At 42.1% G+C, this 57,671-nt stretch carries 59 protein-coding genes and 5 pseudogenes (1 of these 64 running past the window's edge); 39 read left to right on the top strand and 25 right to left on the bottom strand.

The window, feature by feature from the left end; genetic code table 11:
- The 17 genes from KO533_RS19270 to KO533_RS19190 all read right to left on the bottom strand — a co-directional run.
- Nucleotides 1–1,138, bottom strand: partial view of a conjugal transfer protein TraH gene (locus KO533_RS19270; protein WP_219255735.1) — the 5' portion only. It extends 251 nt beyond the left edge of the window; only the first 1,138 of its 1,389 coding nucleotides appear in the window; it begins with the start codon at nt 1,136–1,138; its stop codon lies off the left edge, out of view.
- Nucleotides 1,135–1,299, bottom strand: coding sequence for a hypothetical protein (locus tag KO533_RS19265; protein WP_219255733.1), 165 nt, complete (start codon nt 1,297–1,299; stop codon nt 1,135–1,137). The genes KO533_RS19270 and KO533_RS19265 overlap by 4 nt, the downstream gene beginning before the upstream one ends.
- 11 nt (nt 1,300–1,310) lie before the next feature.
- Nucleotides 1,311–1,682, bottom strand: coding sequence for a type-F conjugative transfer system pilin assembly thiol-disulfide isomerase TrbB (gene trbB, locus KO533_RS19260; RefSeq protein WP_251073502.1), 372 nt, complete (start codon nt 1,680–1,682; stop codon nt 1,311–1,313).
- Nucleotides 1,683–1,761: 79 nt separating this feature from the next.
- Nucleotides 1,762–2,637, bottom strand: a complete 876-nt coding sequence (traF, locus tag KO533_RS19255; protein WP_219255728.1) for a type-F conjugative transfer system pilin assembly protein TraF — start codon at nt 2,635–2,637, stop codon at nt 1,762–1,764.
- The gene (traN, locus tag KO533_RS19250) at nt 2,634–4,448 is read right to left on the bottom strand and encodes a type-F conjugative transfer system mating-pair stabilization protein TraN (RefSeq protein WP_219255727.1); all 1,815 of its coding nucleotides are present in this window, start codon (nt 4,446–4,448) and stop codon (nt 2,634–2,636) included. The genes traF and traN overlap by 4 nt, the downstream gene beginning before the upstream one ends.
- Complete coding sequence (gene trbC / locus KO533_RS19245; protein WP_219255725.1) at nt 4,445–5,185, bottom strand: type-F conjugative transfer system pilin assembly protein TrbC; 741 nt, start codon at nt 5,183–5,185, stop codon at nt 4,445–4,447. Before trbC ends, traN begins: the two co-directional genes overlap by 4 nt.
- 22 nt (nt 5,186–5,207) lie before the next feature.
- Nucleotides 5,208–6,221, bottom strand: coding sequence for a conjugal transfer pilus assembly protein TraU (traU, locus tag KO533_RS19240; RefSeq protein ID WP_012197897.1), 1,014 nt, complete (start codon nt 6,219–6,221; stop codon nt 5,208–5,210).
- Nucleotides 6,208–6,909: a type-F conjugative transfer system protein TraW gene (gene traW / locus KO533_RS19235; protein WP_219255723.1), complete on the bottom strand. Its 702-nt coding sequence runs from the start codon at nt 6,907–6,909 to the stop codon at nt 6,208–6,210. The genes traU and traW overlap by 14 nt, the downstream gene beginning before the upstream one ends.
- A complete protein-coding gene (locus KO533_RS19230; RefSeq protein WP_219255721.1) occupies nt 6,906–7,277 on the bottom strand; it encodes a TrbI F-type domain-containing protein in 372 nt (123 codons plus the stop codon). Before KO533_RS19230 ends, traW begins: the two co-directional genes overlap by 4 nt.
- Before the next feature lies 1 nt (nt 7,278).
- A complete protein-coding gene (gene traC, locus KO533_RS19225) occupies nt 7,279–9,867 on the bottom strand; it encodes a type IV secretion system protein TraC (RefSeq protein ID WP_012197900.1) in 2,589 nt (862 codons plus the stop codon).
- Nucleotides 9,868–9,870: 3 nt separating this feature from the next.
- Nucleotides 9,871–10,326 carry a type IV conjugative transfer system lipoprotein TraV gene (traV, locus tag KO533_RS19220; protein ID WP_048908698.1) on the bottom strand — a complete coding sequence of 152 codons (456 nt, stop codon included), beginning with the start codon at nt 10,324–10,326 and terminating at the stop codon, nt 9,871–9,873.
- A 20-nt stretch (nt 10,327–10,346) separates the two neighbouring features.
- Nucleotides 10,347–11,873, bottom strand: a complete 1,527-nt coding sequence (locus tag KO533_RS19215; protein ID WP_219255719.1) for a TrbI/VirB10 family protein — start codon at nt 11,871–11,873, stop codon at nt 10,347–10,349.
- Entirely contained in the window at nt 11,870–12,688 is an 819-nt protein-coding gene (gene traK, locus KO533_RS19210) for a type-F conjugative transfer system secretin TraK (RefSeq protein ID WP_219255717.1), read from the bottom strand. The genes KO533_RS19215 and traK overlap by 4 nt, the downstream gene beginning before the upstream one ends.
- The gene (gene traE, locus KO533_RS19205) at nt 12,688–13,254 is read right to left on the bottom strand and encodes a type IV conjugative transfer system protein TraE (protein WP_219255715.1); all 567 of its coding nucleotides are present in this window, start codon (nt 13,252–13,254) and stop codon (nt 12,688–12,690) included. Before traE ends, traK begins: the two co-directional genes overlap by 1 nt.
- Before the next feature lie 40 nt (nt 13,255–13,294).
- Nucleotides 13,295–13,597 (bottom strand): type IV conjugative transfer system protein TraL, encoded by a 303-nt coding sequence (gene traL / locus KO533_RS19200; protein ID WP_219255713.1) that lies wholly within the window; start codon nt 13,595–13,597, stop codon nt 13,295–13,297.
- A gap of 3 nt (nt 13,598–13,600) precedes the next feature.
- Nucleotides 13,601–13,972: a hypothetical protein gene (locus KO533_RS19195; protein ID WP_219255711.1), complete on the bottom strand. Its 372-nt coding sequence runs from the start codon at nt 13,970–13,972 to the stop codon at nt 13,601–13,603.
- A 52-nt stretch (nt 13,973–14,024) separates the two neighbouring features.
- Nucleotides 14,025–14,204, bottom strand: a complete 180-nt coding sequence (locus KO533_RS19190) for a TraY domain-containing protein (RefSeq protein WP_219255709.1) — start codon at nt 14,202–14,204, stop codon at nt 14,025–14,027.
- 160 nt (nt 14,205–14,364) lie between these two features.
- Between KO533_RS19190 and KO533_RS19185 the strand changes: the two genes are divergently transcribed.
- Both KO533_RS19185 and KO533_RS19180 read left to right on the top strand, forming a co-directional pair.
- A complete protein-coding gene (locus tag KO533_RS19185) occupies nt 14,365–14,982 on the top strand; it encodes a LexA family transcriptional regulator (RefSeq protein ID WP_219255707.1) in 618 nt (205 codons plus the stop codon).
- Nucleotides 14,983–15,419: 437 nt separating this feature from the next.
- Nucleotides 15,420–16,151 carry a hypothetical protein gene (locus KO533_RS19180; RefSeq protein ID WP_006087331.1) on the top strand — a complete coding sequence of 244 codons (732 nt, stop codon included), beginning with the start codon at nt 15,420–15,422 and terminating at the stop codon, nt 16,149–16,151.
- A 672-nt stretch (nt 16,152–16,823) separates the two neighbouring features.
- Here KO533_RS19180 and KO533_RS19175 read toward each other — a convergent pair.
- A complete protein-coding gene (locus tag KO533_RS19175; protein WP_012588988.1) occupies nt 16,824–17,051 on the bottom strand; it encodes a hypothetical protein in 228 nt (75 codons plus the stop codon).
- Between the two features lie 168 nt (nt 17,052–17,219).
- Here KO533_RS19175 and KO533_RS19170 point away from each other — a divergent pair, with 168 nt between their 5' ends.
- From KO533_RS19170 to KO533_RS19140, 7 genes are all read left to right on the top strand, one after another.
- Nucleotides 17,220–18,419 carry a ParA family protein gene (locus tag KO533_RS19170; protein WP_219255705.1) on the top strand — a complete coding sequence of 400 codons (1,200 nt, stop codon included), beginning with the start codon at nt 17,220–17,222 and terminating at the stop codon, nt 18,417–18,419.
- Nucleotides 18,419–19,516, top strand: a complete 1,098-nt coding sequence (locus KO533_RS19165; RefSeq protein WP_219255703.1) for a ParB family protein — start codon at nt 18,419–18,421, stop codon at nt 19,514–19,516. Before KO533_RS19170 ends, KO533_RS19165 begins: the two co-directional genes overlap by 1 nt.
- A gap of 540 nt (nt 19,517–20,056) precedes the next feature.
- On the top strand, nt 20,057–20,221 hold the full coding sequence (locus KO533_RS19160; protein WP_219255701.1) for a hypothetical protein: 165 nt from the start codon (nt 20,057–20,059) through the stop codon (nt 20,219–20,221).
- 8 nt (nt 20,222–20,229) lie between these two features.
- On the top strand, nt 20,230–20,628 hold the full coding sequence (locus tag KO533_RS19155) for a hypothetical protein (protein WP_219255699.1): 399 nt from the start codon (nt 20,230–20,232) through the stop codon (nt 20,626–20,628).
- Nucleotides 20,629–20,771: 143 nt separating this feature from the next.
- Complete coding sequence (locus tag KO533_RS19150; protein ID WP_219255697.1) at nt 20,772–21,296, top strand: hypothetical protein; 525 nt, start codon at nt 20,772–20,774, stop codon at nt 21,294–21,296.
- Between the two features lie 336 nt (nt 21,297–21,632).
- Nucleotides 21,633–22,313, top strand: coding sequence for a hypothetical protein (locus KO533_RS19145; protein ID WP_219255696.1), 681 nt, complete (start codon nt 21,633–21,635; stop codon nt 22,311–22,313).
- Nucleotides 22,314–22,427: 114 nt separating this feature from the next.
- On the top strand, nt 22,428–23,030 hold the full coding sequence (locus KO533_RS19140; protein ID WP_219255695.1) for a hypothetical protein: 603 nt from the start codon (nt 22,428–22,430) through the stop codon (nt 23,028–23,030).
- Between the two features lie 405 nt (nt 23,031–23,435).
- Here KO533_RS19140 and KO533_RS19135 read toward each other — a convergent pair.
- Nucleotides 23,436–23,581, bottom strand: a pseudogene (locus tag KO533_RS19135) (IS6 family transposase); the annotation flags it as partial.
- Nucleotides 23,582–23,643: 62 nt separating this feature from the next.
- Between KO533_RS19135 and KO533_RS19130 the strand changes: the two are divergent.
- The 10 genes and pseudogenes from KO533_RS19130 to KO533_RS19085 all read left to right on the top strand — a co-directional run.
- Nucleotides 23,644–23,865 (top strand): annotated as a pseudogene (locus KO533_RS19130) (IS256 family transposase); the annotation flags it as partial.
- Between the two features lie 412 nt (nt 23,866–24,277).
- Nucleotides 24,278–25,192 (top strand): FAD:protein FMN transferase, encoded by a 915-nt coding sequence (locus KO533_RS19125; RefSeq protein ID WP_219255694.1) that lies wholly within the window; start codon nt 24,278–24,280, stop codon nt 25,190–25,192.
- Between the two features lie 78 nt (nt 25,193–25,270).
- A complete protein-coding gene (locus KO533_RS19120; RefSeq protein WP_219255693.1) occupies nt 25,271–26,443 on the top strand; it encodes a hypothetical protein in 1,173 nt (390 codons plus the stop codon).
- A 178-nt stretch (nt 26,444–26,621) separates the two neighbouring features.
- Nucleotides 26,622–27,587, top strand: coding sequence for a LysR family transcriptional regulator (locus KO533_RS19115; protein ID WP_219255692.1), 966 nt, complete (start codon nt 26,622–26,624; stop codon nt 27,585–27,587).
- Between the two features lie 592 nt (nt 27,588–28,179).
- A pseudogene (locus KO533_RS19110) lies at nt 28,180–29,736 on the top strand (Tn3 family transposase); the annotation flags it as partial.
- A 404-nt stretch (nt 29,737–30,140) separates the two neighbouring features.
- A complete protein-coding gene (locus KO533_RS19105; RefSeq protein ID WP_219235688.1) occupies nt 30,141–30,755 on the top strand; it encodes a thioredoxin domain-containing protein in 615 nt (204 codons plus the stop codon).
- Between the two features lie 27 nt (nt 30,756–30,782).
- Entirely contained in the window at nt 30,783–31,409 is a 627-nt protein-coding gene (locus KO533_RS19100) for a disulfide bond formation protein B (protein WP_219255690.1), read from the top strand.
- Between the two features lie 24 nt (nt 31,410–31,433).
- The gene (locus KO533_RS19095) at nt 31,434–33,221 is read left to right on the top strand and encodes an aryl-sulfate sulfotransferase (RefSeq protein WP_219255688.1); all 1,788 of its coding nucleotides are present in this window, start codon (nt 31,434–31,436) and stop codon (nt 33,219–33,221) included.
- 64 nt (nt 33,222–33,285) lie between these two features.
- The gene (locus tag KO533_RS19090) at nt 33,286–34,290 is read left to right on the top strand and encodes a hypothetical protein (RefSeq protein WP_219255686.1); all 1,005 of its coding nucleotides are present in this window, start codon (nt 33,286–33,288) and stop codon (nt 34,288–34,290) included.
- Between the two features lie 203 nt (nt 34,291–34,493).
- Nucleotides 34,494–35,375, top strand: coding sequence for a LysR family transcriptional regulator (locus KO533_RS19085; RefSeq protein ID WP_219255684.1), 882 nt, complete (start codon nt 34,494–34,496; stop codon nt 35,373–35,375).
- Here KO533_RS19085 and KO533_RS19080 read toward each other — a convergent pair.
- Both KO533_RS19080 and KO533_RS19075 read right to left on the bottom strand, forming a co-directional pair.
- The gene (locus KO533_RS19080; RefSeq protein ID WP_219255682.1) at nt 35,356–36,141 is read right to left on the bottom strand and encodes a hypothetical protein; all 786 of its coding nucleotides are present in this window, start codon (nt 36,139–36,141) and stop codon (nt 35,356–35,358) included. The two genes, KO533_RS19085 and KO533_RS19080, sit on opposite strands and share 20 nt — an antisense overlap.
- Nucleotides 36,142–38,265: 2,124 nt before the next feature.
- Nucleotides 38,266–38,447: pseudogene (locus tag KO533_RS19075) on the bottom strand (IS4 family transposase); the annotation flags it as partial.
- A 747-nt stretch (nt 38,448–39,194) separates the two neighbouring features.
- On the opposite strand from KO533_RS19075, the gene KO533_RS19070 reads away from it, so the two are divergent.
- Nucleotides 39,195–39,452: a type II toxin-antitoxin system Phd/YefM family antitoxin gene (locus tag KO533_RS19070; protein WP_219255680.1), complete on the top strand. Its 258-nt coding sequence runs from the start codon at nt 39,195–39,197 to the stop codon at nt 39,450–39,452.
- 1 nt (nt 39,453) lies between these two features.
- On the top strand, nt 39,454–39,801 hold the full coding sequence (locus tag KO533_RS19065; protein ID WP_219255678.1) for a type II toxin-antitoxin system RelE/ParE family toxin: 348 nt from the start codon (nt 39,454–39,456) through the stop codon (nt 39,799–39,801).
- 41 nt (nt 39,802–39,842) lie between these two features.
- Here KO533_RS19065 and KO533_RS19060 read toward each other — a convergent pair whose 3' ends face one another.
- Together KO533_RS19060 and KO533_RS19055 are read right to left on the bottom strand one after the other, a co-directional pair.
- Nucleotides 39,843–40,460: a recombinase family protein gene (locus KO533_RS19060; RefSeq protein ID WP_219255677.1), complete on the bottom strand. Its 618-nt coding sequence runs from the start codon at nt 40,458–40,460 to the stop codon at nt 39,843–39,845.
- A 291-nt stretch (nt 40,461–40,751) separates the two neighbouring features.
- A complete protein-coding gene (locus KO533_RS19055; RefSeq protein WP_219255675.1) occupies nt 40,752–42,956 on the bottom strand; it encodes an NERD domain-containing protein in 2,205 nt (734 codons plus the stop codon).
- Nucleotides 42,957–43,081: 125 nt separating this feature from the next.
- Here KO533_RS19055 and KO533_RS19050 point away from each other — a divergent pair, with 125 nt between their 5' ends.
- From KO533_RS19050 to KO533_RS19025, 6 genes are all read left to right on the top strand, one after another.
- The gene (locus KO533_RS19050; protein WP_219255673.1) at nt 43,082–43,285 is read left to right on the top strand and encodes a hypothetical protein; all 204 of its coding nucleotides are present in this window, start codon (nt 43,082–43,084) and stop codon (nt 43,283–43,285) included.
- A gap of 95 nt (nt 43,286–43,380) precedes the next feature.
- Nucleotides 43,381–43,659 (top strand): hypothetical protein, encoded by a 279-nt coding sequence (locus tag KO533_RS19045; protein WP_219255671.1) that lies wholly within the window; start codon nt 43,381–43,383, stop codon nt 43,657–43,659.
- Between the two features lie 158 nt (nt 43,660–43,817).
- Nucleotides 43,818–44,492: a hypothetical protein gene (locus KO533_RS19040; RefSeq protein WP_219255669.1), complete on the top strand. Its 675-nt coding sequence runs from the start codon at nt 43,818–43,820 to the stop codon at nt 44,490–44,492.
- Between the two features lie 673 nt (nt 44,493–45,165).
- The gene (locus KO533_RS19035) at nt 45,166–45,603 is read left to right on the top strand and encodes a hypothetical protein (RefSeq protein WP_219255667.1); all 438 of its coding nucleotides are present in this window, start codon (nt 45,166–45,168) and stop codon (nt 45,601–45,603) included.
- A gap of 110 nt (nt 45,604–45,713) precedes the next feature.
- On the top strand, nt 45,714–46,286 hold the full coding sequence (locus KO533_RS19030) for a hypothetical protein (RefSeq protein ID WP_219255665.1): 573 nt from the start codon (nt 45,714–45,716) through the stop codon (nt 46,284–46,286).
- A gap of 22 nt (nt 46,287–46,308) precedes the next feature.
- Nucleotides 46,309–46,704: a GIY-YIG nuclease family protein gene (locus KO533_RS19025; protein WP_219255663.1), complete on the top strand. Its 396-nt coding sequence runs from the start codon at nt 46,309–46,311 to the stop codon at nt 46,702–46,704.
- 295 nt (nt 46,705–46,999) lie between these two features.
- On the opposite strand, the gene KO533_RS19020 is transcribed toward KO533_RS19025, so the two are convergent.
- The gene (locus tag KO533_RS19020; protein WP_219255661.1) at nt 47,000–47,518 is read right to left on the bottom strand and encodes a hypothetical protein; all 519 of its coding nucleotides are present in this window, start codon (nt 47,516–47,518) and stop codon (nt 47,000–47,002) included.
- Nucleotides 47,515–48,609 carry a hypothetical protein gene (locus tag KO533_RS19015; RefSeq protein WP_219255659.1) on the bottom strand — a complete coding sequence of 365 codons (1,095 nt, stop codon included), beginning with the start codon at nt 48,607–48,609 and terminating at the stop codon, nt 47,515–47,517. The genes KO533_RS19020 and KO533_RS19015 overlap by 4 nt, the downstream gene beginning before the upstream one ends.
- A 346-nt stretch (nt 48,610–48,955) precedes the next feature.
- Here KO533_RS19015 and KO533_RS19010 point away from each other — a divergent pair, with 346 nt between their 5' ends.
- The 12 genes and pseudogenes from KO533_RS19010 to KO533_RS18955 all read left to right on the top strand — a co-directional run bounded on the left by KO533_RS19010 (nt 48,956) and on the right by KO533_RS18955 (nt 57,109).
- Nucleotides 48,956–49,390: a S24 family peptidase gene (locus KO533_RS19010; protein WP_219255657.1), complete on the top strand. Its 435-nt coding sequence runs from the start codon at nt 48,956–48,958 to the stop codon at nt 49,388–49,390.
- Nucleotides 49,378–50,633 (top strand): annotated as a pseudogene (locus KO533_RS19005) (Y-family DNA polymerase). Before KO533_RS19010 ends, KO533_RS19005 begins: the two are co-directional and overlap by 13 nt.
- 246 nt (nt 50,634–50,879) lie before the next feature.
- On the top strand, nt 50,880–51,050 hold the full coding sequence (locus KO533_RS19000; RefSeq protein ID WP_014615264.1) for a hypothetical protein: 171 nt from the start codon (nt 50,880–50,882) through the stop codon (nt 51,048–51,050).
- Between the two features lie 346 nt (nt 51,051–51,396).
- Nucleotides 51,397–51,735: a hypothetical protein gene (locus KO533_RS18995; RefSeq protein ID WP_219255655.1), complete on the top strand. Its 339-nt coding sequence runs from the start codon at nt 51,397–51,399 to the stop codon at nt 51,733–51,735.
- A 172-nt stretch (nt 51,736–51,907) separates the two neighbouring features.
- A complete protein-coding gene (locus KO533_RS18990) occupies nt 51,908–52,126 on the top strand; it encodes a hypothetical protein (RefSeq protein WP_014615260.1) in 219 nt (72 codons plus the stop codon).
- A complete protein-coding gene (locus KO533_RS18985) occupies nt 52,126–52,545 on the top strand; it encodes a hypothetical protein (protein WP_219255653.1) in 420 nt (139 codons plus the stop codon). The genes KO533_RS18990 and KO533_RS18985 overlap by 1 nt, the downstream gene beginning before the upstream one ends.
- On the top strand, nt 52,542–53,273 hold the full coding sequence (locus tag KO533_RS18980; protein WP_219255651.1) for an endonuclease: 732 nt from the start codon (nt 52,542–52,544) through the stop codon (nt 53,271–53,273). Before KO533_RS18985 ends, KO533_RS18980 begins: the two co-directional genes overlap by 4 nt.
- Before the next feature lie 14 nt (nt 53,274–53,287).
- Nucleotides 53,288–53,521 carry a hypothetical protein gene (locus KO533_RS18975; protein WP_173242431.1) on the top strand — a complete coding sequence of 78 codons (234 nt, stop codon included), beginning with the start codon at nt 53,288–53,290 and terminating at the stop codon, nt 53,519–53,521.
- Between the two features lie 391 nt (nt 53,522–53,912).
- Nucleotides 53,913–55,787 carry a ParB/RepB/Spo0J family partition protein gene (locus KO533_RS18970; RefSeq protein WP_219255649.1) on the top strand — a complete coding sequence of 625 codons (1,875 nt, stop codon included), beginning with the start codon at nt 53,913–53,915 and terminating at the stop codon, nt 55,785–55,787.
- Nucleotides 55,788–55,911: 124 nt separating this feature from the next.
- On the top strand, nt 55,912–56,367 hold the full coding sequence (locus tag KO533_RS18965) for a type II toxin-antitoxin system HicB family antitoxin (RefSeq protein WP_219255647.1): 456 nt from the start codon (nt 55,912–55,914) through the stop codon (nt 56,365–56,367).
- A gap of 1 nt (nt 56,368) precedes the next feature.
- Complete coding sequence (locus KO533_RS18960) at nt 56,369–56,857, top strand: hypothetical protein (protein ID WP_219255645.1); 489 nt, start codon at nt 56,369–56,371, stop codon at nt 56,855–56,857.
- Nucleotides 56,858–56,887: 30 nt separating this feature from the next.
- Nucleotides 56,888–57,109 carry a hypothetical protein gene (locus tag KO533_RS18955; RefSeq protein WP_219255643.1) on the top strand — a complete coding sequence of 74 codons (222 nt, stop codon included), beginning with the start codon at nt 56,888–56,890 and terminating at the stop codon, nt 57,107–57,109.
- The last annotated feature ends 562 nt before the right edge of the window (nt 57,110–57,671 follow it).

Below are 57,671 nucleotides of genomic sequence, written 5' to 3'. Positions count from 1 at the left end.
GGGTAATAAACTGCACGCTGATGATTTTGGCGTAAGTATTGGTTTGGGGCGTGAGTCCAGCTTCTAGTTCAGTGCGTAAAAAAGTCATGATGGGCAGTGTCGTGTATTCGAGCAGCGACTTGTCGTTATCTGTTAGTGGCTGGTCGTTTTGCATCTTACTGGCGATGCCTCTGAGCAAGGTATCTACACGGTATTGCAGGCCGTGGTTACTTTGGATCGTGATCGTTTGTTGTGTCGGTGCAAGACATTGATCAATCGCTTTATTGGTGCACTGATAGGTTTCGGCTTTGCCGCCTTCTAACAGACTATTAATCAGGTTATTGTTGTCGGTCAGCAGTGAGCCATAGCCGCGCGCATTGCCGGTCGCGTCATAAATATACGTGCCTGAAATCGACATGAGAAATTCTGCCAAGGTGGGATCGCTGGCAAGGAAGGTGTTTTTTAAAATGGCGGCCCAGACGATGTTGGTGTTTTTGCGCACCATGTCTTTTAGTGCGGGATCTTTCTTGGCGTTATCGAGCTGCTTATTAGCTTGGCCGCCCGCGCCGCATTCTTGCTGGCCAGAGACCCAATCTGCAAAGGCATTATTTTGTGTTCCCATAGTGGCACAAATGTATTTTTGACTGCCAACACCCGCAAACCCCGCCAGTGCCGAGACACCCGCTTGGGCACTCTCGCAAGAATTGATCGACTGATTGAGATACTTATCAGCAATGGCCGTTAGCGTGTCCTTAATCTGTTTGATTTGTGGCGCCCACGTCTGCAGGGCTAAATCGACGGCAAACGGCGCGGCGTTAGCAATGATAGCCTTACCTTGTTGCACCAGCGCGTCAGAGTTAATGTGACTGAATCCCCCCATAAACATATCAATACCGCCACAGCCTGCGGCAATGCTGGGCATTTGCACACTCACCAGTTGTGCGTCGCGAATGGGGCTACGCACAAAGAGATTGCCGCCGCTGTAATAGTTGGCGCTTTGGCCTTTGAATGAGCCCGGATTGGTCACGTTCGTGCCATAGCCCAAACCATTGAAGAAATCGTTTAGCGAACCTGAAACCCCCGCGCTATAGGCGTGTGTTGTCAGCAAACATGAAATAGTGACGCCAAGTAGTGTGCGTGTCAGTGCTAAGCGTTTCATGATTTACCCCCTGTATTGCCGCTTATGCTGCTATTAAGGCGCAGGTTTAGTGTGCGTAGCGCACGCAAGCAAACAGCACTTAACAATGCATGCACTGGGACGAGTACGAATTTATAAATGGCTAGGGCCAGTAAAATATTGATGATTAACATCGTGTCCATGAAGGTTGCTCCTAACGCATGCTTGCAATGACTTGTGGGTCATTGAGGGATTGAAGGTAACTTTGTTGAAGCTGCGAGGGCGTCACATCACCGACGGTTAAACGGACAAACTTACGGGTATTGACGTTGATTAAAAATGTGGCGGGCACTGTCACGCTGCGCGGGTTCTCAAAGAAGGTGGTGGCAATGTCAGGCGTGGAAGGAATAGGCACTTCAAAGCCTGCTATCCCTTGGTTGTCGAGCGAAAAGGCATAGGTATAGGTGCCAGTTTGCGCCGCAAGCTGTTTCAGTTTCGGGGCGAACTTGTGGCAAAACGGGCAATCAGAGCGAAAGAAAAACACTAACGCGTAATCATTCGGATTGGCTGCAACAGCCGCCCCCATGGGAGTCGCCTTCGCGTTGAAAGAGAATAGAAGAGTCATTAACATTACAGTGATGATGCGTTTCATGGGTATTTTCCGTTTAAAAGTCAGGGGCGAAATCGGTGGCCACGTTCAGGAAGCGGCCAAGTAAATCGTCTTGAGAGATAAAGCCATAAGCGAGCGGTTTCATTTCCCCCGTGCCAGGATTAACTAACACGAGTGCGGGACTAAACGGGACGTTTATGTGCTGGTCGTTTTGGCGGTTCTGCACGATGGCTGGCAGTGCTACACCATCGAGCGTGACGCCCAGTAGCTCAATGCCATGTTGCGTTGCGAACTGCTGCACGCTGGGCGCCAGCGCAATATCAATTTCTTCTTGGCCTTTGTAGACAAAGAACAGCCCCCATCCCGCATCGGCAAGGGTGCGTACTGCGCGCATCTTCTTGTTGCGCTCTAATGATAAATAGGTGCTTCTTGCCGCTTGTTCCGTCGGTCTATCTTTGGTGTAAGACAGCTCAGGGTTATCCAGCAGGACCTTTTTGAAGGTCATGCCAAACTCTGAGGATTTATTGCTGACGTACTGATTAAGCAGCATGGCCCTTTCCACTTTCTCGCTGTCTTGGCTGTTTATCGCCGCGTCATTGAGCGTGTCTTGGTAGTAGCTGTGAAACCAATCCATCTGCTCGGTGGGCGTCAGCGTTTTGGTGCGCGTGAGTGTGACGCTTGGCGTTTCGGCCTTTTTAGGTGCTTGCTTCTTGGGGGCAGTGGGTTCGTTATACCAGCGCCAGCCTTGTGCATCCGTGGCGTTTGCGCCGAGGCAAAACGTTGTCAGCATAAGGAGCACTAACGCGCTGCGCTTGTTGACCACCGCATCCCCTTTTTTTGTGGACAACCACGCCAACGGCGCGCGGCTTGACCACCGAAAAAAAGGCACTGCTGCGGCATGTTGTAAGCGGTTATTTAACAACGTCCTCATGGTTTGGTTCCTCCAACCGACTGTTGTAAGCGTTTTTGAATTTCGTCTGTGCTGGGCAGTTCGATGGCGTCGTACATGTCTTCATAAAAATCAGAAAAGTCCATTGACGACATATCAATGCGTTGCAGTTCGTTAGGTGAAAAGGCGCTGCAATCAGGATTTTTAGCGCTGCCGAAGTTTTTGCCCAATTGCGCGCGGCCCTCAACCTGCACAATGCGCGCGAGTTTGCTATCAAACGCGCAATAGGCTTTTTTCTTGCGGATACACACGCCAAGCACTTTCTCAGCACAATATTGGCCAAGTGATACGGTGAGCTTGTCCTCTTTGGCGGTACCCAGCGCTTTTTCTTCTTCACTGCAGGACGTTAAGCCGATGCCGTTACCCCAACCGCTGTCCTGACAACAATTGCTGATCCCCAGCGCTTTATCGCTGCACTCCATGATGTTGCCTTTGAAAATGATGGCGCTGTTTTCGTTGATGTTGGCTTTGTCTTTCACATCACCGGCTGCGTCACTGACGGCGGCCAGTCCTGCCGCAGCATGGTTAAAGTCAGTGCTGCGAGTGGCCGCAGGATCGTAATAGTCACCACTGAGCGCAAAGCTGTCTGCACCGCAGATAAGGCCCGTATCTCGGCATTGCTGTTTATCACATAGGCGTTGTTGTTTATCTTTAATGCAAACGCTGCCAAGTTGGGTGTCACAACTGGTCGATTGAATGCTGCAATCTGCGAGGGTGGAGCAGGTATTGGGGAAAGCACATTGATAGGTGGTTTGTTCTTTCCAGCAATCCAATGTCACGCTGATCCCATTAATCATGCGCGTTTCTTTACCCTCAATACATTGAGATTGGACTTGTTGGCACTCGGGTAGAACTGCGCCGCAACTGTTGTTGTAGCCAATTTCAACATTGTTTTCGGTGGTAATAAATGTGATCGGAAAGTTAGTTACACTCAGATAAAATGGCCAACCCCAAGAACCAAAGATAGTGCCTACGTTGACACTCATCGGCGCAGCTCCGCCTTGGTAGTTGCTAGCATTGAGTGAGGCATTGACGGAAGAGGGGCAAGCTCCGTTTTGGTCACAAGAACCGGCTTCTTTTTTTACGGGCACAGTCCCAATGACTACCGCATTCAGTGATATTTCAACTGAAATAGGATTCCCCCAACTTAAGAAGCCGCCATTGAAGCGAAGACCTGTAATGATCGCGTCAGGATTGGGCAATTCAACCGAAAATGGCGGTAGGCCATTCAATCGAAACGTATGCTCTTTATTTTGCGTTGATGTGCTTTTGACGAATGGCGTTAGGTAGCATTGCACCGGATTGTTGGTGGGCAAAGTACACGAGCGTGGCTGAGAATCGACCTCACAAACGAGCCCTTTTTCACAGTCATGATATTTAGATGAAATGCCGTGGCTGATATTGTAAGCATCATTTTGATAGCCAACGGCGGTATGGTATGCCGGATCGTTTTCATCGATCGTCGGGCGTCCCTTGTTAAAGCCGCTCGTCACGGCTTGGGCTTGACCATCCGTGCTCACGCCTTGCATTTTGGCGCTGTCCATGGCGCTCGGGTTGTTGTAGTAACGGCTTTCGCTCGGATTGGCGACTTCTTGCTGGCATGTCGCATCTTTGCATAGGCTGTTAACGTCAAAACCGGTGTAACCCGCTTTGTTCTGATTCTGCTTGATACTGTCTTTGGCCCACTGCACATTGTTGCGATAGTCTTTTTCGCTGTTTGCCGCCACAACAGGCAAGGCGGCGCTCAATGTGAGGATGGCACTTAGGATTAAGGCATTATTCAACTGAGTCATTTCGCCCCCTTTGCTAATGTCTTAGCTGCCACATCGGGAATGCTGCCGTGTTGTGCAAGTAAGTTCAGCGCGTCATACAACGAAACGTTGCCGTAAATCACGTCAAAATCATCGGTACTGCAGGGCTGTTTTGCCTGACATTTGTTGGGTCTTACAGCAACAAAGGCGGGTACTTGGGTAATGCCGAATTGCGTAAACCACTGGGGATTGATGGCAAACCCGCTCTGAATGGTTTTACCTTTGTTATCGATAAGGTGGTTCATCTGTTTAACGGTGGAGGTAAAGCCTTGAGGCAGTACACCGCGCACAATGAGTGGCACTTGTAAGTCTGCGCTTTGCATGAGCAATTGCTGCAAACTGGTGGCAGGCATACCCAACGACACAAATACCATCACACCATTAGCATCGGCACTGGGGTTGGGCTTGGCATCGAGCAACGGTGATAGTGCGTTGTCTAATTGGCCTTTGCTTTGTGCTTCGAACTGACGGGCTTTATCAAACAGCGCGGTTTGGTCTACGTTCAATGGGGGTAATGTGTGGCGTTCTCGCATCGACAGCGCTTTTAATTCGTCAATACTGTAATCCGTTTGGGCGAACACCTGTGAAATTGATCCAAGGCACAATAAGCTCACGAGCAGGGCTAAGCCTTTAAATGAATGTGAAAATAGGCTGTTATCCACAATTTTTGTGCATAAAGCGGTATATGTTGTTGGTAATTTGGTCTCAAACTTTTTCATCGAAAATCCCTCTCCTTCTTGGTCACAAAAACACGCAATTGCGTTTTTTGAAGTTGATAAAACCAAAGTTATCACCCGACACAGGGTTATCGTGGCCACTCTCCCATATCACCGTTGTGGTGGTGTACGGGTGTCCCCAAAGCGCATCGGGTATGGTGTTGGTCATTTGATAGCGGTAACGGGATTTGGGCATAAGTGGCATTGGCGTTTGATAACAAATCGCGCCATCTTCACCGTGGGATTCCCAAACGATGCCTTGGCGATGCAATTTGTAGTTCAGGCGCTCTAAAATCAACGTACCCGCCTGAATGGGCGTGTCGCGGTAATTGGTGGTGCCAGTCAGGGGGTAGGCACTGCCTTGTGAGCCCATACACCAAAACAGAAAATCAAAAGGCAATATGCTGTTAGTTGAGGTGGCCACGGCTTCGGTTGCACAGGCGAGTTGTGACACTAAATTGCCAAATAAAATGGCTTCGGGATTGAGGATAAATGACAACTCGTCATCATCCCACAGTGGATCTATCTCTGTTAAATAGGCAATGTCGAAATTGTCTGTGGCCATACAGGCTGCGCTTTGCATAATTTGCAGCCAATAAATTACTGGGTATTTGTACCAGTGCCCATGATAAAACGCGCCATCACTGGCATCGTTATCGCGACTTGTAACGCGACCGCCAATTTGGGGGGAATTACTCATGTCGAGCTTCATGCCCATGTTGACCATGCAGTAAGGGACGCGCGTCACGTCCACTAAGGTATCAGGCTCCCAGTAGCCGATATTCAAGCCAATTTGCATAAAAATAGGCGGCGGTTTGGGACAAAATGAAATGGGTGATACGGGGTTGCGCGTATCGGGTAGGCTCCCAGGAATAATAGGCACACTGCCAATGGTCATCGGGAAGATACACGACCAACAAATGTCGGTCATCGGGTTAACGAACGTGCCCGTACAGGCGGCCTGTGCGTTGGCTTGTGAAGGAATTAGACCCATCAATAAAGATAAGGCTACAAGCCACGCGAGTTTAATGTGTCGCATTGTTTGTTTCCTCCATGAATACAGGGAAATTTGACACATCCATTTCACGCACTTGCCACATCACGCCCTCTTGCTTCACGACACTTGGAACGCGCTTAAGTGTTAAGGCGCGGCTGAGGTTTCCTTGCTGGTCAAAGTAAACGCGCGCATCTAATTGGGCATGCAGGGTTTCGGGTTCGCCGCCCGTTAAAATCCATTTGATGTGTTGCTTTTCATGGGTTGTTGCAAACTCTTTGGCCCATAACACTTGCTGCACATCATCCCCATCAAAAAACACCAGCGTTTTACTGAACTCAAACTTACCGACGTTTGCTTTTTGTAGGGCGGGCCATGTCTTGGTATCAAATGGATTAACCCGTGTGCCTTTGGGATAAATCAGATTGCCATTCGCATCATTGATATCTTTGGCCAGCGTTAAGGTGGGATCGACTAAAAACACCTCTGGGGTTTTAGTGGTAATGAGCCCCACCGGACGAGGGCGCTTTACACCCGCTTTGACATTCTCTTGGAATTGCTCGCGCATACTGTCTAGCTCACCCGTTTTTTCAAAGGTTTGCAGACGGTTTTCAATCCACTGCAGCATGTCAATTTCAGCAATCGGGAACACCTGCCCTACGGTGCCGATAGACGCAGCCTTGAGCGGCAATAGTGGGCATAGCGCCAGCATCAGTAGCGCGAATTTATTCATTTAGGCGTGACCTCGCTAGATTGGGCACGGTTCGCCCTGTTTTGCGCATGAAGGGTGTGCAGTAGTGACTGCTGAATTTCTTGGGTGACATTCACGGCGCCACTGACGACGGCGGGGCTGACTAACACCACGACATGATTTTCGAGAGCGTATTCACGAACCACATCATCGAGTGTTTGGGTAAATCGAGTGATTTCTTTTTCGCGTTGTTCGTCGGATAGCTCGCTTTGACCGATTGATTGGTGAAAGCTCGCCACCGTTTCGTTAATGTCATACTCGACAATACTGGGTTCGCGCGTTACCCAGAGGGTTATCATGACGCTCAGCGTCACCAGCCATAAAAAGGCTTGAATAAGGTTTTTTTCCATTTTATGCGGCCTCTTTGTGGGTTGCTGCTGCGGACAAAATGGCATCAAAACGGGCCATATCATCGGGATAGAAATGTTGGGCTGTCAGTTCAATGGCATCGAGTAACGGCATGCCGCCTTTAATAAGGTTCTCACAATGCTCAAATTCTTTGGGTTCAGTTGAGAGCATGGCGCGCGACCATGGATCGGCAAAAATCCGGTGAAAGGACACTAGCCCGCCCGCTTTGAGCATGACGCAGGAATGACCCGCATCATTGGCGCGGGGGAATGACTTGATCATGTGTTGCTCGAAGGGCGAGAAGTGGTCAGGATGCTTGTTCAAGAAATCCCCAAAGCCATCACCTTGGCGCAAGGTGATATGAATATCTGAACTGTTCAGTGCCGCTTCGGCCTCGGCGTTGGCAAAGAAGTCGTTCATGCCTTGCGTTACTGTGGCAAAGCTGCCGCCGAACTTACGCACTGTGCGATAACCTTCGTTGATGAAATCCTTACTTTGCGCATTCGCGCCGCTCATGAGCGACCACGCTTCTTCAATCACACAGATTTTCGGAATAGAACGTTGGCCCGATAAGTACATTTGTTGGCTAATCGTCACCATCAACGCGAAAATCACCGGACGTTGTAGCTCGCCTTTAAATCCATCGAGTTCAAGCGTGGTGATATCGATATTGGGATCGAGCATCGAGGGCTTATTGAAAATTGCGCCATGAATACCGCTTGAACAGAACTTGTTTAATTGCGCGGCGATATCACTGATACGAGTATCGTCATTTTTTTGCGCGGCAATGTCATAGAGTGCCTTTTGCACATCGTCAATCAGCGTGTCGTTACCGCATTTTTGCCATGCCAGCAAAATAGCATCGCCGAGTAATGCCGTCTGAAATCCGGTGAGCTTTTCATCAGGTGATGCCATGGTGGCGATAAGCGCGGTGATGTTTCCCAACACTTCGGTGATGGGATCAATGGCTTGACCTTCATCATCGAGGATTGGGCCAAAAGTACCCGCATCCCGCACGCTTAAAACTTTGCCTAAGTGGGTAAACGGGTTTAGGAAAATCTGCGAACTATCGAGATAGACGCCGCCTAATGTTTGAGTGAGTTTTTTGTAACTCTGACCCTTGTCAAGAATCCATGCCTTGCCCCCTTTGGCAAAAATCGATTTTACTAAGGCTTGCATGAAGAATGACTTCCCTGCCCCTGAGCCGCCCGTGATGGCCATGTTGTAGTTATCACTGCCGCAGTTAAACGGATCGAAATAGCTAATTTGATGGCGCATTGTTGGCAAGAGTAACCCTGCGGATAAGCGTTTGTAGTCTGCAACAATCGGTAAAAAGTTCACCAAGTTTGAGGTTTTCATCATGAAACACAGGCCCGCTTTTTGGCTGTCTTTCATAAAGCCTTCGCTCATTGAGAACGGGAGGGTGGACAGTGTGCACATGCCTTGCAGTTTATTGTTTCGGATTAAATCAATGCCTGCCGTGCGAAATGTCGCAATCGCCTTTGAGGTGTCGTGGCGGTGCTTCTCTTCTGTCGTATACAGGGTGACATTCAATGTCATGGTGGTGATTTTAAAGGCGTGTGAGCTGAGTCCTTTTTGTATCTCCTTGCGTTCAGCCAGTTCATCCGCGGCACTGGGGATTAACAACCGCATAGGGGAGTTGACCGTTTTCGTTAGTGAGCCAATTTTGCTGTCGTTACGGGTTGTTTGCTCACCCGTTTTATTAATATAAAACGACACGCTGACACGGTAAGGGCATTGAACACTGTTCATGGTGTAACTGAGTGATGCAATACAGTTGGGAAACGCATATAGCCTAAAGTCGTTCGGCAGCCCTTTAAGCCCTAGATTGATTAGGGTGGTATCGACACTGTTGTCTGATTGCATCGGTGTGTGACGGATATTGACCGAATCACGATTAATGATGAACTCACTGTCAGGGCTGAGAATTTGGGTGTTGAGAGGTTGATACTCGTTATATTTAGCGGGTGTGACGCGATCTTGTTGATGCGAAAAATTTAAGTGTTCGCGGCAATGCTCAATCAGATCGTCAGCGCCTAAGCGGCGAATGTGCATGCCTGTTTGCGCCAGTTCTGACTCAACGCCAAGACGCATATCCAGCAGTGCAGGCATGTCCTCGGTGGTTGAAACAAAGAAAAACCCTTTGGTGTTCTTTAAATCGTAGTGGTATGCGCTGCTGAGCTTGGTGCCAAAGCCTTTGGTCGAACTGTGTTTGGCATAGATAGCTTCATTATTAGCAAATTTATCGCAAATGGCATTGCGACCACTGAGCAGCGCTTGATTTTGCTCGATGAGTTCACCGACTTGGTTGTTACCCACCATGACGAATTGATAGTGCCATTTGTCGCCCTCTGGCAGTGTGCACACCAAGGCGTTCATGGTTTTGATCAAGTCGTCATTAGCCCCGCCAAACAGCGAAATGGCAAAGCCAAAACCAAGCGTATTGGCATTTTCAAATACTTGTTCGGCATCATCATAAATGCGATAGGGCAATTCATGATGCAGATGGTTGTGCTGCTGTTTGCTGCTGGCATAGAGTGCGCCGAGATCGTCTTTAATACGTTGTTTCATGGCTTAATCCTGCTTGATGTATTTGGCAGGTCTACCCGTCCAACGGCTCTTATCGACCACGATGTAGACATCGCTGGTATCAACGTAATCACCTTGCTCATTGAGATACGGGAAGATTGTTACTTTTTGGACTGACTCAGAGGTGCGCAGCGGTACACCGTGGCGGTCGCGGCGTGGCAATGGGATAAAGTCTTGTTGTTGGCTCGCGAGCTTGGGAAGTGCAGTTGTGCTTTGGCCGCTTAAGGCCGTCACCGCAGGGCTTTGTGCTTGTGGCTGATTGAACACACCACTGTCGGTAAGTTGCCTCACTTCCATCATATTGGTACAGCCATTGATGCCGCCCACCTTATCGCAGGAATAGTCACCATCCAGCCCTGCTGCACAGCCACTTAATAGCCATGAAGCCAGTGCGATAATACCGGTGTTACGTAATGCATTTTTGCTCATGATTGGGTTCAAAATGTCACTCCTTAAATGAATTAATTCGCACGGCCAAAGGCTGAGTTAACTGGGGGGCGTTGGCCTTGTTGGTTATATTGCTGCTGTGGTGTAGGCGTGTTTGCGCCTTGGGCCTGCGGCTTAATATTCCCTGGCATCTGTTCTAAAAGTGGGTTGCTGATCGTGTTGAGGATTTGCGCTGTGGCACTGACAGGATTTTGGGCTTGTTGCGCTAGCGCTTCTTCGTATTCTTGAATGCCAACCGGATCGAGTGGGAAGCCTTTCAGGAAAACGATGTTGACGGTATTGCCTGGATTTAGCTCAATAATCGGGTGGTATTGCTCAGCTAATTTGATGTAGTAATCAGCAAGTTTGCTACCCACGCTTGAACTGGCACTGCCGGCTAAGTTGAGCAGTGCATCGGCCCCATTGACGCTTGAAGTTGACCCTAGCGCTGAGTTCGATGTGGTTTGGCTCAGTGCTTTACCTGTCTCACCAATGCCCGTCAAAATGCCGCTAATGCCCGCCATTTGAACGATTTTGCCGTTCTTCATAATGGCAGTACCGCGAATGCCATTGCGGCCATAGTTAAATACGGTCGCCTCGACAGGAATGTCGATGATTTCATCTTCAAAAATACAGCTGAGGCGAGTGGTGCGCACAATGCCGCGACTCGATGAGATTTCCCCGTAAGCTGCACCGAGAACCGTGCAGTTATTGAGCTTTGAGGGCTTGCCGTTAGGTAGTACACCTTGGTTAGTGGTTTGGAATACCATCGGCACCGTATCGCCTTGGCCATTCACACCCGCATTGGCATCTGCGCCGCCCGTAACGACAGCCGTTACAAACGTACCTGCAGGAACATAGTTCTCAGGGGTGCGTTTTTTCGGCAGGTTTTCTTCTGGCGTTTCCCAATTTAATGCAAAGGAATCGATGCCATTTTGGGTTGCAGGTGGCGGGATAGCGCCGCCTTGATAGGGGGCAGCATACCCGCTTTGTCCGTCACCCACGCTCGGGCGTGGTGGCAGCGTTTGTTCACCTAAGTAGCGTGTGCTTTGCCTAACGGGATAGGCAGATGCATCGATGCCCTCTGTCGAAAATTCATCGGTGACATTGCTATGCTGCATTGCATTTGCGGTAGCGGCATTAATCTTATCATCAATTCTTTCAGACACGGTCAGTTGGAACGTCTCTAAATTACGCTTTAAATCAAGGCGATTAGCTTCATTGCTGCGCTCAATGGCTTGCATGCTGCTCAGCATTTTATCAATCGTTTTTTGTTGCTTATCTAAGGCAATTTGTTGTGCGGTGAGCGCAGACTGATTGTCTTTCTCGGTGAAATCTTTATCAATCACGGCACCAAAATCGATTGGATTGCCCGCTGCGGTTTCAGGAGCACGTTTTGGGGCAGACATATAGGCGTCGCCCGCTAAATAGAGGGCACCGAGTACCGTGGCCCCCACCCCTGCAATCACCCAATTGCGTTTTTTATTGGCTTCATTTAACGCACTGCCTTGCTCAAAGTCGGCTTCGGGGTCTTTTTTGAAGTAGTCTAGGAGTTGCTTCATTGCATGCTCTCCCCGCCCGAGACCACAAAGAGGTGGCCTGTTTGCTTTGGTGCCAATTCATAGGTTGATAAGGCAGCGGCTCGCGTCGTTGGGGAGTAGAACTGCGCCGTGGTGAGGGTGACAGGGAGTGCTGCGTGATTGGTTACGCGATAAATGATGCCGTTGAAATGCTTACCTGTGAACACGAAAGCAGGTTCTGTCGTCAGTCCTGCTGGTTTGGGCATTTGTTGCTCATTTAAGCGAGTAAACATCGCGTCATCGATAGATGTTTCCGTGCCTCTAGGCTCGTTATTTGTCGGTTCTCGTTCAGCAGGGGCACTAACTACATGCACACGATAACCGTCAATCGGTTTGCCTGTGTTCAGGTAACGGATCATTTGCGCGGTAAACTCCGTCATCATTGTGGGGTAAGGGGTTTTCTTATCGAAAACGGAGGGTTGTTCTTCGCGATAATGTTCTGCAGTGAAGATAGAGGTCACGGCAGGAATGGCTTTAGGGCTGATGAATAAGCCGAAATGTCTGCCCTTTTCTGTTGATACATAGGCTGTGAATGGCATGGCCAGATTGAGGTTAACGCGCGCTGCACCGGATTTATCCGATTTCGTGCCAGTGACAACGCAAAATCCTTCTGGACAATCAATCGAGGTGATTTTGTCTCCTTCCACGACTAAGCGGTTGATATCAACACTCGACAGCTCGATAGGAACCGTTTCGCTGTCATTGAATCCATAGTGTTTTGGGGGCGTATTTGCCGCTAACACGCTCATAGGAAAAAGCGCGCAGGCTGCGAAAACAAGTGGGTTAGCAATCTTCATTATTTAACGTCCTTTTGCACTTTCTTAATGGCTTTGAGCGACAGTTGGCCATGGTCATAATTCATGGCAATGATGTAGCTGATGGTTTCGGGTTCTAGCGCGCGTTTGCCCACATATTTGTTTAACGTGCCCGTTATTTTGACGAGACGATCATCAAGGGCAATTTGGGTTTCATTGATGGTGAAGTGACTGCTGATGTTTTGTTTTTTAATCATGGCGGCATCTTCAACCAGTAAAGGTTGCATCTGATGCCAATCAGCTTCATCGATATAGCTCGCGAGCTGTTTGTACTGATGGTCTACCGAAGCGGGCGTGACATTGAGTTTTAGAAAGGCAAAGTATTCGGCCATTTGCTGTAAATACGGTTCATCTATAGACGTGTCTGATACGGTAAAGGCTGCGCTGATGGTCGGTGGTACAACGGTGCGGCTTTTATTGAAGTAGGCCATCCATACAATACTTGCTAGGACCGTGTTACTGATCATGGCTACGGTAAAGCCGATTAACAGAAGCGTGTTGAGGGATTTTGCAATGCGGATAAAGTCGATTTTGTTCTTTTGTAACATGGGGCATCCTTAGGGGGATAGGCCCCCTAATTCACATCATTTAACGTAACCAGTAGCGGCGACAGGCCGCAGGTGTTCGTTTTAAAAATGATGCGCTAAATTCTGCAGGGGCATACCAATAGGCGGTGAGGCGTAACACGCACATGCCGTATTGCGATTTCATTCTGCGCATCCCTAAAAACCATGAAGAGGCTAGTACCATGCCAATGAGCGCGTGATCCATCATGAATAACACGGCAAAAAAAACTAAGGCTGGGACAAGTTCATCCATCGCGAACCCTAATAGCGTAGGGGTGTTGTTGAGGTGTTTAGGGATGCTAAAAAACTGAGTGGGGTTATCCACGGTCTATAGACCTACGACCTTTAACCCAACGTTGATGAAAATGATGCCAACGATAAAACCCCCGATGGCTTTTCCCCAGTCTCTGGTTAAAAATCCCGTGAGAGCACCTACACATAAACCCGCCACCAGAATGGCAAATTGTGCTGTTGAACCTGTGCCAACGGTATCAACAATCTCATTTTTAGCGGGGGCGAATATGTCTATGGCATGTACATCCCAAGACAACAGCAAAGTAGCGACGACACAAATGATGAATAGGAAAGTGCAGCGCATTATGAATATGGTGCTATCACTGGGTATATGTTTTGCGAGTCTTAGAATTTCTTCGTTTACTTCACTTTGTTGTGCGCTAGTTTGTTGGGTTTTGGTAGTCATATAACACTTCCTTAGTATTGCGATCCCATTTTGGGATCGTGATGGTAAAAAATTATGATTTGTCGGTTCCGATTATTCCCATGCCCATATCTTCGAATCGATTCAGGTGATCTTTAAGCCTTGCTTGAGCTTCTTTTCGTTTAGAACGTTCATTTTTCAAAGCCGATTTAGTCAGTAGTTCATTGAACTCTGCTTCAAGTTTTACGTTAACGTGGGTTGGTTTTAGGTCCATTAGTAATTAATTCCGGTACTTAATTGACGTAATATTGAGCGGATACTAACTTGATATTTCTGTGAAGTAAAGTTTAACTTTATCTGAGTAAAGGCACAATTTATATAACTCGCGTGATACTTGATACAAACTATCAAGCCTTTAACAAATATGAGCAGCCATGAGCAGCGGAATAGGTAAAAGAATTAAGGAACTGCGGGTTAGTAAGGGATACACACAAAAATCGTTAGCAAAAAAGTTATCAGTTACGCCAATGGCTATTTCACAATGGGAAACTGACAAAACTGAGCCAAAGGGTTCTCATTTGAGAGCCTTTTGTACTTTATTTGACGTTAGTTTAGAGTGGCTTAGTACTGGTTCAACTAAAGCGAGTGTGAATTTTGATAGCAAGTTAGGTAGTGTTTCTGTGCCATATGCAGAAATTCAAAATTTAACAAGAAGTGCAATTGGTTCACATTTTGTGATAGATGCTAGCTTTCTTGACGGTGTAGACATAAAGAATGCACTTTGTATTGAAGTTATCGGTAATGCAATGGAGCCTATACTGCCTGATTTGTCTTTAGTGATAATAGATACAAGTGATACTTTTATTAAAGATGGTAAGTATTATGTTTTAAAACAGGGCGATAGAGTGTGGGTGAAAATATTATCATATACATCGTCAGGGATTAGGGTTAAAAGTTTTAACACTGACTACAAAGATGAGATTTACACATTTCAGGAGTTTGCAAAATTTGAAGTAATGGGAAAAGTTAAATGCCAAATTACAACTAGATAAAGTTAATCTATAGTTGAAAAGTTATTCGTGCTAACCTACAATTACTACAGATTTTGAAGCAAAAGTGCATTACATAGCACGCTACTACATAGTTATCTATGTAGTGTATTTTTCAAAATTAGAGTGTGTTGGGGGTGGTTCCCTGACGTGAAGCATTCGACAACAAAGCCGACTTACCACATGGGTCGGCTTTTTTGTGCCTAAAATTCAAGCCATTGAAAGATCGTTGATCTTTGCGATCGATCAGATTATAGTGATCTGCAATGTTTGAACTAACCATTCAAACAGCCCTAAAACATGTGGAATCAATATAATGCCTAATTATTTCAATGGCTGCGTACTTTTGCAGCACCCAAATTTAAGACACTTAAACCCCATATGCCAGCGTCAGTTGATCTTGAGATCATCTTTTCGTGAGTGCGTTGTGGTAGTGTCTCATGCAAAAATCTAGCGCAGATAAAGCACGTCAGAAGCGTCAGAGACTACGAAACGAAAAACGCGCAGCTGCTCTTCATGTAAAAAATAATAAGCATGATGTGGGCTCGAATGCCTATAAAGCTAGTCTTGACGGTTTTAAGCTTAAAGGTAGCCGTTTACCTCGATATTTTAATGTGGTGATCAACAATGCGCGCCGGCTGATTTATAGCCGAAAGTTAGACGTTGATAATGGTGGCGTATCACGAACTATGTCAGAACGTACTAAGCGAAAGCTATTTGAGATATCAGTTACATTGATAACTACATGCGATCTTATGAGCGGCCAAGTGGGTAAAGCTAAAAACATAGGGTTCGATCCTACCAGCCATGATGCACTCATGCTTGCTCACGCTAAGCGCTGGGGTGAAGCGATACCAAGCTCAACTTGGTATCGCTTTATCGATATGCTTAAACTTGCAGGCGTCTACCTGGTTCAAGAAGTTAAAAAAGCTGACGAAGAAGGTACTATTCGTTCTCGCGCAGCTTATAAGTGGCTATCACCTCAATTTTTACAATCGATCGGTGTTTATTCCGATGATATAAGAGCGCAAATTAAGTTTTCGTATCAAAAAGCTCTTGATAATGGTTTATCGTTTACATGGCGCTGCTTCAAGCGGCAGCTGCCATTGAGGCAACGATTTACGGCAGATATGTTTTTCTCCTCTAACGTTAATCCCCCCAGTACGCATTAATCGCTATTTTAAGCTTACCGTCATATGGCGGCGTCCTTCCCTACCCCAACGATAAATAACAGCTAATTTTGCTAGTTAAAGGCTTACATTTCACTAAATTTTCATATCTCTCTGATAGCGATTGACGTTAACTCGTATGTTTTTCCCATAGGTTCGAATCTCTTGTGGATAAGGTATGTATATCCTTATTAAATTGGGAGTAAGAAAAAGGAGTAAAATTCGGGAGTCCAAAAGCTTTTTTCTTTTAAGAGCTTACTTATTAGTAAAAGATAACTTATTAAAAGGAATCAAAAGCAGTGGATAAATCCACTAAACACATAATGCCTCGCCAATTCCTAGCTAACGCTAGGGGCGATATCTAAAAGCAGCGCTGTAAGTCAATTTTGTCTACGACCGTTAAAATTCAAACGCGCTGTATAGTCAGTCGTTAAAGAAAAAAGCGTCTAGCAGAAGGAATTTTGCAAGCTAAGTGCCAAAGTGCCAAAGTGGCGAAGAAATGGTGTGAAACTGAGATTTCCAAAAGCAAGAGGAGTTGATTCATATAAAATGGTTGAACCATTTTATTATAAGATCACTTGAGTATGAGAGAAGTAGCAAGAAAGATTAAAAATTGATAAAGGTATTTAGACCTGGCATTAAAGAGCAGGAACTTAATCCCTGCTCTCTATGGGTTTATTGTTGGAGTGTTAATTGTTTAAATACTCGCTGTTGTAACCAATCAGGTTTCGTTACTAACCATTGAATCAACAATCCCGATGGGATCATTGGTAAGTCAATTAGACGCGCTTTTTCAATTTGGTTATACTGAAATTGTGACATAAGTTTAGTTACCTTTATCCTAGGTTGTGGCACAGGCCAGTGATGATCTTGACCATCATCATTGGCCGTATTTTTATCCATCATTTCTCATTTCAATACCCTCAACTTCCGTATTTCGTTGTTTGGCCACATTAACAGTCTGACCAAATTCAGGTATTTTTACCTTTAAAATAGCAATTCCGTCGAATATGAGTATACACCTTAAATATTAAGGTATACACTTATATTTAATTATTTAAGGAGAATTTCATGGATAGCATGCAAACAACAGAAACTTTTCAAGTGCTTAAAATGGGGGCTGATGCCTATATTAAGCGACGTAACCAACGGTTATTGTCTAATCACCGGAAAGAGTTGCGAAAATTTACGCGTGCGGAAGCCTTTACCTATTTGGACATTGATGCAAAAACACTTGATAAATATGTATCTACAGCAGATTTTGATCCAAGACGGCATGAAGATTCTCAATGGCTAATCAACATAGAAGAAATGTATCAGTTACGAGATTTGCTACCAGAAAACTTGCGTAAAGCATCTAAATTTAAGCGCAGTGATAACCAAAAAATGCAGGTTATTGTTATACAAAATCAAAAAGGTGGTGTTGGTAAAACAGTTTCTGCCGCAACAATCGCTTCAGGCTTGGCAACAGAGTTTCATCAAGAGTATCGAGTAGGCCTTATCGATATGGATGGTCAAGCTACTTTGTCCATGTATTACGCTCCTGAAGCGGATCTAGAAGGTTGTTTATCTGTTGGCGATCTTATGATGAATAATTTTGATCTAGATGAAGGTGAGACACTTGAACAAGTCGTTTCAAACGCATTCTTATCTACAACTATACCTAACCTCCGTATTTTGCCGGCATCACAAAGTGATAGAGCTATTGAAGGTTGGTTTCATGAACAAGTATTTGGTCAAAAGTTAAAGTCTCCTTACTCCCTTTTGAACACGATCATCAATGCTGTTCAAGATGAATTTGATATCATCATTATCGATACCCCTCCCTCATTAGGGTATGCAACTTATAATGCTTATTTTGCTGCTACCAGTGTAGTTTTCCCGTTGTCCATCACAGAAAACGACATTGATGCTACTTGTTCCTATTTTAGTTATATCCCTCAAGTGTGGGCTTTATTGGCTAATGCGAATCATCATGGTTATGACTTTATGAAGATTTTAATTACCAATCATCGTGATAGCGCAACAACAACTGATCTAATGAATAGTTTATACGATCATTTTGCGCCTTATATGTACTCAAATGAATTTAAACATAGTGAAGCTATTCGTCAGTCATCTTCGTTGCTTTCAACCGTGTTCGATATGTCTAAGAGTGAATACCCGAAGAGTAAAGCGACGTTCCAAAGTGCACAGCAAAATTGTTATGAAGTAACCAGCCAAGTTCTAAGAGATATTGTGAACGTCTGGCGTGAACAGGAGCAAGCATAATGGCTAAAAAACGCGGAGTAATGAGCCCGCTAGGTAATGCTGTTGGTGCCGAAGAAGCACAAAAAAATGCTGCCAAAGCTAATATTGAGTCTTTAAAACGCCAAATAACTACTGAAATTGAAAAAGTAAGTGAAGACGTAACGTTATCTCTTCAAAATTTATTTGGCCTTGAATCTATAGGTAAAAGCTTCTTATGGCAATTAGCTTCGGGTGCTACCGCTACATTTACCGAAGCAACGTTATCATATGAACAAGTTCGCGATAGTACCTATGTGACTTTTGATGTTAACGGGCGTGACCAGGCATTATTAAATGCAGATTCTCTACAAGATCTCGATTCATTAGCCTTTCAGCAATTTTACCCAGCAGTTGCTAGAGAAGTGAATGGTAAACTCGATGTGCTAGATGGTTCTCGACGCAGAGCTTGGTTTTTACTGCAAAATGGTGAAGTTGATATATTTCGCATACTGGTAACTAAAGATGATATTTCACTTTCAGATGCTAAAGCTCTAGCTAAACAGCTCCAAACCGCAAAAGAACATAACCTACGTGAAATAGGCCAACAATGCTTATCTTTGGAAAAAGCGAATCCTAAGATTACACAGGCTGAAGTAGCTGCTCAACTTGGAATGAGTCAGGCTGGTGTGAGTAAAGCTTTAAAAGCCGCTAAGGTCGATGAACGTTTAGTGAAGCTTTTTCCTGTAGCTAATGACTTGTCACATACTGACTACGCTTTGCTTAACAAAGTTATGGAAGTATATGAATTTGAAGATGAATTAGTATCATTCATAAATGATTTGACTAAAAAAGTTGTCATTATTCAGGCTGAATATTCAAGGGAAGAACGAAAATCCGCTATCACCAAAGCGATAAAATCAGGACTTCAGACCGCTAAAGATATGAAGGATAAAGCACAGGTTAGTGTTACTAATCTTGCGACATTTGACAGCTCAGGTATTTATGCAAGAAAGCGTATCAAAGGGCGCAACTTTGCATATGAATTTGGTCGACTGTCATTGGATATTCAACAGCAGTTAGATGTTGCTATTGCTGATGTTTTGAAAAAAAATAAATTTAACACAACATCTGATTTTTAATTTTCAGTAAAATTTTAATAAGATTATTACTTCGATCTTGATACATAATACGTATAGTACACTTATTACATACTAAATAGCTCTGGTCACACCTTACATATTACCGACATATAGCAGTTGATAACTTATGATTATCTACTGTTATCGATTATTTCGCTGTATATAACTTTGGTTTGAGGTGTACTGAAAATTGCGAATAATTTTTTGTACTACAGGGCTGACACTGGTTTGGTTAATCCACCAACAGAGGGGACAAGGTGAACCGCAAGATGACCGGTAATAAAAAAAGATATTATTAATGCGCTGGATACTATTTTTGCTGCTATTGCTATTTACCACAGTTGTCAGATCGTCACAGTCGGTCCAACCCTAAAAATCTCGAATGGCGCCATATGGTCGGTTCCTACTCAGATAAACTTTATGTACCCTGCAAACAGCGCATAAATACTGAGACGTTAGCTCAATGAGGTATTAATGAGCAATTATATTGATCCAAAGGATTTTTCACACTTTCTCGATTCTCAGAAAGGAGAACGAGAAATGTCCAAGTTTATAGAGGAAAACCCTGAAGTCTTGTATTGGATTTTTTGCCGTTTGAGCGGTCATTGCAGGTTTATGTTTCGTGAGTTTCCCTTAGGAAGCCAATATATTGCTGACTATGTAATTCTGATGCGTACAAATTTAACCGTGGCTATTCAATATTAAGGATGTTTATGTTTAGTTTTTTCAGAAAAAGTAAAATTGAGTACGGTGCAAAAAAAGCATTGGAAGAATCAGGAGTTAATGCTGCTAATTACGCAGACTATTTCAGATTCATTAAAGGATTAGGTTTTATTAATGCATTGGATGCATCAAAAGAGGCATTAACCCTGCCAATGCAGAGTATTTGCTTTGCTTTTGCAACTTTAGATCTAATGCGGTTGTGCTGCCAAATGCATGGGCAAACTTCAAATTTAGTAGTTGTACAGCAATCTTTGGATTATTTAGCAGAAGCATTGAGATTTCAAATTTCAGTCTCGGCTAATCCAGAGTACAGTGAGAGAAATGCTAACATTCTTTTAGACGCTATAACAAAAGATGCTCGTAACTTCATAAAAGAGAGCGCTCAGTAATGGTTAAGTGTAAATGCGCGCATAACAAGGCCAGTCAATCTGATCTTCAAATTCCGTCTTCATTTTTGCAAAGTAATACAAATAAGTAGCCAACATTTTCAAGCAGTTGCTGGCGGCGTTTGATATTTACAGGGAGAGCGGATTTGGAAAAGGAAGCAGAGATTTATCAGAGGATTGGTGAGTTTGTCGTTTCTTTTCAATGGATAGAGAACAAGCTTAGAGAAATTGGTTGGTTTATCCTCGACCCCGAAAGGAGAGAGTGGCCTCCTAAAGAACTTCGGAATCTCACGAATAATGACCTAATTAACAAGGTAGATTGTCTTTTCAAAGAGGCGTTGCCGAAATGCAAGCTAGACCAAAACCTAGAGACTGAAATCGATCAATCGTTCAGCCAGATCGTTAAAGACCTTCATCAAGTTCGAAAGGATAGAAATCGAATACTTCACTCCGCATTCATAGAAATTAAAGCAGGTGGGGATGTCCAGGCTATTATCCGGTCAAATCCCAGCCTCGGTGTTGACGAGGAGACAGGAGAGCCGAGTTTTGACCAAGAAGCGCTGACATCTGAGTCGTTTGCTTTAGAAATGCAAAAAATGGCAGTAATTGCTCGATTTTTAAGCATGGCTTATATTCAGCTAATTCATCGGTATCCAAATGGAGGCGCCTAACAAAGCACTGAAAATGCAGATGGCTAACGCCTCAGTTTAGTTTTGCGGTTAATCAATAGAAAATTTTATCCGCAATTCATGTGTTAGAACGAATGAGCTAACTCGGAAATGATTCAGACTTGCCTAGTCTGGTTCGCGGGATAACATCCTGTCATAGATATCAACTAATTATCCTTCAAACGGTATAAAAACCGCTACCGCAAAAAAGCAAGTTCCTATAGCATCATTTATATCCATTTACACGGATGTGGCAGCGGCCAAGTCCAACAAGCGATTTATGCCCTGCAAACAGCGCTGCGCATAAATACTAAGACGTTATATTACTAGGAGGCTGTGGTGGAACATCAGTTTAAAATTCACATTGAGAGTCCCTATAATCCGCTCACACTGTGGTTAAGGCGAGAAACGGTACTCTTTCGAATTGAAATTATGAAAGACGTATTTATAAAAGTTGAGAATTTACATCGAACAGAATACGAAACCCTAATAGAAAAAGATAACTTGGAATATGAGACGACACAGGATGAAGATGGAAATTACAACGATGTGTTTCTCGCTAAAATCCGAGAATTAGATCACTTCTTTTACCGCAATCATCGAGTTTCCACAATCTTAACTTTGTATGCAATGTTAGAAAGCTCGATGATGAAAATCTGTCACTCAAAGCAAAATGAATGCAAATCACCTTTCTCAGTAACTGACTTATCTGAGTCGGGTGTGACACGCTGCAAAAATTACCTGAGCAAATTAAGTGTCGTCGACTTTAAGGAAGAACCAAGAAAGGGATATTGGGATAGAATTTCATTTCTGGGTACTTTACGTAATTTCTTTGCACACGCAGAAGGCGATCTTGATTCTACCTTCAATCTGAGTAAAAAAATGATCGATGCAATTAAAAGAGGCGATATAGACGGTCTCCATTTTGAGGATGGGAACACCTTAATGCTTACTGATAGTTTTGTGTTGAGAGCGTTTGAATCTGTTGAGGCTGCATTATTAGATCTTTGCGAGAAGTAATATAACAAACTGTTGAAAGTGGGCAAAATTTTTTGGCTTAATTACGCTCCGCTTCACATTCTAGCCAACAAAGTTTTCCCATTAACATGGTGTTATAGCAATTTAAGGATGACTATGTCTGAAAGTTCACGAGTTGAACAGCTAAACTCGGAAATTGAGTCTTATTTAAACTACAGGAATCAATTGGTTGAGGGTGAAACCAAGGTTTCTGAGGGACTTGATAAAGCTGTGCTTGCAATTTCAAGTGCAGGTCTAGGTTTAACATTTACCTTGTTTGATAAGCTTTATATTAAAGGTAATGTTGATAGCTTGATATTTGCAAAATCGAGCTGGTTATTTTTTGTAATCTCGGTGTTCTTTGTTTTATCTAGCCTGCTGTTTTCAGGACACTTGTATTATCGAAATAGGGAACTTTCAGATAGCATTATTCAAAACAGAATGAGTATTATAAGTGCGCTTCAAAACAGAATAAGTATTATAAGTGCGATTCAAAATGAAGATGACGATGTTCCTGAAGAAGAGGTGTTTTCTGAGAATAAAAAACTAGTTCTCATTGCTCGCCTTTCACATTACTTTGGTGCGATAGCTCTGTTTCTTGCTATTGCTATGTTTGGACTATTTGTTTTCCACAATACGGATTTTAAAAAGCTTGAATCAAATCAAGTAACAGAAATTGGGCAACCAACGAACACATTGGAGATAAAAGAGAATGAATGATAAAGCCCCACCTAGACCAGTTGATCAGCCAAGAGAAACTCCAAGGCATGCAGTCCCACCGCCGCCACCTCCTCCAACGAGACCAACACGACGCGGTTAAAATTGCTATAACAAACGCCTCAAAGGGACTGTCAACGCGTAACGTTTTCAGTCCCAATGAGTCGCGGTGGTTACAGTTGTTGTGTTTGAGTTTCGTGGTAATGTGTTACCAGCCCCTTAGTCGGTCGTAAAATCTATAGAAATTTTAATCCGAAACTTACGAGTTAGAGCAAATGGTCTATCACGCTTTTGTCCAAAATCGTGTTAGTGAATCAGACTTGCCTAGTTTGATTCATGCGCGTAAAGCTGCCATTTTGTGTTAGCTTCGGATTATGCGCTTTCTGCCCCAATGCTTGCTGGCACTATGGAATGGTCAACAAGAATGCCGCGCTCAGCCATCATCTCCTCAAGGTCACGCAGGCTAAGAGCATAGGCAAGGTACCTGCGACGCACTGTGCGATGAGGTCTATAGGGTAGTGGAGTAGTTTTAAGGCTATTCGGATCAGGGACATTGAAAGTTACTTGAGAAAATAAAGAGGAGTTTGCCTGACACATCCCTTATTGCAATAGAACTATTTACACTACCAATGCCATTGAAGCCGTGCATCGCTAATTCAAAAAGTTAACTAAAACCTAAGGTGGTTTTGCTAATGAGAACAGTTTTCTCAAGCTGCTTTCCCCGGGGATATTGAAGGTCTTTGAGCGTTGGACTCATCCTATCCAAAACTGGAATTTCACGCTATCACAGCTCTCAATCCATTTTGAGGGGCACTTAGAAAACCATATCGATCTGTGAAATTAACCTGACACAGAATTATGAACACCCTCCGGAACCATTTGATCATGCAATAAGATGCGCTTCCACCTTATTTTGATGATTTTTTGTAAATCATCAGGGGATTGCTCTGTGATTAGTTGTGAAATCATTCACAATTATCAAAGCGGTAATTACTATGCAAAAAATGCATAGTATTGAAAATATTGTATTAACATATGCCTAGCTTTATAAGAACCAAAGATAGTAATTAGCAGTGCATATAAAATAATTTTTTTACACTTAAAATTAATGAAAATTAAACATCAAACAACTAACCATGATAAGCCGACATCTAATTAATATTTCGCTTGCATTATTTACCTGCTGGTTAATATCTGTACCAGTCTGTGCAACACAGCAAGCTAAGCTACATCATATCAATGGCAATACCATGGGCAATAAATATACAATAACCCTTAGTTCCAATCTTTACTCTGCACAAAAAGCGTTTGCTTTACGTAATCAAATAGAAAGTGAATTAGAAAAAGTTAATTCTATTATGTCAACTTGGCGTGATGACTCTGAAATTAGCCAGTTAAATGTATTAGCCGCTAATCAAGAAATGTATTTATCTGCTCCTCTAGCTCAGATCATTAATGAATCATTAGTGATCGAAAAAATGACCCATGGTGCATTCGATATCACCATTGCACCTTTAGTTAAATTATGGGGTTTTGGTCCTAATGGTATACCCAATAACATCCCCGAAGCTTCGGTTATTAAAGAAACAAAAAAATATACAGGGTCTGCACTCATTCAATTATATAACAACCGATTCATCAAGAAGGATAATCGAGTCCAATTGGATCTCTCTGGTATTGCAAAGGGTTATGGCGTCGATGTTCTCGCTCAAGTCTTAGATAGTCATGGTTATCATGATTATTTGATTGATATAGGTGGTGAAATTTTTGTTAAAGGCAATAAGCCCGATGGCAGCCCTTGGACCATAGGTATAGAAGATCCCCGTAAAGCCAACAAAATTATCAATACTAGGATTAAGGTTGATGGGATGGCAGTGGCCACATCTGGAGATTATCGCAATTATTTTGAATTCGAGGGGGGGCGCTATTCCCATGTGATTGACCCCAAAACTGGTTGGGCATCACCAACCAATGTGGTTTCTGCAACGGTTATAGCTCCACAGTGTTCAACAGCTGATGCCTTTGCTACTGCAGCCATGGTGATGGGAGCTAAGCAAGCAATTGAAGTAGCCACAAAACACAACATTGCACTGATGGTAATTGAAGATCAATTTGGCACAGTCAAAGTTCATCGTAGTCCCGCATTTGAACCATTCACCCAATAATAAGAATGGTTAATTAAATTCCCTACAAATCAGCGTTACTAGTACCAAAGGAAGATAAATTCCACTAAAAAGAGAGAGATGATGATGAATAAAAAATTTGCACTATCTTTAGTATGCGCCTCCATGGTGATATTAACTGGTTGTGAGGATGAAGAAATTATTTTCAAAACACCACCAGAAGTCCAAAACCAGTTACAGCAATACAAAACTCAGAATGAAGCATTAACTAATGCCAACACCCAGCTAACTAATGCTAATAATTCATTGAAAACTGAAATTGAAGATCTTAAAAATAATCCGATTATTAAGCCTTATGATTTTGCGTCTCAATGTAAAACTGTGGGCATAAATTTCGACTATGTTAATCCCAACAGCACTGATGACAAGGCAGATCATGCTCCTATTAAGCGTGTTGCCGCGACGACGGACTGCACCTCATGTCATAATGCGCAGAGTAGTAACCCTGGCCCGCACCCTGAGTATGGAAACTGTGCCCAATGCCACACGAATCCACATGACACGGCGCCTCCGCCAAGTGGTGGACCTAACGATCCGACTTTTGATCAACCAAACTTCATGGCTGGCGCAGTTGATGGAAAAACCGGTGCATCAGGTTCAACCTTCTACACTTCAGGGTCTTACCTAAATGCGGAATGGCTCAAAAAACAACTCGATGCTCAATTTAATATTTATCGCTGGATACCAGTAGAGGCAGGGGGTGTTACCCAGTTAGCGGCAGCATGCCAACTAGCGAAACGCGAACATATGGTCGACATGTACCCTAATGATGGTAAAGCCTATGAAATTGAACATAAATATAATGCGCTTGGTGCTAAATTAGTTGCAACAGTAAATAAATTTGAAGAACAAGGTGTACAAGTACAAACGCCAAATATTGCTACTTTCGGGTATGGTCTTAAAGAGATTGATGGTGCTTACTTTGTAACCATGAATATTATGAAAAACAATACTTGTTATAATGCCATTATGAATGGTGAAGCAAGACTTTCTTATTATGAGTATGACCCTGCGGCGTTTGAAAAGACGGGGTTAGAATTACCTAGCCGCAATCGTGGTGCAAGGATTATCGCTAAAACTGACTATAAACAAACTTCATTAAGCGATCCTAATAGACTACCTATACCAGGTTTTAGCGCGGGTGAGGATTTTAAACCTGCTGATGTCAATTGGGACAATGTCGGTTCATGTAGCCTAACTCTCAAAGTGGAAAGTATTATTCCGCTAGGCTAAGTAAACAGGCTAACCGCCATCAAATTTAAGCCAGTCCAGCAATGGCTGGCTTTTTTAGTGTTCATATTTATGCTTAATTTTCATCGCGAACAACATCTGTGAGCTGAAAGACTGTTTAATCTCTACTTCAGCTATAGACTACACTCATTTGCAACGTAAATTATGATTTTCTCATCTGATGCTTCAAAGTTTATACAAATTAGATTACTTTTCTTTGGTGGTGTTAATTGAGCTGCTTGAGCAACAAAATGTGACGGATACGGCTCTTAAATTAAATGTGAGTCAACCCAAAGTGAGTCGAATTCTCACCATGTTGCGTGAAGCATTTAATGATGAGTTGCTTACCCGTGAACAATATTCAATGAAGCCGACAAAACTTGCTGAAAGTTTATACTTTCCAGCCAAAAATTTAGTCGAAACCTTTCAAGTTCTCGCTGATACGGTCAATTATCACGCCCATTTGAAAACCGAAATAAATGTTGCGGCGCAAAGTCATATTAATCCGATGATTCTCGAGTGTCTGCAACTGACTGCCGCTGAGTTATCCTGTAATTTCACTTTTAATATGCAACCTTGGTCAGATCAAGTCCAGCGTCTGCTGGGTCTAGGTCAACTCGACTATAGCCTTGCAGTTAATCCGCCCGACTCTGAAAAAATACATAAGCATTTGCTTGGCCATATTGATAAATTTTTTCTGGTTGCACACCGAGAACATCCGATTTTTTCTGCCCCACTTGAGCTACAAACAGCTTTGAGTCCACCGCTAGCACTACTGAATTACTGTATCAGTGAACAAAAACAACACAGAATCGAAATGCTTGCCGAAAAGTTTCGCCTTCCGATTAATGTAGTGCTCAAAACCATGGATTTAGATTTATTACTACATCACCTAGAACACTCAGATAGCATCAGTTATTTAGCTTCACTATTAATCAAATTACCTATTGCTAATCGAAAGACCTTAAAGGCAGTAGATGTTACTGATGTTTTTCGTCATAAAAATAACGACATTCACATTCAACGTGGTAGCACTAAGCGCCCCAACATGGACATTTACTTACAAGCCTCGGAAAGCAGCCCCATTTTATTCACACAAAAGTTAATCGAACACTTAACTCGGCACATTAACAATCTAAATCATTGAATAATTGGCTAATATTACACATCCGCAGGGCATTATTATTACTATATATTCCGATGAGGGCGGGGATATAATGAGCAAGACGTGTAAGCGGCTTAGTCTGGAGTTGCTTGGCTCTCTACCCAATAGCACCTAGTGCACCATCTAAATCTTAATGAGCCTAAGCGAACTTAATTTAGGTGGTGGCGAAAGGCGCTATTGGGTAGAGAGCTGGGTAACGTAATATGCCTTAGTGGAGGCTTGAGCCGTATGCAGTGAAAGTTGCACATACGGTTCTTAGGAGGGAGGCACTTGGTAACAGGTGTCGCCTATCCGACCGAATAAGCTCTTGAATCACTCTAGGACAGAGTGATTCAACGAATCAGACTTGCCTAGTCTGGTTCACGCATACAATCCTGCCATTTTACGTAGGCTTTGGGCTAACGCGCTTTGCCCCATTGTGTGTTTCGCAGTTCAAAAGGGGAATAGGCCAAGAAAAGCTTTGCCTATAGAAAAGTTGATGGTTCGACTTAGAAGTTATGTATCCCATCTTTTTCGTAGTTTGAATGCATTAATCAAAATCAAAGTCGTGGGGCTTCACCCCACACCCGGCGAGGGCATCGACCGGCGTTACTACGAATTATGTGCACTGTCGGAACTGAAGAACGCGCTGCGTTCTGGTGATGTTTGGGTACAGGGTTCGCGCCAGTTCAAGGACTTTGACGAATACCTAGTGTCGGTCGAGAAATTCGCCACTTTGAAGCTGACCCGTAAATTACCGCTGGCGGTGGTCACCGACTGCGACGAATATCTGCATGACCGACTGCAATTACTAGAGGCGCAACTCGTCACAGTCAATCGTATGACGGCGACCAACGATTTACCGAATGCCATCATCACCTCTTCTGGGTTGATGATCACGCTGCTTGACGCGGCAGTGCCAGATGCCGCGCAAGCCATGATTAACCAAACCGCTATGTTGCTGCCGCACCTAAAAATCACCGAGTAACTGATGGAAGTCGATGAATGGACTGGGTTCACCCGCCATTTCACACACTTGAAAACCAGCGACACCGTCAAGGATAAAACCTTGCTGTTGACGGCCATTCTGGCCGATGGAATCAATCTGGGACTGAGCTAAATGGCCGAATCCTGTCCTAGAACTACCTACGCCAAGCTATCTTGGTTGCAAGTCTGGCACATCCGTGACGAAACCTATTCGACAGCATTGGCCGAATTGGTGAATGCTCAGTTTCGGCAACCTTTCGCTGAGCACTGGGGCGACGGCACCACCTCGTCATCGGATGGCCTGAACTTCCGAACCGACAGCAAAGCAGAAAGCACAGGCCATATCAACCCAAAGTATGGCTGTAGCCCAGGGCGGTCAACGTGGGTATTCGTGATTTGACTTACGTACTTGACGGATTGCTGTACCACGAGTCGGACCTGCGCATCGAGGAGTACTACACCGATACTGCTGGCTTCAGCGATCACGTATTTGGTTTGATGCATTTGCTGGGATTTCGTTTCGCGCCGCGTATTCGTGACTTGGGTGATACTAAACTATTCATTCCCAAAGGTGATGCCACCTATGACGCACTCAAACCGATGATTAGCAGCGACAGGCTGAACATCAAAGCTATTTGCGCCCATTGGGATGAAATTCTACGACTGGCCACTTCGATCAAGCTGGGCACGGTGACTGCCTCGCTGATGCTCAGGAAGCAGCTACCCACGCCAGAACGGCCTAGCTGTGGCGTTGCGCGAGTTAGGCCGTATCGAGCGCACGTTGTTCATCCTCGACTGGCTACAAAGCGTCGAACTACGCCGCCATGTCCACGCTGGATTGAACAAGGGCGAAGCGCGTAACGCGCTGGCTCGTGCGGTACTCTTCAACCGGCTGGGTGAAGAGTACCGCAGCTTCGAGCAGCAGTATAGGAGCAGTGGCCTAAATCTCGTGACGGCGGCCATCGTGCTCTGGAACACAGTCTATCTGGAAAGGGCGGCGAACGTATTGCGCAATCACGGCAAGGGCGTCGATGACGCGCTGTTGCAATACCTGTCGCCGCTGGGCTGGGAGCACATCGATCTGACCGGCGATTACCTCTGGCGCAGCGGCGCCAAGATTGGTATGGGTAAGTTCAGGTCATTACAACCGCTGCCACCGCCTTAACGTGCTTTATTTTCCGTTTTCTGAGACGACCCCAACTACAGAGTGCTTCCTGATCGCCAGTATGGCGCTTAAAACCCTTGTTTCATCGTCAGTCGTTTATCTGTAATCAGAATATTATTTTGATTTAAACCCGACAAACATTGGGTTTCATTATTAGGAAACAAAGCCCCTTAAAAGTGCGACAATCTTCACAAAATTAATTATTCATAAAAGCTCATTTGCGAAGTATGTCACCATATATCCTTAATGCATCCGGCTTTCCTTCTCAAAAAACAAGAATAGATGATAAGTATCACGCTTTTTATTTCCATTTGGTGCGAATTACTTTTCCTTGTCATTGTTATCTAATCTCGAATAATTCAATAAAGTAATGTTCATCAAAAACAGGAAGCAGGAAAAATATCATGCTAAAAAAAATACTTACGTTAAGTGGTTTACTTTTATCACTAACAGTAACCGCTGGAGATTATACTGAGGGTGTTCATTATATTGATTTAAAAGAAAATTCATTTAAAGCTGATAATCAAGTTGTAAAAATTTATTCTGCAAACTGTCCTTTTTGTTATAAATATGAAAGTGCAGTAATTCCAAACCTAGAAAAAAACTTGCAAAATGGCATGACTTTCGACGCTTACCATATTTCAACTAAACCCCCATTTGGAAAAGAAAAAGCAACTGTAATTGCTATTGCAAAAATAATTGGCCCTGCTGAATACAAAAAAATTAAAATGTCACTTTATAGCCTTTATCACGATGAACAAAAAAAATTCGCGAATTCAGATGAAGTTTATATTTTCGGCGCGAAAGCTTTGAATATGAGTATAGATGATTTCATGCAGAAAGCCGACACGCCAGAAGTAAAGGCACTTTTAAATAAGTGGGATAATGCTGGTGTTGAAATAGCGAAAATCCAAGGGATTCCGGCATTGGTCGTCAATGGAAAATATCTTATTAAAACTTCAAAGATTAGCTCTATGACTATGCTTGATGATCTTGTTAAAGAACTCTCAACAAAATAACTTTAGCTAAATACGGATAGACAGAATATGAGTTTTTTTTCAAAAGCTTTGAGTGAATTTAAAACATCACCGTTCCAAACGTTAAGCGAATGGCAAAATCAACGTTGGGTTTGGTTTTTAATGAGCAGTGCTGCGGCATTCCTTATATTATCTGCTATAGGTTATTTTCAATTATTCTTGGCTATGGACCCATGTGAAATCTGTGTATATATCAGATACAGTCAGTTCTGTATTTTATTTGCAGGTCTCATTATTGCAATTAAACCAACTAATATATGGTTCAAGATTATTGGTATGTATATAGCTTGGTATGGAGTTCTTCAAGGAATGGCTTGGTCAATTGATTTAGCTGAATTGCATCATACTGCACATGCTCTTGACGATGTGATGTTATCAGGTGGCGATCTATTTGCGGTTGGAGGTGGTGCAGCGGCTTGTTCTACAGAACCCACCTTTCCTCTAGGATTGCCATTACATGTTTGGCTCCCATTTGAATTTCAGCCATCAGGTATTTGTGGTGAAGACGATTGGTCACTACTTGGTTTAAATATGGCTGAATACTGCATCATCGCTTACGTATTTTTTATTCTAGGTTTAGGTGCTGCGACAATCGGTTGGATATATAAGTTTTTAAAAAGTAAAAGCTTAGTTTAACACATTAAATATTTAGGAGTTATTATGAAATTAACTAATATAGCGTTATTAGTCGCTGCGGTAAGTTGCATTGGAATGACAACGGTTGTCGAAGCAAACTCTTTAAAATCAGCTCGTGGTATGGCTGTACATTCAAATGGTTCAGAGGTAATCGGTACCATTTTTATGAATAAATATGGTTACTCTCCATTAACAGCAGTAATTGATATCCCAAGTAATCGTCACTTAAGTAATGTGAAAGTGACAGTTTTAGGCAAAGATGAAAAGGGCATTGATATTAGCTATGATGTTGCTAATTCAGAATTATTGCACCACTCCGGAATCCCAGTATTTGGTTTATATGCTGACTTTCAAAACAAAGTGAAAATTGACTGGAAAGAAGATGGTAAAAACAGAAGTCATACATTTAATATGAGAACGGGGGGCGTAAAGTTTACCCCGGAAGCAGAAGCTAGAACTTCTTACATGCTTGGCGAAGTAAAAGTGGAAGCTTCAAAGAAATTTAAAGATCGCCTATATCTAGTTGACGGTTTTGGTGATGGAGCACAACGTTCGATTGTTAGTCATAACAACCCTCAGGCTTCTGGTGCCGGTTTATGGGATCGATCTCCAACCTTAAGTATTTACGATACAAATGGTGATTTACGTTGGTATATGGATTATCAAGCATTCCGTGATGCTAACCATTATCGTAAAACAGGTTACGTTATGGGATTAAAGCAAGTAGGTAAAGACCTTGTTTGGGGAGCTGGTCAAGCTTATCACAGAATGAGCTTAATGGGTGAACACGTATATTCTCGCGACCTTCCTGGTCAATATGCTGACTTTTCACATGATATTCATCACCGTCCTAATGGCAACATGATTATTCGTGTTGCGAAGAAAGACTACATCAATGAAGTTGGTGATCGTGTAACCACTGTTCGTGATCATATAATCGAAGTTGATCCTCAAGGTAAAGTGGTACATGAGTGGAATCTTAACAAGATATTAGATAACACTCGTGACGTAACCTTACTAGGCTTAGATATGGGGGCTGTTTGTCTTAACGTTGATGCTGACCATGCGAATCAAACAGCCTCCTTAGAACAATTAAAAAATTCTCCATATGGTGATTTACCTGGTGTAGGTGCTGGGCGTAACTGGGCACATGTCAATTCAGTAACATACGATGAAAATGATAATTCAATTATTCTTTCATTACGTCATCAATCAGCCAATATTAAGATTGGAAAAGATAATGAAGTTAAATGGATTTTAAGCGCTAGAGAAGGTTGGAAAGGTGAGCTAGCTAAGAAGGTGCTACAGCCTATTGATAATAAGGGCCGTAAAATTGAATGTACTGCAAAAGGTAAATGTCCAAATCCTGACGAGTTTGACTTCACTTGGACACAACACACCGCTTACATAGGTAAAGGTTCTGGAAAACACAATTTCAACCTATTTGTACTAGATAATGGTGATGGTCGTTTTAATGAACAACCGATTATGCCAGAAGACAAATATACTCGTGCAGTTGAATATGTTATTGACCAGCAAAATATGACCGTAAAACAAATATGGCAATACGGTAAAGAGCGCGGTTATGAGTTCTATTCACCAGTCACCTCTATTACTGAATATTATCCAGATAAAGATTCAAACCTTGTAGCATCAATGAGTACAGGTCTTTATGCAGGTAAGACGATTGGTAAGATTCTTGAATTTGAGCATGGAAAAGATAAACCATCTGTTGAAATTTGGGTTCATGGCATGGCTCCTGGCGCACCAGGATACAGAGCAACAATTGTTACCCCTCCATTTAATCAGTAAGTTCTAAGATCTATAAATACCATCTGTAACCAGTCAGATGGTATTATTTTAAGGAAGAATCAAGATGAAAAAAATAGCACTATCATTTATTTTATTAATAACTCCTTTAATTTCGAATGCGAGCACTTTTGAGCCTCAATTTTATGCTGAGGGGCAAGGAGAACTGATTTCGCAATCAGATAAAGATTTTCAAGCAAAAACGCAATTGATCCGTCTAGGCTCATATGGTTTTTATACTGCTAGTAACTTTAAAGTTAAGTATGAGGTCCAAGCTCAATTTTCAGATAATTTCCGCCAACGTGACTTAGATGAGATAGAAGTTACTCATGGTCGTATAATTCTAAGTTCCGATTATGGTTCCTTTGTTCTGGGGCGTTCATACTCTGGAATTTACGACGATATATATCGTCGTGTAGATATTCATCCGTCAAATAATGGAGAACTTGCTAGTAGTAATAACATGTTATGGGAGCAAGCGACATACGCTAAAAATGTCTTTGCCTACGGAACCCCTCGATTAGATTTAGGGAGTGGTACACTACGGCTTATTACATCAATCACTACCCCTAATGAAAATAACGGGGTCGACAATGACGTCACAACAGGGCGTATTGTATACACATCTGAATTGTTAAATTTAAGTGCCGGCATCACAGTCATTGATAAGGAAATGGCTCCCGAAAAAGCTTATGCAACTGAAAATTATAGCAGATATTCGTTCGGTGCTGATACTAAACTTGAAAACTTAACCATAGCAATACTAGCCGAATTAACTGATAACCCGTTTTATGTAAAAAATGGCTTTCAAAGTGCAGCCAATAAAACCTATGTTGGAGCACTAAAATATCAGTTAAATGATATAAAATTCGGTGCTTCATATCAATATAAAACTTATGAAGGTAACTGGGGGGGGGAGTCACAATCATTAATTGTTGGTAGCATAAATTATAAATACAGTGATGCTCTATCCTTCTTCATAGAGGGAGCACTGTATAATGAAAAGCCAATTAATTATAATGATAATTATTCAGGGGATTCGCTCAGTGTTGGGTTTCGTGTAAAGTTATAACGCTATCAATATCACATTGTAAAATTTATTTTCAAAAAAAGTGATTGCGTAGAGTTATTTTATGCTATTTTTGGTTGATTGAAATTGCGCTAGTGCCAATGAGAAGTCTAAATATTTTAAGTGATTAATACTCAAGTGGTCTAAGCTAGCGCTTTTAACTATCTTACACAACATTATGAGTAAAAATAAAAAGGAACGCATTTATGCATATAGATTATTTATCAATGATACCGATAATAGCGACTGTAGGCTGTCTAACTAGAACAGCTGAAATGCTAGAATTGTCACCATCAACAATCTATAAGCGATTAAGAAAAATTGAAGAATATTATAAAGTTTCATTTTTTGAAAAAATTGATAATCGTTTAATATTAACAACAGAAGGCGAGGCATTACTTCATGGCATAAAAAAGATTGGTGATATCAATAATTCCCTAATAGCTCATGAACCATTCTCTTATAAAAAAATTCATATTGCCATGAATCAAGGTATTGCAGTAAGACTAGTTAGAGAAATCATTTCTGATTATTATAAACAGAATCCACGTTTATCCTTGAAAATATCGACCATTACAACTCCGCAAAATATAGAACGATTTAACGGTGATTTCGCAATCACAACAAGCTTTAGGTGCAATCCAAAATTCGTCTATCATGCTGTAAACGAAACCATTTGTTATTTTGTTGCTAGTTTAGATTATTTAAATGAATATGGCGAACCAAAAACATTGGATGAGTTAACACATCACAATGTTATAATAACACCATTAGAAGCAGTAGATGATGATTTTTTATACTGCGAGACATTTGATAATAAAAAATGTCATTTTAAAATAAATAGCCGTTTAGAAGTGGATTCAAAGATCGTATCTAATGAGTTTGTATTGAAAGGTGATGGTATTGGGTTAATTCCGAGCAAAACGTTAGCGACAGATAAATTTAAAAATTTAAAAATCCTTTTTAACGGTACGATACAAAGTAAAAGTTTAGTGCAGATAGCAGTTAAACAACATCAGCGTCTAAGTGATGAAGCATTAAGCTTAATGGATTGTATTGTTGATAATTTCAATAAAAACTATATTTAATTAAAAAAATGATAATTAACGGAAGTAATGATATAAGGTTTACAATTGCAAAGGCAAAAGGTAATGCAGATATGTACTTCCAGCCATTCTTTCCGAAAAAGGAAAAAATATTTAACCCAATTATAATAATTGCAGGGAAACTGGCAATATTAAGAAATAAAGTCAAAACCAAAATCCTTTCGAAAAGTTCAATATCGTTATATATGCCATTGTTAACCAAATCTATAAGGGCAACTTCTCTGTTAACAAATATCTTCGTAACCCAAGCAGTAGCAATAGCTTCTGATTGAGTTGCAGTAAAGCCAGCATTTTTCAATACAAATAATGGTAGATATGTTAGTCTATCCCACACATAATTCATTCCGCATAACATATTTTTAAAAAAATCATATAACACTATTATTACTGACTTATTGATAATCATCTTACTCGCAGCAAATAAATAATTAATGACTAAATTTTGAAAGCCTATTTTCACAGAAAAACTAGACGTAAATGAGTATTTATTATGGTATAGTATGCCTCCGATATTTAAAGCTCTAAAAGCGGAAAAAAATATAAATGGAAGAAAAATACTAGCTAGAAAAATTTCAGATATCGGAATTCCCAAACCAGATAATGATAAACAACTTATTCCGCCTGCTGATGCGAGACTTAAAATGCAAGCTATATACCGTTCATGAATAGCTAGTTCGATCCTCTCGCTCTTAATAAATAGATAAAAATTTGAACACCCTAGGCACAAAGTTAAGCCTAATATTTTCATGTCAAGTTTAAGATTTCTAAATATAGAAATCCTATCAAAGTTCAGGGCTATATAATAATGAAAGATGCTTATCAAAAAACAAAATAAAAATACTAGCGGTGCAATTTTCCCTAAAAAGTTATGAAAGTTATGAAAGTTATGAAAGTTATGAAAGTTATGAGAATCTTCGTAGGAATATTCATATTGACAATCATAAATCACACAGATTAAAAAAATAATGGATGTCGCCATTATTTTAAAAAGATTAATACAGTCTGATTTGAATATCATTTTAAAATTTCACACTTTGTGGGAAGTTTATGATAGAGTGTGCAAATGTTTATTGTAGCACTTTTTAACTAACCACAATGTGATCTAAGTCATTAATTTAAATATATGTTACCGCATTGGCTTAATGCGTGTACTTGAAAGATGCCTTTTCAACTAAATAATAACTTTGAATTAAATATTAGTGAAACGTATTCAGACGATTTTTAGTTTGGTGCAGTAATGCTAAATCACTAATATGAATACTGCTACATTGTCGCAGTAGTAAGGTCATAACTAGGAGGTGTGGAAGCTACTTCCTTAAAATGCATACCTTGCCAATTCATTTCCGCATATCAATTCCTACAAGCATAATTGAAAATTTCTATTAACCCATAGTGTGTATACTGACTGAGATAATAGCCTATATTTGATTTCGTTCTTGAGCTAGGACTTATACCTCTTATAAATGATTGAACTGTTTTGTAACTGTAATATAACATGAGCTTTTACAGCATGGTAAATGATGAACATTTCAGATGCCTTGCTGCCACTTTAGTTTTTTGGTATGCCCTGCTCCGACAAAATAGTGTTTGTGGTTGTTCATTAAAGACGCAACACGTATTTATTCTTCTTTGGGTATTTAGTCATATCCTTTTTTGGGTTAAATTCTGCTGATTGGTCGAAGCTGGAACAATGTTAAGCAGAAGCTGAGTATTATAAAAGTCACTGTTGCAAGCAATTCGGTGTGCCATCGGTTGCGCGGTTAGCCAAAGTCCAGAATTAACGTGTATGGCTTAGTGCTAATCTAATCTAGGTGAAAAGGTTCGCCAAGGGCCAATAACGATAATTTGTAGCTTTGAAATTCGAGGTTGACCTATCTACAGTGCAGATAATAAATGGGGTGATGGACTGAGGAAAATTATTTATTGCGAGCGCTTTAAACCAACGAAAGGTAAAATACCATTGTAGCACTAACCAATAATATAGTGCGTATTGGATGGCGAGTTTTCACGAATAGCAAAAATCTCGATGTGAATAAAGCATTTACATTAGATATTAAGTATCACCAAAAAACTCTCCGTTAAATATGTAGTGAGCAATATAGGCAAATGCCACATTTATCAAAATAATGATAACTATTATTAGATACAATCGCCAATATTCTTTCATATGTCCTCTGAGATTTGTGCTGCTAACGTCTTAGTTTTCATGCGTCACGTTGTTTATCTTGATTTACATATATACAGTGTTAATCATTTGAATCAATAGAAACTTATCTATTTTAGCTACTTTTCATTTACAGTCATACATCCGTCAAAATGTGGATGCACCGTTTTAAAACCAATTATAAACATTTTAAAAACTCTCAATCCATTAATTATATAGTTGTATCTGGAATAACGCATACAGATGATGGAGTAAGAACGTTCTAAAACCATTCATAAAAATGCAATGGTGTAAATACAAATGTAGTAGATCTAAATATAATGATTAATTTATGTAGTAAAAAAGTAATTGAGAAAACTAAGTTAAATGGTCTTGGAGGGTCTTCTAATTCAAACACTTATATGGGAACCAGATATAAAGTCGAGGCTTTATGCGGTAGTAGTGGCTTAGACATTGGTTTTAATAGTGAGTGATAGTTTCAGTAATGCTCTCTTCTCATCTGAAGCAAACATTGGCAATCTGTTATTCTTACCAAATTAGTCTTATAAATCATCGCTCAGAAGGGATTAATAACCTAGTAGATAAGAGCGCGATAAATTATGGGTACAACGTTGGTATCATTTTAGTTGTATTTTCTCCCGTTTTGTTTTTGTAGTTTATCTTGCAAAATCGGCCAAGAACAGGCGATTGAAGATATGGGATTGTTTAAAGATAATGGAGTTCATTCAGAAACTGATTATGGGCAGTTTGAGTGCCTTGTAGCACTAACGGAAATGTTCGTAGAGCGTGATAGAGTGACCTTTGATAGCCATAGAGGCCAGTAGCGCAATAAGCTCACGCCCTTCACGCAAATCCACTAATATGGTCGATATTGCACTATCAGAGACCATGACATTGCACCTCCTACAAGTACAGCGGGTCGGCATTGGGTACAGATTTATTGAACTTCAGATAATACAGAATATAACTTGTAACATATCAATGGATACTTTGTTTTTTTGCAAAACATAAATTGTGTCCTTGAATCACTCTACACCAGACTGATTCACGCAAGCTTTAAAACAGACCCATTTCGCCCCGTATCTTCCTTCCAACGGGGCTTTTTTTGCCTTAGAGTGAATCAAATCTCTAAAGAATTGATTCAAGCCCATGTAAAATCCCGATATTGTCCCTAAAATGCGCCTGTTTAGTCCAGATGGTGAAAGACTATATTTAAATGCCAGTGCCTTAGAATCGCCAAGTGAGCGGGTGTTTTGCTACACCGAGTGCCAGCTTTAAAAAAAAGAAGACGGATCACTAAGGTTGTATAAAGCAATTGCAGTATTGGATTATGCCTTTGTGGCAGTAAAGCCATCGAAATTTATCTGCAGGTGTTCAATGAAGAAATCCATAGCTTAGTTATGAATGCATGAGGGAGTTATGACGTTTTTAGGCTTTTTTGCAATGCAAAAACCATTTTAAACCGATCGGCTTAAAGAAGATGCAATACGTCTAAAAACAATTTGGGTTGTTAAAATTGCTGGTTTAAATCTGGTCTAAATCTGGTCTAAATTTGGCCTTATTGCTTATCGCGTGATATGATTATTCCTACTGAATGGGGCTCTTTTATTTCCAATCAACCTACTAGGCACAAATTTATGAATATAGAAACAATCAGTTTTTTGAAGAAAAATGCAGCGAGCTTGCCTTTAGATGAGCCGATGATTATTACTCAAAATGGTGTTCCAGCTTACGTTATTGAGTCGGTAGCTGATAGAAATCGACGCGATGAGGCTATTGCTTTACTTAAGTTGGTCAGTTTTGCGAAAAGCGACCAACAAAATGGTCGGACGATCTCATCAAGTGCATTCAAGGAACGCTTGGCTAATCGTAAATTTGCTTTAAAGGATAAGTAGTATGTCTGTGGTGAAACTTGAATATACCAGGACATTCGAAGATACCGTAGATAGCGCCATATCCCACTACTCCCAATGGAATGACGAGATCGCGATTATTGAGAAAATTGAGGCAGTTATTGATGCCTTTGAAGCATCCGTGACTCAGAATCCTTTGAGCCATGCGCTATGCCAAGAGTTAGTTGAGCTTGGTGTTACTCAGGTTAGGCATGCCGTTAAGGAGGATTTTAGAATATTGTATGAAGTCAGTTATGTTAACGGTGAAACCATTATTACAGTGTTACTTTTTTTGAGCCAGCGACAAAGCATACAAAATCAGTTAATTAACCACTGTTTAATGTATAAATGATGCGCGTTACCTAGTGATATTAATAACACCTTTTTAGTTATTCATGTTGAAGCCTTTATACTCAATTTGACCGTTTTAGCGATGGTAGAACGACTGCATTTAAGTAGGCTTTGCACCTGAGACCAGCTTTTCCCTTCATCGAGTAATAACCGAATATTTTGCCTCAATTCATGATCAGGCTGACGCCCAAGGTATTTGCCTAAGGTTTTGGCCTTTTCGATACCTTGCGCTTGTCGCTTTCTTCTTGTCTCGTAATCATCTCTGGCCATTGCTGCGGCCAAATCAATCATGAACTCAGTCAGTACCTTTGCGATCATGGTATTTTCTTCTGTGCCACTTAAGATCCCATGTGTCATTGGCTGGTCAACAACGACAATATGAATATTGGCTTTTACCAACTTACTTTTTAGCACCTTCCATTGCTCGAAGGGGAGTCGAGATAATCTATCGACTTTTTCTATGAGTAAAACATCACCTGGGTGAGAGTCCATAATCAAACGGCCAAGTTCGGGCCGTTCAATTTTTGCCCCTGATTGCGTCTCAGTATAAAAACTGGCTATGCGAACATTTTTACTTTCTGAAAACTGAACCAACTCATTTCTGGCTCGATTAGCATCTTGTTCATCAGTTGATGCGCGCAGATAGGCTCGAATAAACATTTTACCTCATTTGGTGTTTGTAGGGTGTGGTTTATCATACTAGTGCGAGTAGGGTTTTAAATCAATATATAGCGAACCAATTGGCAATGTGATGTGGATGGTTTTCTTGGGGTATACCATAAGTGAACTAGGTTTTGGCTAGGTAAGTGTTAGAGCGATCACCCTAAGCCGTTTCTGCCCCGAAATGAGTTTGGGAAAGAGTTCGTCTTACCTAGTACTATCAAAATTTCCCATAGAAACCCTAATGTATAAGTAAAAGGCAAGACTAGTAAAACAGATTTATTCACCAAATTACGGAAGACAGCAGCGTTTATACTTCTGACCACTACCACATGAACAAGGTTCATTTCTACCTATTTTTTTAAGTGTTATTTGTGGCTGTTTTCCAAAGGAAAGATTTTTTACGTCTCCTACATGATGCTCTGGGGAAATAGGTTTGAGATCCGCGACTAACTTTTCCATTTCATCGGATTGGCACCATTCACTTTCGTGGTAGGAAGAAAATCTGAACCTACCTTGAGTTGGACTAAAACAGCAACCGACCCAAGAATCTGCTTTGCAAGTGTATTTTCGTTTCTCGCAGTGCGTAACCAGTTTCTTGTAGGCGGTCTCATTGTCATCTTCATTACAATGGATAGTTAAACCAGTTTTTTCCTCTAACAAGGGAAGAGTTATATCGTGGTGACGATGATCCTTTTTGAATTGAACAATCATTTTTGAAATTGCTTCATTGAGTAGATTGATGCTATTACCACTCATTGATAGAAGGTGCAATCCCAGCTTCTGAAGCCCAAAATCTGTAGAATACTCAATATCATCGATTATTCTCCCTACATGAGTATTTTTATGAACGGTGAGAAAACCTTCTGGTGTCACCTCTCCCTCATAACCATCCCTTCTGGCTAACATGGCCAATTCAAGATCTGCCGAGATATCATCATCAAGCATAACTAGTGTCGGATTTTCCTCGAAATATAGGTTTTGCTTGATGTAGGTTGAAAGTATTACCAGCTCATGATTAGAAAGGATCGAATCACCATAGTCGCTTCGCTTAATAAGGTAGTCGAGAACCCAGAGAGAAGATGGCAACATCTCTGTAATCATATCTATTAGAAATACATCCATTACATAGGGATGTTTTATTACATCTGTTGTTTGATACTTTAGAAAGTGTCTGGCTTGAGCAGAAAGAGCGGGGAAGTGATCTGATACAATACAAACAGGAAATATCATCTTGAAGTTAGATCGAATATTAACTTCGATACCAGACTCATCTTTGAATACGTACCCATCTCCTTGCAACAGTTGGCTACACGAGTGTGCTTGGTCATAGGCATCTTGAATTGCTTTTTTAAAATCACCTTCAAGCTGCTTACTGTTCCCTCTACGAGCTTCAATAGTGAGCTTTTTAGACTTGGCTTGCACTACAATCGCGAAATCGCCAAATGTGACCAAAACGTCGATTTCACCAGCTTTGGCTTTACCATCGTATATGTCGATATTAGTTAAAACATTCTCTTCACCAAACACTAGTGCTAAACGCTCAGCGGTAAAATCCTCCGTAAAAGCGCCTCTATGTTTGCTTGCGGTAGCTTTGTAGGTATGATCTGCATTAAACCAAAAGAATGGGCTTTCATAGAGAGCTTCCCACAAGCTATATGCTTGAAAGCTTGCGAAGGTGTCTTCATCAATTTTAATTATTGGAAACGCATTTCTGTGGTTAAAATCATCGACGGATTTAAAGCAATCCATTCCTTCTTGAGGCTTAGCGGAGAAAGCAGCAATTACAGCCTCGACAATCTCTAGGCCTAAACCACTTCGCGTTACGACTTCGGATACATCGAAACAGAATATAGGTAGGTGGTATGGTAATGGCCAGCTTGTTGCTGTAGAAATGGATTGATTAGCTTTTTCTAATTGAATTTTCTCTATAGCGGAAATGACATCGGCTGCTTGTGAAACTTTAAAGCCCTTGTTTGCTTCAATCCAATCCTCATCAAGGGAATAACGACGCTTAGCTAAATCCCTATATTGATGCTTAAAAACTCCATCCCCACCGTAAAAGATAGCTTCTCGCATAAAGTGATTCTTATTGCCACTAGGGATTAGATCTCGCATGAATTTACCAAAGGTAGGCACATCACCATCTTTAGCATCAGATTGCGCAGACAAGGCAGCAACATCTAGTGGTGGATAAAAGCTATGGTGTAGTTCCTCAAGAAGCTGCCAAATATGTTCAGACCTTTCTTTTAATTCCTCTAGGCTCAATTGTTTATTGTTGAATCCGCTTTTACACGCAAGGCCTATGAGCGTCGAAAGTTCTGTTCTTGATAGTCGAGCTCTTTCGAACTGCTGAGCAAGAGCTTCTTTGTCGAGCTTATCACCAGAAAAGTGTATAAAAGTGTCTTTCCAGCAAAAAAAAGCAACAACCTCCCAAAAACCATCATGGGTACTAAGCACCTCCAGTTCATCAAAAATTTCTTTTTCACTTCTCATTATATTCAGTGGTTTATGATAATTTAGATTCGAAATAACATAGTGATTATATTGCACACGATCAAGTGTTTATTATGTTTATAATAGTAAAGTTACTAGCTATTTACATGAATGGAGGAATGAATATGGGTCACAATTTTGAAGGTCAATATATTGATAGAAAATCAGGTAGAATTTATGAGGTTGAAGCTGATAAGAAAGAAGGGAGCGGCGTTATTGGAATTAGGTTTCATACATCGTGTGGACTAAGGGTTTCAGCTATTACTATGGAGGATGGCAGTGGTGGTATGATTTTAGAAGATCAAACACCATTAGTCCGGTTAATCTAAAGGATGCGCGTCAGAACTTTAGCACCAGACAGAGCTAAACTTACAAACAGAGCAACGCACTAACTACTAAGAAGTTATATTTAACGGAGTTTTAAATGAATTTAGTTATACTCAAAAAAGAATTAAAAAAATGGATGCAGATCGATACATGGAATTCAGGCCACCCTCTGGATGAAGAGCGCTTTCATAAAAGCTTGAACCGAATTTTTCAGTCTTTAGGTACGTCAATTGACGGTTATCAATTTGAGGAAGTTATGACTGAATTAATCAATGAGCTTTACCCTAAGTGGGACGAATCATTTAAAGATGAACTAGTTAACACTTATGCTTGTAAAGCAGACAGTATTTCCAGTTATTTACATGATATAAAATAAGTGTAATTGATTAGCGCGGGTATCTAGTCTTTTGCTTCACACCACGCTGCTGTCTAAATTTGTTCAAAAAAGTGTTCAAGTGGTACTCAAAGAGTACCGCTTGTTTCATTTGAATTCATATTTGTGTGATTTGCAGTCGATTTGAATTGAGAGGTAATTTGAAGCTAACAAGAAATGATATACATGAGTATGTTGCATCTTTTGAAGCAAGGCATGATCCTTATGCTAGGTATGCTTCTTTTGATTATTGTTATAACTATTTTCATCCGAAAACAGGAAGTAACCTTCTAGCGGATATGGAGAAGAGCTGTCTTTCTCTTGGCTTTTACCTTTCAAGCTGGGGCATGTTTCGAGGTTCGAGTTTTATGCTCGCAAAAAGCTCGAAAAACTTTGAAGGTTTAATCGAGTATATTGCTTCACTAAAAGTTGATGCTTGGTCAATTGATGTTAGCAATTATACGAGTGAAAACTTAGATTTTTTGGTAGAGCAATATAATGAGATCCGTAGTCTAATAATCCCTGAAAACACGAGTCATTTAGTTCTAGTCACCAAGATTATGCTTGGAGTATTTGGTTCAGTTCCTGCCTATGACCGTTTTTTCAAAACAACATTTAGTGATATTTTTAAAGGTGAGTGCGGCTTTACTAGGTTTAACCATAGATCTTTAAGCTGCATAGGTCAGTTTTACCAACAAAACCAAAGTATTATCGACCAAATCTCTGAAAGTAGAGCGACTATCGACTTTTACACTGGGAATAGAACTGACAAGACATATACCAAAGCAAAGGTTGTTGATATGTATGGCTTTACTAAAGCACTACAGAGCACTTAACAAAGCGTTTAAGACAGATTCTCAACGCTTCGTATTCTCGGGGGGCAATGGTTCAGGTTAGGTGGTAGCGTTGCTCACTACTCAACGTGGCGTTACCGTATATCCACTTTCCATACTTTCCCTAATGAGACTCATCACTTTAAGAGCTTTGACTCTAACCAATTTATGTCCAAAATCGTGTTAGTGAATCAGACTTGCCTAGTCTGATTCACGTCCTGAACACCGTCATTTTGCGTTAGCTTTGAGCTAACACGTTTTTGCCCCAAAGCTTCTTAGCACTTGTTTAGTGAATCGAAAACTGACGAATGAGTTGCCCTACAAAATCTCATCTATTTACCTAATGTTTGGCCCTAGCGTAAAGCGACTAACAATGTATGGGTATATACAGTCGTATTTAAATTTAGATGCTTTTGAGTGTTTTACACTCATTAGTTTGCGCGTTTATCCAGCCTAAAATTAACAAAACCCTTTAAAATCATTTGTATATACTTTTCCAAAATTAGTTAATAGGTTTGGAAAACGCGCATGCGCGTTTTTCCGGATGGTGTATTTGATAAAAAGCTGATAAGTTCTTTTTATACAGGTAGTTAACTGTGCGCTTTTTCACTGGTCCAACGTGCTAAACAGCGCAGCGCATAAATACTAAGACGTTAGATTTCTTCATGGAGTAAACATGAGAGTTTGGATTTTACGGGTTTTAGGTTTTTTGCTGGGCGGTTTCGTTGGAGTTTTATTCGTCGGAATAATCGCATCCTTAACAAACCGAGTTGCCTTAGCTATGGTTATCATCCCGATTTTGTCTGGTATCGCAGGGTCACGTTTGTTGGTCTTATTTTGTAATGATTCGGACTCATTCGGTGGGAGATTAATAACAAAATTTTGGAGTGCTTCGCCGGCCGCTCGAGCCTTGGTCGTTGCCCCAGCATTTTGGATTGCATGTGTTGGTGTTTTCGTTTGGTTGTTTGAACCGTACGGTGGCTACATGTCTTCTTCTGATTACACCCATATGTACAAGGTTATGCTATTCCCGCCTTTGCTCCTGGCGGCTGGCAGTATTGTTTATTTTAAGTTGGTTAAGCCAAAAGCTGTCGCATCAAGAAAAGAAATCTAACAAGGCGCATCAATTCGCGGCCTGCGGCCGCCGGACGCCCTTTTCATTGCGGCTGCGCCTCCATTACAAGTGCGCCGTTGTGCGCTGGCGTTATGTGATCTGGAGGAGTAATGACTAGAGTCGAACAAATAATCCGTTCAACTGACGTGAAAGTTCGTAGAGATATAGCTCTAGAGTCGACTTGGTTATATGGTGATTATGAGCATATGGTTGAGGAGGCGCTGTCTTTTCATTGTCCTACATGTAAGGTTAGTGACCTTTTAAAACAACAAATATCGCAGTTATATCACCAAGGGTATGTTGTTATTGAAAACATTGCAGTCGCAGTTCCCGTTACTTCGGTGTTGTCGGTTTTGGAGCGCATCAGTGATATCGGTAACGGTCGGGGTAAATTGAGAAATATATCCGACCAAGTGGGCTTTAAGATCCTGCATACTCATTTTGGACATTCTTCATTTATTGTTGAAAACTGGGCTAATCACGCGAAGTGCACCAAGTTACAAGATCAAGACTTGGACATCGAAACAATGTACCAGTCGTTAATTGAATCAGTCTCGAACAACTACAAAACTGGTGAGTGGATTGTATACAGCAAGCATAATGGTTCGATTACAATTTGGTGTTTGTGGCTACATGAAGCTGGTGATGAGGCTTTGGTTCGTGAACTTAAAGCACGCACATAACAAGGCGTTATAAGTCAAAATTATGCTAAGAAAATTAACTAACATTGGATTCAGGAAGGTAGGTGTTTGGTCGCTAACCTATGGCGAACCTGATCTGGAAATTCAGGCGGAGGCTGAATCTTCAAATATTCTCTATAGCTTTGTCGTTGACGGCATTCCTAAGTACGTTGGCAAAACAGTCCAGCCTCTCAAAAAGAGAATGTATGGTTACCGGAAGCCGGCGGCAACACAGAGCACCAATATTCGAAATAACAACAACATTAAATCAGCCTTACAAAATGGCTCCGTAATCGAGCTATATGTTTTGCCAGACCACGGACTTTTACATTTTGGTGCGTTTCATCTCAATTTGGCTGCAGGACTCGAAGACAGCATAGTTTCTTTGCTGTCGCCAGAATGGAACTTTGTAGGAAAATGATCTTTAACAAGACAATTAACTACTCGCTTTCGGCACAGGACGCAGTATAGCTACGGCAGTTATTGGGACGTTAACTCATAGATATTTTAATTCGAAACTCACTACTTCGAGCTAAAAGTCTAACTCTCCTTTGTCCAAACTCGTGTCAGGCCGATCAGTTCTGGCACGTTTATGCCCCTTTACGAGTTTGCTGGCTCCGTGATTGAGCCAGTCTTTTGCTCATAATACCTCTCGAAAGCATTACTCATTTCAGAATCTAAAAAAGCACTAGGTGGGTTTTATCACTTCTTGACCACTAATCTTCAGTGGTTCTTTTCAGCTTCTTCTCTAGCTTTTGGCCATTTTCTTTATTAGCTAAGTCCGTTATGAAGTTAATGTTTGACGCTATCACGCTATAAATGCAAAACAACTGAGCATAGACAAGGCAAAGCAACACAAAAAGCCCAACAAACGAAAACAGCTCAGGCACTTTCAGGTACAAGCTTGTATTCACCAGAAACGGTTTCATCGAAATACCAATCAACAGTATCGCCAGTATTACCGCCGAGATAACTACTACACCAACTAACAGCTGCACACGTTTTTTGTCTTCCTCTGGGAAGATAGCAGACGAGCTTGGCTGAATAACCTTACGCATGGCTTGCGGGTAAATGTAAGCAATCCAAATTCCCATGATAGTAAAAATCATGGCTGACCCGTTTTGCAAAATACTCACTACAGACGTTACGTCGCTGTAAGTTATGTCACTTTTGAATAGCCAACTAACTAACGCGATTAAGCAAGCTAAAATGACATGCCAAATTAAGGTCTTCATTGTCCAACCGCTTCTTCTTGTTCTTCCTCAGTAAACGCTGACAGTAGCTTGTCGCGCGTAAACTCCATTGCTTTAAACAAACGCTCTGTTGTGTAATGCCCAGTGTCATCACGACCACTACCTGCAAAGTCGTTTATAGTTAAAATGCTTTTAACGACGAATTTATCTAACCAAACAACTCCAGAATTTTCTTTTTTGAAGCCAATGTTTCGCCACTCATCAGTACCCGTGTACTCACGCTCGTAAAGGTCAATTAGGTCTTTCAGCTCTTTTACTGTCGGCTTAGCCTCAATGTTAACCTCCACCCTTCGGTTGGCTCTCGTAACTTGGCTTGAAATAAAAGGTAGATCTTTGAATAAGTTAGTCCAACTGCTTTGCTGCACTACCTGAGCACTAATCACGTCACGTTTAACGAAGTGTGTGATTTTACCTGTTAGTTCTTCCAAGTCAGCTTTAGTAGTCGGTTTCTTAAACTGTTCAGAATAAGCCTGAAACCACAAGTTGCCGTTCTCGCCTTGTTTAATCGGAGCAAACGAAATAGACAGATACTTACCTTTACCGCCTTTGTATTCTTTCTCTACGACTTTTCTTTGCCTGAAGTCACTATGTAGCTCTACATAGTCACGCATGAATCGATTCATAATCTCTGTGTCAGCAACAGAGTTAGGAAAACGAATAGAGGCGAAAATATCTAATGATGGAATAAACCAGTAATAAGCGGCTTCACCCCAAATAACACGGTCTTCACCAACGTTATCGTCAGCATTATAAAGGTTATTGTCTTCTAACCCAGCATCGGCTTTAATGCCGTATACGCCATTTCCCTGACCAATTGCACGCCAGAGGATAAGCATGTAATCGCCTGATTCCTCATCACGCTCTACTGCCTTCAAATACACTTTTTTACGGTTACTGTAGCCGACTGTTTGGTCATCCCAAAGTAGCGTATCTTCTAAAGATATTCTGTCTTGAAACCATTTGTGTAAGGAGTCGAGCATTACATCCATGCTCAAAGGCTCAAAGTAATCATCACCTCGACGAGCAAAACCCAACGACTTGTATTTGAAAAATGTAACCAGCCCTTCGCTCATGAAAGATCCTTTTATTTATTATGGGTTATAGTGAATCACAAGCAGTGTTTAACTCAAAGTTATTAGGCTAAAAAGTGCTACTCTTGAAGGATAAGGATATGTAGGGACAGTGTAAACTTTAATTGATACCCATACAGTTGCAAATCCCACTACCCATTTTTAGGCGTATTACCATTTCAAGCGAAAAGTAACTCGCCACCGAACCATGATTTTTTGTGGATAACACCGCAAAGAGCGCGGCGATTACCCACCGAAAAAAGTCAGGAACCGGCAGCAGGATCGAAATTTTAGATTTTATTTTTTTTACTGCTATTATTGCTGATTATTTATACAGTTGTTTTAGCTTGTGAAATTGATTACATGCAATGCAAGTGCTGGCGTAAGCGGCTTCCCTTCACCTGCTGCAGATTACCTCGAATTGCCGCTTAGCCTAGATCAACTCCTTGTTGAGCACCCTAGTTCTACGTGGTTCGGCCGCACAGCTGGGCGAAGCATGGAAGGTGTCGGTATATACGATGGCGACATTTTAATTATCGATAGAGCGGCACCGCGCCGGAACATGTCTCTAGTGGTGGCGAGTTACAACGGGGAATTTACTGTTAAATTACTCGATATGAAACGTCGTTTGCTAGTGTCTATCGATCAACAGCAAAACATGACATACGTTGCAATCGATGAAGCCGACACTTTCAGTGTCGATGGTGTGGTCATTAAAAGTATTCGTATCCATGAGCATTCAACATTACTTGATCAGTATTTGAGTCAGCAATGTTCGGATTAATCGATGCCGACTCGTTTTATGTCAATTGCCAGTTGGTGTTTAGACCTGATCTGCGCGGAAAGCCGGCTATTGTACTCAGTAACAATGACGGCTGCTGTGTCGCTGCGAATAGAGCGGCCAAGGCGGTTGGTGTGAAAAAGTTTGGTCCTTACTTTGAGCAGCAACATTTATGTCGGCGCCACCATGTACAGGTGTTTTCATCGAACTACGAGTTGTATGCTGATCTGTCTGCAAAAATGATGCAAGTGATTGGGCGCTTTGCGCCAGAACAGTATGTTTATAGTATTGATGAGTCATTTGTATCTTTTCAAAAGTGCCAAGTCGCTATTCCTAATCTCTGGTTGCATTGTAGCGCCATTCGTCGTGCTGTTTGGCGTGAATGCCGCTTGCCCGTGTGCGTGGGAGTAGGGGAGACATTAACCTTGGCTAAGTTGGCCAACCATGCTGCGAAAAAATTGGTCCAATATCAAGGCGTTTGCGTGATCGATAACGATGCGCTACGGATTGAAATCTTAAAGTTGATGCCAGTTGATGAAGTTTGGGGGATAGGCCGTAAACTGACAGCCAAACTAGGTTCACTTGGCGTCAACACCGCGTTTGATTTGGCTCAGCTTGCGCCGAAAATGGCGCGACAACATTTTTCGATTGAAGTAGAACGAACAGTGCGCGAACTCAACGGCCAGATCTGTAAAACATGGGACGAAACAAAAACGCATAAGCAGCAAATTTTTTCAACTCGAAGTCTTGGCGAACGCATAACTACCCGTGACCATTTACAACAAGCGTTAGCCAAACATGCCTCCATTGCGGCGGCTAAGGCGCGTGAACAAGGTTCGTTATGTAAAACGATGGTCGTGTTTGCCGCAAACTCGCCGCATGATCCACAGCCTGTTTATTTTAAAAAAGTTGTTCAGTTTGTCTGTGCTACTGATGACAGCCGCGAACTGTGTGCCGCTGTTAGCAGGGAGCTTTCAAACCTTTATCGCCTGGTGTGCGCTATTATCGGATTGGTGTAGGCCTGCTTGAGCTTTACTCTAAAACGTCAGTGCAATATGACTTATTTAATGCGCCAAAGAGTGACCCTAACTTAATGAAAATATTTGATAGTTTGAATAATCGCTATGGCCGCGATGTGTTGTATATTGCAGCACAGGGGAGTGATCAGCATTGGGCCATGCGCCGTGAGTTTTTGTCGCCTAAATACACGACTGAGTGGGCAGACATACCGATTATAAAAGCCTGAGGTTTAAATCTAAAATGAGTGTTCTAAAGCAATTGAATACGATAATCTGAGATCACAGCAATTATCGGTTACGTAGGCGTAGGGATGGAACCGAGCTTTGTTACTGCAAATGCAAAAGACATTTGTGAACAGGTGAGTATTGATGATAAAGGGTGCATTATTCTAATATCACGTATAGAAAATATCGGTTAAAGTTAAATAATCAGTTGTCTTATCAATACATAATATACGACCAACGGAGTGAATATGTCTGCTAGGGTAAAGCTAAAGAAGGCTGCTAGTGCAATTGATGACGCAAAAAGAAGTCTTAAACGAGCCGCTTATAATGTAGAAAATGATTATGATATTCGTAAAGCGATAAGAGAGTTAGATAGTGCTGAAACTGAAATAAAAAGAGCGCTGAGAGAAATCGAATAAATAAAACATTTAAACCGAAACCCCTTGAATGGGGCCTTATCTGCCTGTGCGTTTCCCATACTAACCAATTTTAAGCCGGTACCGGCGCGGATTTGCTGTTTCTACATTCCGCAACGTTGAAATTAAAACCTGCCATAGACGCAATTTAACACTGTAATTTACGCTTTCGCTTGCTGCATAGTTACACTTCATTGTCATCGATGCGGGGAAAGTGGGTTGCCGCTTCTCATATCCATTTTATGTTATGAGAAAGCTGACGTACTGCATTGAGATAACATTATTTGTACCCATATAGTCTTATGCTAAGCCACTTAAACAAAGCCACTTTTAAATAAGGATTTACTACATGCACATTGATGCACTAATCTGCGCGATTAAGCCCCATATCCCCTTTGTATCTGAAACTGCCGCTCAAGTGTTTCTAACTAAATATCCAGATGCAGACCAGTCAGCATTTATCACAGCCTTATACATAGGCCGAAGCCACCTACATTTTGATGAGCTTAGTCCTGACTATAAGCCTGGCTTGTTAAGTGGTGAAATCAATCGCCACTGGGATGATGATACTGTACCTGCAAAAGATAGAGCTAAAGTGCTATACGAAAAAAACTCTAACTTAACCAGTTACTATGATGCTTTTATTCGTTGTACAAATAACTCAAAATATAATCGAGATATGTTTTAATTGACATTTTCCTGTAAATTGCTATAGCCCTTGCATCGTTGTTGGGGCTTTTTCGCTTGAGAAACAGCCCTCACCGGAAATTACACAGAACGTAATTATGTTCACATCTTCACACCTGAACCAAGTCATTAAAAACAAAATACAGTCCCTAAGCTTAAGTAGGTAAAAGATCATGAAAAATAGAGATAAACTGACGAACCAAGACCATGACCAAATGGACCATTTTATTGGTGCAATTCTAGAAGATTATAAAAATGGGATAGTATCAAAAGAGGCTGTCATTTCAGGTCTTGGACATGTAATTGCTGCCATTGATTTAGGTAATCATGACGAGGCGAGAAAGTGGTTTTGTGAAGGTCGAACATTCATCCGTGAAACCTTAAATGACTGATGGAAAAATCACCAATTTCTAATTTCTTAAGAAGAAAACCGAAGATATCAATTCCTACTATAGATAGGGTTTCAGAAGAGATTCAAGGTTATCTTCCTGACCACAAAGGCCCGACTATTCATTACCGTTTTTTCTCTAATTCAAAATGTATCGGTTCAGTTAAAACTGAATTATGGAAAGAGGATAATCTATTATTGGTTCATGATATTAGGGCATCCACTACAGGGATAAAAAATGGCACTGCTATGGTGAGGTGGTTGGTGGTTAACTCTTCTGAAATGATACAACCCGTTCATGTTATCCATAATGGTTTAGGTTTCTGGATTAAGTTGAAGAAGATTTGGCCTAATCGCATTATTGACCTCGATTTACGATGTAGTGAATATTGTGATTTGCTTGAAAAAAGGAAAGATATTTGAATCGGTTCTTAATTTCTATCATTGCGGTATTTCCTCTTTTTGCTGTTGCTTCCAATACGACCAATCAGTCGTTTAATCAGGCTAAAAAACAGCTGTTATCGGTCTATCAAGATCATCGTGAAACCCTCTATTGCGGTGCTGCATTTGACGCAAAAGGGCAGGTAATCTCTCCGCCAGGATTTACTACTAAAACGCATTTAGCGCGCGCTAAAAAAATCGAATGGGAACACGTTGTTCCCGCCGAAAATTTTGGCAAAGCATTTACTGAGTGGCGTGATGGCCATGGGCAATGTGTCGATAGCAAAGGTAAGTCGTTCAAGGGCCGCAAGTGTGCCGAGAAGATGAATATTGAGTATCGATACATGCAAGCGGATATGCACAATCTGTTTCCGGCCATTGGCGCTGTGAACGCGCTGCGCAGTAATTACAATTTTGCCCTGTTACCGTCGGCTAAATCTGATTTTGGTGCCTGTGATATGCGCATTGATGGCAGCAAAGCTCAGCCTCCCGAAGCCGCTAGAGGGCGCATTGCTCGGTCCTATCTGTATATGGACCAAAGTTATCCTAAATATTCTATGAGTAAGTCGCAGCGCCAGCTTATGAGTGCGTGGGATAAGCAATATCCGGTGAATGTCCAAGAGTGTCAGCGGGCTAAAAAAATTGCCGCCATTCAGCTCAATGATAATGAGATCGTCAAAAGTCGCTGTCAGCAAGCCAATATTTGGTAAATATACGAGAAGCTATGAATTATATTAATAGAAACACCCTGACAGAGTTAGATTTACATTGGTTTCGTAAATTTAAAGCCAGTAAAAATCTCGATACGCTATTAATCCAAGTGACCGGCGCTGAACGAAAAATTGAGCAAGATCCTGCGCTCACTCAACGTGAGAAGTTTGATAATCTAACGTCGATTAATACGGCGTTTTGTCTTCGTGAAACCGAAGTAAAACAGCTCACCGGAGATTGGTCTTAAACTGGGCGTCCCCTTCGGTCGGGCTTTTCGCTTCGCTCCCCGCGATAACGTGATCCACTAATGGCAAGCAAGCTTGCCGTGGCTCTACGTTCCTGCTTGCCAATCCCTAACGCAACCACCAAGTCCCAAACCAAAGCAAACATCAACGTCACAAGCACTGTCCGGTTCATTGCCGGCTAAAGTGTGAGTAAGCGTGCACTTCTCTATCGCTTGTCATCGTTTCCCTGTCAATACCGTTCACGTCTGCGCTGTCACTTCTTATCTGTCTCATTTCACAACCTGCCCGCCAAGGGAGGCTTCGCCGCTGCGCGCCCTTGTCTGTCAGAACGTGAAATGAGTCAGGAAGTTAGGCGAAGACGAGAACGATATTTAAACGACAGGAAAACAAGCAATGACAAACTCAATTCAAGCGCAAGCAACTCACACTAAAGCCACCACTTTACCTGCCAGCCCAAAGACTCAAGCAGGCTCTCACAAGCCCGATATTGCTCAAAAATCGGCAACAGCGGCTAACGCTGTGGTGGCATTGGCTTCAACAGCAAAGCCAGTGTTACTGCAATTGCAGATTAACCAGTTGGTGTTGTCTGAGAAGAACGTGCGTAAAGAAAATGCGTCAAAGGCTGACGATGAACAGTTGTATGCCTCCATTTTGGCGCATGGCATTTTACAAAATCTGATCGTTGAGCCCATGAACGCGCAAGGCTTATACCCTGTGTTGGGCGGTGGCCGTAGACTGAGACAGCTCATTAAAGCCGTTAAAAATAATAAGCTGAAACCGAAAACGCTTGTGCCTGTTAAGTTGCTGACAGCCGAAGAAGTGGCCAACTATGCCACCGAGCTATCAATGACTGAAAACTTCACGCGCGCCAAGATGCACCCAGTCGATGAATTTCACGCTTTTGCTGACATGGTGAATCAGGGCGCTAGCATTGCTGATGTTGCGGCGCGGTTTGGCGTAACAGCGAAATTCGTGCAGCAGCGCATGAAGTTAAGCATGGTCGCCCCTGTTGTGCTCGATGCGTACAAAGCGGGGAACGTGTCGCTTGATGTCGTGATGATATTCACGATTGCCAGTATCGAAAAACAAGTCGAAGTGTGGGAGCTGGCAGGCGATAGACGTTACAACGAAAACCAATTCCGCAATATGCTTAAAGACGCCGCTGTGAGTGCAGATCACTATTTGGCTCAGTTTGTAGGTCAAGACGAATACGAAAAAGCGGGCGGGGTTGTGACCTCAGACTTGTTCAGTGATGAAGTCTATCTTGATGATAAAGCGTTGCTCGAATCATTAGCGATTGCAAAATTGGAGTTAGAAGGGGCAAAACTGGTTATGCAAGGCTGGAAATGGGCAGATTATAAGCTCGTATCTGAATACGATGAACTTGCAGGGTTTGGACGTCTTACCTTAAAAGAAGGGGAGTATGATCCCGCTGAAATGGCGCTAGCGGGGTGTTTGCTCGTGTTAAAAAGTTATGGTGAGCCTGTCAGTATCTATATTGGGTTAGTGCATAAGGATGATAAAAAGGCACTGGCACAATTACAAGCCAGTGTGCAATTAGACCCACTCAACGTAGGTGACGTGAAAAAAATGGAAGATAAGGACGCAAGCGGTTATTCCGCTGCGCTCAATGACGACTTACGGGCGCAGCGTTTGATTATCACGAAACATGCGTTAATGAGTGCGCCAAGCGTTGCGCTTGATACGCTGCATTTCTCTGTCTGTGTAAGCGCGTTCACTGACTCACGTTATGGCAGCCGTCCACTGCATATCAGCGTTAACGACACCACTTGTCATCCTAAAACGGGAGCGCTCACGGATAACAAAGCGGTGCAGTTAATCGAGGGTGTAAAAGCCAGCCTAAATTTAGCGTGGGTTGGTCTGCCAACGGTCGCTGATCGCTTTAACGCTTTTTGCGCCCTCGATGTAAAAGAGAAAGAAAAGCAGGTGGCTTACGCCACGGCTTCCATGTTCGAGGCGTCAATTGATAATAGTCATCAAGCGGTTGAGGCCGTGATATCCACGCTCGATGTGAAATGGTCTAACTACTGGCGACCTACGGCGGAAACCTTCTTTAAGCGCGTGAGCTTGTCTTGTTTAATTGATATGGCTCAGCCTGTCATGGGGGAGCAGTGGGCATTACAAGCCGCCGCACTCAAGAAAAAGGATTTAGCAAATCAGGTTGATAGCTTAGTGAACGGGGAGCGAAAAGGGCTCGATGATGCACAAAAAGCCTACTTTGATGCGTTGATGCCCGCTGGATTTTAAGCCGCATACTGATGCAGATTTACCCTGTTAATTCAGGGTAAATCTGAGCAAAAATTAACTAAATAAATTGAGTTGTGTGTATGCGTGTGTATAATGGTTCAACGGTTAACGCAGAGGTTTTACAATGCTATTTATGGTCGGGATCGAAAGCCCTGCTGATGAAACGCAGGCGTTTGGTATCGTTATCCCCGTGTTTGAAAAATTAGGCTATGGCTGTTTTTCGGCGGCGGATAGCCAAGAAGAAATCTTGTTTAAGGCTAAGAAAGCCATTTTATTAATGGCCGAGGAAGTGATCAACGATGGTCATTTAGTCGATAGCTTGAATGAAGGTTATCGCGACTATCAGGCATTGCATCCCAAGTTCGACCAATGGCTGGCCTTAGAGGTGCCACTAGAGGCGCTTAAAGCCAAACAAAAACGCCTCAATATCACATTGTCAGAATCGCAGATTGTACGTATCGATAGCTTTGTGGCGTTTCATCGCGAGTTCAAAGACCGTTCGGACTTCTTAGCCAAGGCGGCCGATAAGTTAATGAACAGCGCAGACTCAGTAAGATCGTGTTCAAAAGTGGGAGATTGATATGGGCAAAGTAACCGGTATTCCATTTTCAGAGGTGAAAGCGCAGCTTATGGACAATCCCGAGGTTGTCGCGGCCTATGAGCAAGCCGTACAAGCCGATGAACCGATCCACATTATTCCAGTGCAACACAGTGAGGGCGTTATCATGCCAATCAACAATATCGTGAGTTGTACGCGCCAACCCAATCGGGCCAGTTTTTCCTTTGTGAATCTGTTTGGTGGCCATCACTATCCAGTGACGATGATTTTTATGCCCTCTGGCGCGGTGAATGTCGTTGTCGCGGGTGCGCGGTATCGATGCCAAGCAAACCAAGTGCAGCGGGTGATTGATGAGTCAGGGCTTGAGCATGAGGGCTTAGCGTGTTTGAAGTATTTGATTGAAGCGGGGGAGTTGAATTTTCATATTCCCACTGATGTTCACGAGCAGCTTAAAGTGCATCCAGAGTTTCAAAAATACCGCCTCATCGAGTGGGAAGATGAAGAAATGTGAGTGTTGCGATAACGACAAGGAGGATTAGGCATGTCTCAACGTGCGATAGAGATTGTGAAGATAAGTGATCTCAAGTCCGTCAAACAGGGTGAAGTGTTTGAGTGGTGTATTGATTATGAAGAATTTCAATGGCGCAAGGGAGATGACTTTCTAAGGAGTCGAACAGGCGTCGATTCTCCTTGGGAAATTTGGCCGTTGACTGATAACACCAAAACCGCTGCTAACCGCAAAGTATTTGAATTGATAAAATAAGCGAGCGACATGTTGATGGCTCTATTGAATAATTTACTCTTGGTGATTTGTTGGCTGTTCATTGCCATTTCTGCCCTTTATTTCGGCGCAGCCGCATTCAGGCTCGTTTTTATTGGCCGCCGATAGTCACTATTCCCTGTTAGTTCCCCTCAAAACGCGAAACAAGCGGCGGCTGCGCCGCCCTTTTCCGTTTATCTGACAATACCCCTTGGTATGCTTTGAAACGTGCCTCGGCGGGCAATCTATCCATTCTGAGTGTCTATTGGCTGCTGTCGCGCTATGTCATCTAAATACCACTGATGAACTTGGGCGTTCCCTCCGGTCGGGCTTTTCGCTTCGCTCCCCGCGATAACTGGGCCCACTGATGGCAAGCAAGCTTGCCGTGGTCCTCAGTTCCTGCTTGCCAATCCCTAACGCAACATCAAAGCAAACAGCAAAACCGCCAAGCACTGTCCTACTCACTGCGCGGCAAGTGTGGCTAAGCTGGTCGTTTCATTCGGCATCATGGCCGCTCCTGGTGCTATCCCTTTCGTTTACGCTTCCGTCTTATCTGTCGCTCACC

Source organism: Shewanella sp. NKUCC05_KAH (assembly GCF_019345585.1).
GTDB lineage: Bacteria > Pseudomonadota > Gammaproteobacteria > Enterobacterales > Shewanellaceae > Shewanella > Shewanella oncorhynchi.
Note: the sequence above shows the minus strand (reverse complement) of the source record. Positions and strands in the feature narration are given on the sequence as shown.

Bases quoted from the DNA above. Each gene is read 5' to 3' on its own strand.
- KO533_RS18960 (WP_219255645.1), top strand. From the start codon at position 56,369: ATGGGCAAAGTAACCGGTATTCCATTTTCAGAGGTGAAAGCGCAGCTT.
- KO533_RS19035 (WP_219255667.1), top strand. From the start codon at position 45,166: ATGAGAGTTTGGATTTTACGGGTTTTAGGTTTTTTGCTGGGCGGTTTC.
- traC (WP_012197900.1), bottom strand. From the start codon at position 9,867: ATGAAACAACGTATTAAAGACGATCTCGGCGCACTCTATGCCAGCAGC.
- KO533_RS19105 (WP_219235688.1), top strand. From the start codon at position 30,141: ATGCTAAAAAAAATACTTACGTTAAGTGGTTTACTTTTATCACTAACA.
- KO533_RS19120 (WP_219255693.1), top strand. From the start codon at position 25,271: ATGATGATGAATAAAAAATTTGCACTATCTTTAGTATGCGCCTCCATG.
- KO533_RS18965 (WP_219255647.1), top strand. From the start codon at position 55,912: ATGCTATTTATGGTCGGGATCGAAAGCCCTGCTGATGAAACGCAGGCG.
- KO533_RS19000 (WP_014615264.1), top strand. From the start codon at position 50,880: ATGTCTGCTAGGGTAAAGCTAAAGAAGGCTGCTAGTGCAATTGATGAC.
- KO533_RS19125 (WP_219255694.1), top strand. From the start codon at position 24,278: ATGGGCAATAAATATACAATAACCCTTAGTTCCAATCTTTACTCTGCA.
- KO533_RS19195 (WP_219255711.1), bottom strand. From the start codon at position 13,972: ATGACTACCAAAACCCAACAAACTAGCGCACAACAAAGTGAAGTAAAC.
- KO533_RS19265 (WP_219255733.1), bottom strand. From the start codon at position 1,299: ATGGACACGATGTTAATCATCAATATTTTACTGGCCCTAGCCATTTAT.
- KO533_RS18975 (WP_173242431.1), top strand. From the start codon at position 53,288: ATGAATTATATTAATAGAAACACCCTGACAGAGTTAGATTTACATTGG.
- KO533_RS19180 (WP_006087331.1), top strand. From the start codon at position 15,420: ATGCAAAAATCTAGCGCAGATAAAGCACGTCAGAAGCGTCAGAGACTA.
- KO533_RS19085 (WP_219255684.1), top strand. From the start codon at position 34,494: ATGCATATAGATTATTTATCAATGATACCGATAATAGCGACTGTAGGC.
- KO533_RS19155 (WP_219255699.1), top strand. From the start codon at position 20,230: ATGTTTAGTTTTTTCAGAAAAAGTAAAATTGAGTACGGTGCAAAAAAA.
- traN (WP_219255727.1), bottom strand. From the start codon at position 4,448: ATGACTCAGTTGAATAATGCCTTAATCCTAAGTGCCATCCTCACATTG.
- KO533_RS19230 (WP_219255721.1), bottom strand. From the start codon at position 7,277: ATGGAAAAAAACCTTATTCAAGCCTTTTTATGGCTGGTGACGCTGAGC.
- KO533_RS19025 (WP_219255663.1), top strand. From the start codon at position 46,309: ATGCTAAGAAAATTAACTAACATTGGATTCAGGAAGGTAGGTGTTTGG.
- KO533_RS19215 (WP_219255719.1), bottom strand. From the start codon at position 11,873: ATGAAGCAACTCCTAGACTACTTCAAAAAAGACCCCGAAGCCGACTTT.
- KO533_RS18970 (WP_219255649.1), top strand. From the start codon at position 53,913: ATGACAAACTCAATTCAAGCGCAAGCAACTCACACTAAAGCCACCACT.
- KO533_RS19030 (WP_219255665.1), top strand. From the start codon at position 45,714: ATGACTAGAGTCGAACAAATAATCCGTTCAACTGACGTGAAAGTTCGT.
- KO533_RS19175 (WP_012588988.1), bottom strand. From the start codon at position 17,051: ATGGATAAAAATACGGCCAATGATGATGGTCAAGATCATCACTGGCCT.
- traE (WP_219255715.1), bottom strand. From the start codon at position 13,254: ATGTTACAAAAGAACAAAATCGACTTTATCCGCATTGCAAAATCCCTC.
- KO533_RS19095 (WP_219255688.1), top strand. From the start codon at position 31,434: ATGAAATTAACTAATATAGCGTTATTAGTCGCTGCGGTAAGTTGCATT.
- KO533_RS18990 (WP_014615260.1), top strand. From the start codon at position 51,908: ATGAAAAATAGAGATAAACTGACGAACCAAGACCATGACCAAATGGAC.
- trbC (WP_219255725.1), bottom strand. From the start codon at position 5,185: ATGAAAAAGTTTGAGACCAAATTACCAACAACATATACCGCTTTATGC.
- KO533_RS18985 (WP_219255653.1), top strand. From the start codon at position 52,126: ATGGAAAAATCACCAATTTCTAATTTCTTAAGAAGAAAACCGAAGATA.
- KO533_RS18955 (WP_219255643.1), top strand. From the start codon at position 56,888: ATGTCTCAACGTGCGATAGAGATTGTGAAGATAAGTGATCTCAAGTCC.
- KO533_RS19170 (WP_219255705.1), top strand. From the start codon at position 17,220: ATGGATAGCATGCAAACAACAGAAACTTTTCAAGTGCTTAAAATGGGG.
- KO533_RS19165 (WP_219255703.1), top strand. From the start codon at position 18,419: ATGGCTAAAAAACGCGGAGTAATGAGCCCGCTAGGTAATGCTGTTGGT.
- KO533_RS19055 (WP_219255675.1), bottom strand. From the start codon at position 42,956: ATGAGAAGTGAAAAAGAAATTTTTGATGAACTGGAGGTGCTTAGTACC.
- traU (WP_012197897.1), bottom strand. From the start codon at position 6,221: ATGCGACACATTAAACTCGCGTGGCTTGTAGCCTTATCTTTATTGATG.
- trbB (WP_251073502.1), bottom strand. From the start codon at position 1,682: ATGGGGGCGGCTGTTGCAGCCAATCCGAATGATTACGCGTTAGTGTTT.
- KO533_RS18995 (WP_219255655.1), top strand. From the start codon at position 51,397: ATGCACATTGATGCACTAATCTGCGCGATTAAGCCCCATATCCCCTTT.
- KO533_RS19115 (WP_219255692.1), top strand. From the start codon at position 26,622: ATGCTTCAAAGTTTATACAAATTAGATTACTTTTCTTTGGTGGTGTTA.
- traK (WP_219255717.1), bottom strand. From the start codon at position 12,688: ATGAAGATTGCTAACCCACTTGTTTTCGCAGCCTGCGCGCTTTTTCCT.
- KO533_RS19015 (WP_219255659.1), bottom strand. From the start codon at position 48,609: ATGAGCGAAGGGCTGGTTACATTTTTCAAATACAAGTCGTTGGGTTTT.
- KO533_RS19100 (WP_219255690.1), top strand. From the start codon at position 30,783: ATGAGTTTTTTTTCAAAAGCTTTGAGTGAATTTAAAACATCACCGTTC.
- KO533_RS19190 (WP_219255709.1), bottom strand. From the start codon at position 14,204: ATGGACCTAAAACCAACCCACGTTAACGTAAAACTTGAAGCAGAGTTC.
- KO533_RS19050 (WP_219255673.1), top strand. From the start codon at position 43,082: ATGGGTCACAATTTTGAAGGTCAATATATTGATAGAAAATCAGGTAGA.
- KO533_RS19140 (WP_219255695.1), top strand. From the start codon at position 22,428: ATGTCTGAAAGTTCACGAGTTGAACAGCTAAACTCGGAAATTGAGTCT.
- KO533_RS19060 (WP_219255677.1), bottom strand. From the start codon at position 40,460: ATGTTTATTCGAGCCTATCTGCGCGCATCAACTGATGAACAAGATGCT.
- KO533_RS19070 (WP_219255680.1), top strand. From the start codon at position 39,195: ATGAATATAGAAACAATCAGTTTTTTGAAGAAAAATGCAGCGAGCTTG.
- KO533_RS19160 (WP_219255701.1), top strand. From the start codon at position 20,057: ATGTCCAAGTTTATAGAGGAAAACCCTGAAGTCTTGTATTGGATTTTT.
- KO533_RS19045 (WP_219255671.1), top strand. From the start codon at position 43,381: ATGAATTTAGTTATACTCAAAAAAGAATTAAAAAAATGGATGCAGATC.
- KO533_RS19185 (WP_219255707.1), top strand. From the start codon at position 14,365: ATGAGCAGCGGAATAGGTAAAAGAATTAAGGAACTGCGGGTTAGTAAG.
- KO533_RS19080 (WP_219255682.1), bottom strand. From the start codon at position 36,141: ATGAAAATATTAGGCTTAACTTTGTGCCTAGGGTGTTCAAATTTTTAT.
- KO533_RS19090 (WP_219255686.1), top strand. From the start codon at position 33,286: ATGAAAAAAATAGCACTATCATTTATTTTATTAATAACTCCTTTAATT.
- traF (WP_219255728.1), bottom strand. From the start codon at position 2,637: ATGAGGACGTTGTTAAATAACCGCTTACAACATGCCGCAGCAGTGCCT.
- KO533_RS19020 (WP_219255661.1), bottom strand. From the start codon at position 47,518: ATGAAGACCTTAATTTGGCATGTCATTTTAGCTTGCTTAATCGCGTTA.
- traW (WP_219255723.1), bottom strand. From the start codon at position 6,909: ATGAATAAATTCGCGCTACTGATGCTGGCGCTATGCCCACTATTGCCG.
- KO533_RS19065 (WP_219255678.1), top strand. From the start codon at position 39,454: ATGTCTGTGGTGAAACTTGAATATACCAGGACATTCGAAGATACCGTA.